The sequence below is a fragment of the Lacticigenium naphthae DSM 19658 genome, assembly GCF_000425865.1.
Lineage (GTDB): Bacteria > Bacillota > Bacilli > Lactobacillales > Carnobacteriaceae_A > Lacticigenium > Lacticigenium naphthae.
The window spans coordinates 1-49,812 of record NZ_AUEG01000014.1 but is presented as its reverse complement, the minus strand read 5'-3'; the positions used below and the strand labels follow the sequence as shown (position 1 = coordinate 49,812).

The following is a 49,812-nucleotide window of genomic DNA, read 5'->3' as shown; positions in this document are numbered from 1 at the left end:
AGAAAAATGTGCGGTGGCGATGGCGAAAAGGACACACCTGTTCCCATTCCGAACACAGCCGTTAAGCTTTTCAGCGCCGAGGATAGTGAGGGGTTTCCCCTTGTGAAAGCAGGACGTTGCCGTGCACTTTTTTTTTTATATGGAGGTTTAGCTCAGTTGGGAGAGCATCTGCCTTACAAGCAGAGGGTCAGCGGTTCGAGCCCGTTAACCTCCATCGTTCTTTGAGTCATTAGCTCAGTTGGTAGAGCATCTGACTTTTAATCAGAGGGTCGCAGGTTCGAATCCTGCATGACTCATTACAGTTCTTACTGTAATGAGCTTTTTTTTTGCTCTGATTAGTATCAAGGTAGTGAAAAGATGTTGCTTTGCTACAGAATAGATTGTATAATGAAGTTAACTTTTTGATAGTGTACTACTGTTTTGTTTTTTTTGCACCCTTAGCTCAATTGGATAGAGTACCTGACTACGAATCAGGCGGTTAGAGGTTCGACTCCCCTAGGGTGCATATGTTTTTTTAAAATAACTCAAAAAATCTATTTCTTTAAGAAAAAGGGAAATAGATTTTTTTGTTTTATTTTTATGTACAAACGGATGTCACTATGCTCCCTTTAGTATAAAATTGAAATGAGTATTATTTGAAAGGATTTCATATATTTGATATTATTGATTTCCTATTTAATAAGGACTAATAATCATTAAAAAAGAGCCTTCTTCCTTTTCAAATCACTTGATTTGCTATATAATTAGTAATAGTCAAACAAAGTCAAAGTCAAATGTTGATAGGAAATTTTCATGAAAATTGATGGGAGAAAAGGAGGAGAATCTAAAAAAAGAATTTCTTGAATCATTCTTTCTTTTAGGTTAAGAGTCTATGCAAAATCATAACATGTCAGATATTATCGAAGCATATTTAAAAAAAGTATTGAACAGACAAGAACAAATTGAAATTCGTAGAAATGAAATAGCTGCACTGTTTGATTGCGTACCTTCTCAAATAAATTATGTAATCAATACTCGTTTCACTATTCAACATGGTTATTTAGTTGAAAGCAAACGAGGTGGCGGCGGATATATACGCATTATAAAAGTCCAATTATTAGATGAATCTGAATTTTTAGATACAATGATTGAAATTATCGGTGAAAGTATTAGTCAAAAGGACTCACAATCAATTGTTACTAAACTATTTGAAGATCAGTTGATTACGAGACGGGAAGCTAAATTGATATTGATAGCCATAGATAAGAGCTATTACACAATGGATAATAAGGCAGAAAAAAACATGCGAGCACGATTGATGAAATCATTCCTTACAAACTTAAAATATGAGGATCCCAACGAATACGGAGGCGAATAAAATGAACGAACTATTTACAGAAAAAGCAAAGACAGTCTTATATTTAGCTCAAAAAGAAGCTAAATCCTTTCGCCATCGTTCAGTTGGCACAGAGCATTTGCTTCTTGGCTTAATACTTGAAACAGATGGTATAGCTGGAAAAACATTAAGAGATTTAACACTAACTGAGGAAGACATAAGAGAAGAAATAGAACATTTCACAGGGTATGGTCCGGCTGGATCTGTCGATCATAAAAAAGTCCTTCCATACTCCCCACGGACTAGACAAGTGATCACTTATGCAACTGATGAAGCCAGAAGAATGAAATCGTCTTTAGTGGGAACAGAACATATTCTGCTAGGGATTTTAAGAGATGATGAAATATTGGCTTCCAAAATATTAGTGAATTTGGATATTCATTTGGCTAAAGCTAGACAAATGGTTGTAAAAAAATTGGGAAATGGTGCAGTTACTTCAAAAAGCCAAAAATTCTCTAGAAGCACGAAGAATCAAACAACAGCTAGTGGGACGCCTACTTTAGATGGTCTAGCACGAGACTTAACGGAGCTAGCACGTGAAGGCAAATTGGATCCCACTGTTGGAAGAGCACTCGAAATTAGAAGAATGGTTCAAATTCTGAATCGAAGAACAAAAAATAATCCGGTATTGGTCGGTGAGCCTGGAGTGGGCAAAACAGCTATTGCAGAAGGCTTAGCACAGAAAATTGCTAGCGGAGAAATACCAGCTACATTGGCCAACAAGCGGTTGATGGCTTTAGATATGGGTTCGCTAGTCGCTGGAACAAAATACCGCGGCGAATTTGAAGAACGAATGAAAAAAATCATAAATGAAATCTATCAAGATGGAGAAGTCATCTTATTTATCGATGAGTTGCATACTTTAATCGGTGCAGGGGGAGCGGAAGGTGCCATTGATGCATCAAATATTTTAAAACCTGCACTAGCACGTGGAGAACTTCAAACGATTGGCGCTACGACTCGTGATGAGTATCAAAAACACATCGAAAAGGACGCTGCTTTGGAAAGAAGATTTGCTCCAGTTCATATCAATCAACCTAGTCCCGAGGAAACGGAAGAAATTCTATACGGGTTGCGGTCAAGATATGAAGAACATCACGGGTTATCTATTTCCGACGATGCTATTAAAGCTGCAGTCCAATTATCACACCGGTATATCACCTCTAGACAGTTGCCAGATAAAGCTATCGATCTAGTTGATGAAGCGGCTTCTAAAGTTCGTTTGGATTATACAGATAAACCATCTACTTTTACAATAGCTAATCAGAAGTTAGAAGAACTTACAAAAGAAAAAGAAGAGGCTATTCAAAATCAAGATTTTGAAAAAGCTGCGAAGATCCGTTCACGAGAAATGCGACAAAGAAAAAAAATAGAGAAAATTTTACAAACAGAAAAAAATGAAGAACCAGTTGACCTAGAAGTTTCAGAACGTGACGTAGCAGAAATTGTTTCTCAATGGACGGGTATTCCAGTTCAACAAATGGAACAAAAAGAAACTGAGAGGTTAATGAATCTGGAAGGTGTATTGCATGAACGGGTGATTGGACAAGAGGATGCGGTCAAAGCTGTATCTCAAGCCATCAGGCGTGCAAGAAGTGGTCTAAAAGATCCGAATCGACCAATTGGTTCATTTATGTTTTTAGGTCCGACTGGGGTAGGGAAAACTGAACTTGCAAAAGCCTTGGCTGAAGCAATGTTTGGTAGTGAAGAGTCTCTTATCCGGGTGGACATGTCTGAATTCATGGAAAAATATAGTACGAGTCGTCTAGTAGGATCGCCACCCGGATATGTTGGGTATGACGAAGGTGGACAATTAACTGAAAAAATAAGACAAAAACCTTACTCAGTGGTCCTATTGGATGAAGTTGAGAAAGCTCATCCAGATGTTTTTAATATTCTCTTGCAAGTGTTAGATGATGGAATATTAACAGATGGAAAAGGCAGAAAAGTCGATTTCAAGAATACAATTATCATTATGACTTCTAACTTAGGGGCCACGACATTACGGGATGAGAAATCAGTCGGATTTGGCGCTAAGGATAAGCGATTTGATTATAAATCTATGCAATCGAAAATAATGGAAGAGTTGAAGAAGACTTTTCGTCCAGAGTTCTTGAATCGGGTAGATGATACAATTGTTTTCCATTCATTAACCAAAGAAGAGCTCAAACAAATTGTGAAGTTACTGTTGAGTGCTGTAATTGTGCGGTTGAAGGATTTAGGAATTCAGTTAAAAATCACCAATGCTGCAGCTGAAGTCATTGCTAAAGAAGGCTATGATCCTGAATATGGTGCCAGACCATTAAAAAGAGCAATTCAGAAAAAAATTGAAGATCGCCTTAGTGAGGCCCTTTTATCTGGAAATGTAAAATCAGGTACGAGCATTACCGTAGGGGCTACAAAAGGTGAGATTACTATAAAACTGAAACAAGAGAAAGAAAATAAAAAAAATGAAGCAGTAACACACTCGTAAACCGAAGAGGCTGAGACGATTCAATTGTCTCAGCCTCTTTCCTACGTATAGTCAAGCACATTGTCCTACAAACTAAATGGGCTCTAAAATGAGACCGGAAGAGTTGCTTTTAAAAATGAATCTTCGAGAGAATCTGAAACCTTCGTTTACTTTGTTATCAGTAGTTCTGGTGGTTGTGTATCTTTGGCTCTTTTTATTATTTTCTGTTATGATTTGTACAAGAATAAAAAAAGGATGTGAACATTGATATGGAACAAAGAACAAAACGGATTCTAATTGGTGTCAGTGCGGCTGTTGCAATAGGTGCAACAATTTATTTTGTTTCATCCGAAAGTACACAAAAGAAAATTATTTCCCAAATTAAACGGCAAAAAGCAAGATGTTATGTCAAAGATAAATTAAGAGGAAATAAAAAAGCAGTAGCATTGGTAGATAAGCTATCTGATAATGAAGTGGATCATTTACTCAGTACTGTTCACCGTGTCTCAGATTTGGAAGGTAAGTTAGCAGAATATAGTAATCAAATCAAAACAGTTTCAACTGATTTAAAGGATAATCTAAAAGATCGTTCAAAAGAAATGAAAAAGAAAATTGCTTCATAATTAATTTGAAAAAACTTCTTGCTTTTTTTTATGCAAGAAGTTTTTTTGTTTTTACACTATTGAATAAACAAATAGCATAGGAATAGATCATTCATATTTTTTAAGGATAAATGGGTTTTTTCATTAAATTTGTCCAAGCGGTATTGTAAAGTATTGCGGTGCAAATATAATGCTTTAGCGGCTACGCTTATATTCCCTTGGCTATTCCATAAAGCTAAAATAATTTCTACCCATTCGTATTCTTCAGTGAGAACTTGGTTGATTTTTTGACCAACTGGGCTATCTTTTAATTTATCGTGTGTATAATAATACAATGCGATATCAGCTAAAGTTGTCACTCGGTTTGAGTGAGTAGCCGGACCTATTTGGGACATTTGGTATTCTTCTTCATACAGTTCTTTTAAATTGGTAGTCTTTTCCCAATACTGTCCGATGTGCATGCGAGTTTGGATTGAAAAGTCATCATCGAGTGTCTGTAAAAAGCCACTCATTTCAGTTTCTGAAATAAAATTTGAAGAGTAAGATTGAATTAATATATACTGATTTTGTTGAATGAAAAACCCTTCTATATTTGGAGTGAAAATTTCATGAATCGCTCTCAGCCATTCTTTCTTTTCAAAAGTACTGTCTTTTTTATCTAAAAAAAAGAAAAGGAAACGGAGCGCCCCTTTGGAACTAGTAGGGACCATTGTTGTCTCCCCTGCTAAATAAGAAAACCAGTCTGATTTGGTTTCTTTTTTTAAAGGGGCGTCTTGGTCTAAAAGTATTTCAATCAGGTCCCACTCTTTTTCATTTTTATCTTTTTTGAAAAAATTTATCCAACCTTCTTTATAGGGGTAACTTCGCACAAGGGGATCATGGATTTTTATTTTAGATAAGGAAGCGTCTGGGTAAATATTTAGTAATTTCGATAAAGTCATTGGATAAGACCCCTTTACAGTTAGTTTCTCTTATTATTTTAACATTTATCTGTAGTGAGAGTGAGAGTTTGATATAATAAATAAAAAAGAAAAGGATAAGCCAATGGAATATACCGAAGCAGAAAAGAAACAATTCATGCAAGAGGCATTAAAAGAAGCAAAAAAGGCACAAGTTAAGGATGAAGTTCCCATTGGAGCTGTTATTGTGCTAGACAGGTCAATTGTTGGCAGAGGACACAATTTAAGAGAGACTACTCAAAATGCAACAACGCATGCGGAAATGATCGCCATTCAAGATGCGAATAAACAGTTAGAAAATTGGCGATTAGAAGATTGTGATTTATTCGTAACTTTAGAGCCTTGTGCAATGTGCAGTGGGGCAATGATCCTATCTCGAATCAGAAAAGTATATTATGGTGCTCCAGATCCCAAAGGAGGAACAGTAGAATCAATTTTCAACTTATTAGATGAGGATAAATTTAATCACCGCGTAACATATGAAAGAGGAGTCCTGGAAGAAGAGTGTGGTGAAATTTTAACGGAATTTTTTAGAAACTTAAGAAAAAGAAACAAGCAAAAAAAGCAACTGCAAAATGATGAGAAAAATAGAATATGAAATGATTGTCGTTTTGATTCGTTATTTTGTCGGAATCCAACTAAAAATGGGTGTTGATTGATTCGTATACAAAACAGGTCAAGTACTTAAAAACACATAAAAAAACGTGGAATAGTCAGTGATCGTCCATACAACACGACAACAGTAATGATCAATGAAAGTGCTGATCTAAATAGGGAACAGATTTAATTCCTATATTAAATCTTATTTTTTTAAGGTTCTCTGAATGGAATATGTTTGGATATAGGAAAGCTACTGCTGTAAATCCAATTGAATCCTTGGCTCTAGGCACTTGGTAAAATATGTGCTCAAGCAATTTTGGGTTACGTGGATAGGATAATTTTAAAGGCATGAAAATATGCTAAGGGAGGCGATGGAATGAATAAATTATTGTGTCCATTAATGGGTATACTATACTATTTGATTTACTTTGCGATTACTTTTGTTGTGTTCACATTTTTATTCCCTGATACGGTACTGACTTCGATTGTAGCAGGACTATTTATTTTTCTTATCAACCCTGTCATGGCGTCTATTTCAAGTTCTAAGACAACGTGTCGAATTAGGTGATAAAGATGGATGAAATTGTATAATATATGTATATGTAGGTGTATAGTTATATATAGTATATACGTGTCACGAATTAAAAGGAGGAATGGTTATTGTGTTGGAAGTGAAGCAACTAAAGAAGTCATTTGGGGATTTGATTGCTGTTGATCAATTGGACTTCACCATTAAAAAAGGTGAAATAATGGGAATCATCGGTCAAAACGGTTCAGGAAAAACGACCACGTTTCGTTTAATACTAGATTTACTACAACCCGATACAGGAACTGTGCTTTGGAATGGCAAACCCTTTCGCAAAAAAGAATATGATAGCGTGGGTTATTTGCCTGAGGAGAGAGGACTTTATCCAAAAGTTTCTATCGAAGATCAAATCGTTTATTTTGCTCAATTAAGAGGCAAAAAAAAGAAAGAGATCATTCCTTTAATTGATGAATGGATGGAAAAGTTTCAAGTGAAAGGAAAGCGTACCGATAAAGTAAAGACATTATCAAAGGGAAATCAACAGAAAGTTCAGTTGATTTGTACGCTCATTCATGAACCCGAATTAATTATTTTAGATGAACCCTTTAGTGGATTGGATCCAGTAAATGCAGGACTGTTGGAATTAGGTATCAAAGAAGCGAAAGAAAAAGGGGCAAGCATCATTTTTTCTAGTCACAATATGAATAACGTTGAAGAAATTTGTGATAGTTTGATCATGCTGCGTGATGGAGAAATGATACTAAAGGGATCAGTTCAGTCTATCCGCGAGCAATTCGGACGCACAAAAATATTCCTAGAAACACCCATTACGGCAGAAGTGATCAAACAGATGCCAGGAATCCTATCGATTAGAAAAACGATAGATGGGTTGCTAGAGTTAACATTAGAAGATGAAAAATATGGGAAAGCTATCTTTGATTTGGTAACAAAAGATGGTTATATTCAAACTTTCAGTCAACAACCTCCGACACTAGAAGAAATTTTTAAACGGAAAGCGGGGGAAATTCATGCGTAAATTTTGGATAATTGCAAAAGAAGTATACAAGAAAAATGTAAAATCTCTCGGTTTCATTACAATGATTTTATCTCCAATTATACTCGTAGCAATCATTGGTGTGATCATTTATCTCATTAGCAATACGGATATCTTTAGTCAAGATGATACCATTGCTATTGTGTCAGGTGACGAGTCCGTTCGTTCAGCACTGGTCGAGACGGAATTCACTGCTGAAAAAGATTTATCTATCACTACAGAAGCAGAAGCCAGAGAAGCTCTAGCGGCTGAAGAAATCGTTGGTTATATAATGGCTAGCGAAGAAAACAACACCCTCACAGCGGAGTTCGTTCATACGAGTCGAAACAATTCCCAAGCGGTAGCCATTTTGTCCAGTCAACTAACTGCATATCAAAATGCCCTGCGCGGCGGTGCCTTAGGCCTATCAGCCGAAGAAGTGAATCAATTATTTGAACCGGCGCGTGTAAGTGAATCTGTGGTCCGCGTGGAAGATGGAGAAATAATCGACCAAGATATGACAGAATATGCCATTAAGTTAGGTAGCGCATACGCAGTCGGGATCGGGATATTTATTTTTATCATGACTTATGCTGGTATCATAGCTGAGGAAGTTGCTTCTGAAAAAGGCACACGCATCATGGAAGTCATTCTCTCCAGCGTTTCTTCCACCACCCATTTTTTTGGGAAATTGGTTGGAGTACTCTTTATTTGTTTTACTCAAATCGGCTTGTATATCATTTTGGGCATCATAGGCTATCAGGTTTTTAAAGATGCAGAGTTCGTCCAACAATATATTGGGGGGATAGATATCGGCGAGATTCTTCAATCCTTACTGGGCTTCACCCTTATATTCTTTATTATAGGAGTCTTTATGTATGTGGTACTAGCCGCGTTCTTTGGATCGCTGGTTACTAAAATCGAAGATGTTAATAAAGCAGTGACTCCCATTGTATTTATCGCCATGATTGGATTTTATGGAGGGTTATTTGCATTCGGAGCGCCGGACCAGCCTTTAGTTCTCATTCTCTCGTATATTCCTTTATTTACTCCATTTATCATGCCGTTTAGGATCGCTGCAGAAACGGTCACGCAATCAGGGGTATGGATTTCTATTCTAGCTTCAGGAGTCTTTGCGGTGTTACTGACTTTTGTTTTTATTGAGCAAGTAGTACTATTTAAACTTGCTGTTTGCGAGAGCTTCTGTAATAGCGGCGAAGATTCCAAACCCGACCCCTACCAGAGGAAAGACGATCCAGGCAGTTGCCCATTGTCCGTTTACAAATCCTTGAAAAAGATAGTAAAAAGTTGCCAATGGAAACACTACAGAAGCGACTCTATCTGTAACTTTACGTGAATGAAATTGTGCGGGAGAGTGTGTGCCTTTAGTCAATAATTTTTCATACGTATCTTTTTGAATTCCAAAAAACACGAACAAGAAAACACCGGTAGCAATAAAGCTAAGTAGGAAAGCAACGCCAATAAGGTTTTCGGGGGCAAGAAAAATAGATGTCAGTAATAACGCGACCACACCGCTTATACAGAGCACGACCCCTGCTGCGATTGCATAAGGAAACCGAATTGTGAATTGTTTATACTCGGTTTGAATAGAGAGATAGGATTGCTTGTCGATTTTTAATTGTTTATTTGCATATGGATAATGCGATTCTCTTATTCCAAAAATGATAAACAAACCGACTCCAGAAGCAATAGTAAGGAGAAAAAGACTGACGGCTAATAAAGATAAAGCCTCTTCATGTATAGCTGGAAAAATCCAAGATAATAGCGATCCTGTAATGAGTAATAAAGGGATGGATAGGATACAAAGAAATACTCCAAATGAAATACCAAAAGCAAACTGATTTCTATGAACAAGGTATTCTTCAGCTTTTGCCGCGTTGAGAAGAAGTGTATCTTTTGAAGAAGTCTGTTTCGTTTCGATGGGTATGTCATATTCATCGATAATGTCATCAATATTTCCAAATTCGGAAATAACAATTCCAATGGCTTCAGCTTCATCAACGCCGGACTCTCGTATATGCAAGTATTTTTCTTCCATATTTGAAAGGATTTCTTCTTTTAAGGCATCGAGTTGAGGAGTAGACGGAAGGTCTATAAAAACAGATTCTACATAATTCTCTAATGTTTTCACTTTTTCATTCTCCTTTCGGGTTTTCCAAAAATGTATTTATGATCAATTGTGTTTCTTGCCATTCTTTTTTCTTTGTATGGTAAATTTCTCTACCGAGAGAAGTCATACGATAATACGTTCGTGGTTTGCCAAATGTTTCATCCCTTTTGTATGACGCGATCCAATTTTTCTTTTCTAAACGATTAAATGCAGAATACAACGTTGTTTCTTTCATAACATAATTTCCTTTGGAAATCTTTTTGATCTGATTCGATAATTTATAACCGTAAGAATCCTCTGTGTCTAAAAGGGATAAGATGATTAAATCATTAAAACCTCTCATGCTATCACTTGAAACCATTCCCACACCTCTTTTACTGTATCTGTTGGAGTAATGGTAACATGATTACTGTATTAGGTAAAGTAAAAAAAGCTTAATAAAAGAGGCATCAAATCATTATTTTAAATAGAAGTAGAAGTTATAAGGGCAGGTATGATAGAATAAAAAACAAATTGAACTGTTTGTGGAGGCCGGAAAAAAATGCCTTATGATTTTTGGGTAACTGCTGAATTATTCTATGAAACAATTCTAACTGTTTTAGGAATAATGGGTGCATTGATCGTATTGATACTGACTTATGTCTTGTTTTATGCAAGAAAGAGAAAGAGAAAGAAAATTTTGGTGAGGATCGCTGTCATTACTTTGTTGACAATAGTCAGTATAAGCGTAGGTGGTCACTTGTATTACCAAGATTATTTAAACGAAATTCGACTTGTGAATCCTTTAGTGCGGGATCGTTATCGTACACTAACGGGTTATAACTATTACTCTCGTTCAGAGGTCGTGGTGTATACTAATCTAAACGATCTGGAATCTTTAAGAAAACTGTCGATATATTCTTCTGATTTAATAGAAGAACCGATAGATTATTTAGGAAAAGGACAACATTATTACTTTTTTAAAAATAATAATGGGAAAATATTTAAACAAATAAGCGGAGTAGAATTTAGTGATCAAGTCAGTGAAGCAACGTTGCAAGGAGAAAAATTTTTCCTGACCGATGAAAAATTCAAAGAAATTGGATTCATAAATCTGGATAAAATAATGTATGATAAAATTCTGATCCCAATAGAAATGGAAGGTAAAGAATTCAAAGTTGATTTTACGCCTGATATTCCTGCAACAGAAGAAGTCTTTTTGAAATGGAATGTTCAATAAACTCTTTTTGTGATCATAAAAGAAATAGCACTGGATTTTTTTGTGGATTTAAGTTACAATTAAAAGTGCCGAAAGGCCTTGTGACAATGGCGGACATATGAACCGTGTCAGGTCCGGAAGGAAGCAGCACTAAGTATCGTTCCGCCATGTGTCACATGTACATAATAGAAGAAAAAAGTTTTTGATCTTTTGATCAAGAACTTTTTTTCTATTTGTTCTAAAGAAATCTGTTTAGCACTTAAAGATCAATTTAACTGTTACCCCCCTGATTTCCAACTGCTTTTAGCAAAAAAGGAAAGAAGGGATTATTTTAGATGTTTCTATTCACTCTCCATTCTTTTATAATAATATAGAGAAGCAGGAATGAAGAAAGGAAGAGCAAGAATGAGCTATCAAGCGTTGTACCGCGTGTGGCGTCCACAACTTTTTTCAGATGTGGCAGGCCAGGAAGCTATTACACAAACTTTGAAGAACGCATTAATACAATCTAAAACAAGTCATGCTTATTTGTTTACCGGTCCTAGAGGAACAGGGAAAACAAGTGCAGCAAAAATCTTTTCCAAGGCTATCAATTGTCCCAATAGAGTTGATGGAGAACCTTGTAACGAGTGCGAAATATGTCAGTCTATCACGCAAGGGAAATTAAATGATGTAATTGAAATCGATGCCGCGAGTAATAATGGCGTAGAAGAAATTAGGGACATTCGTGAAAAAGCCAATTATGCTCCGACGAGTGCTGAATATAAGGTTTACATTATTGATGAGGTACACATGCTATCGACAGGAGCATTTAATGCTTTATTAAAAACATTAGAAGAACCGCCGGCAAATGTCATTTTCATTTTAGCTACAACAGAACCGCATAAAATACCCTTGACTATCATTTCAAGGACACAAAGATTCGATTTCAAAAGGATACCTATTCATTCTATAATTAAACGAATGGAATATATTTTGGGACAAGAAGAAATCCAATATGAAGAAGAATCCTTACCTGTTATAGCTCGGGCTGCTGAAGGTGGAATGCGTGACGCTTTGAGCATACTCGATCAGACGATCTCTTTCTCTCAAGAAAGAGTTTCTGTTGCAGATGCTATGCGTATTACCGGAAGCTTGACACAAGAATTGCTATTAGATTATTTTCAAGCAATGATCGATAATGATACTAAAGAAGGCCTGGCAATCCTGCAATCGCTGCTTGCTGAAGGTAAAGATCCTCTTCGCTTTGTAGAAGATGTGATCCTCTTTAGTAGAGATATTCTTATATACCAGCAAACTTCTGGAAAAGAAGAGTTGCTCAAACAAGCAAAAATCGATGAGAAATTTAAAAAAATTACAGAAAAGCTGACTTCAACTGTTGTATATGAAATAATTCATACGTTTAATCAAACCCAACAAGAATTGAAAGCTTCCAATCATGCAGAGATATATTTAGAAGTCGCTACCGTGCGGTTAACGGAACAAGTTGCTTCTGTAACCGAACAAAGGGTGATCAGTACAGATCCAGTTGCACAAACAGAAAACAATGATGAAATTTCTAATCTAAAAGTGCAATTAAACGAGATGCATCAACTCATTAAAAAATTGCAAACAGCTCATTCTGGACAAGCTGTTCCAGAGAAGAAGAAGAAAAGCAAAAAAATATCAGCGGGATCAATTTTCAAACCAAACAAGACCGCTATTTTCCAAGTTTTAGACCATGCGACAAAGAAAAATTTAGCAGAATTACGGGAAGTATGGCCGGATTTGATGAATATGCTCACCGTCACCCAGAGAGCTGTTTTAAAAGCTTCAACACCTGTTGCAGCAAGTCCCAAAGGGTTGGTTGTATCTTTTCAATACGATATACTCTGCCAGAAAGCTACAGAAGATACAGAGTTAAACAAAGATATTGCACTGCATTTACAAAAATTGGTAGGGTATGAAGCCCGCCTCAATAGTGTTACCGAAGAGCAATGGCCCGTAATTAGGAAAGAATACATTCGCCAACTAAAACAACATGATAGTGAAGATACTAATGAAAATGCTGAGAAGAGTGAACAGTCTCCACAAGAAAAAGAAAAAGATGCTGGAGACGAACTGGTTACCGAAGCAATTCAATTATTTGGTCAAGAAATTGTAAAAGTGAAAGAGAGTTCGGTATAATAGTCAAAGAGACTAATAATTAGAAACAGAGAGGATGATCCGTAATGCGCGGAGGAATGGGAAATATGCAAGGTATGATGAAAAAAATGCAAAAGATGCAAAAAGAGATGGCAGAGGAACAAGAACAATTAAATCAAAAAGAATTTAATGGCGTAGCTAATAACGACTTAGTATCGGTTACAATGACTGGTGATAAAAAAGTGAAAAAAGTATCTATTAAAGAAGATATAGTGGATCCGGAAGATATAGAAATCATGGAAGATCTCGTCTTGATCGCTGTAAACGATGCATTGAGTAAAGTTGATAAAGAAACAGAAAAAGTAATGGGGAAATACGCTAAAGGTATGCCAGGTATGTAATAAGAGTACTTTCTTGAAGAAATGAGGAAAGAGTATGCATTATCCAGAACCAATTTCTCAATTGATGGATAGCTTTATGAAGCTACCTGGAATTGGTGAAAAAACCGCGTCTCGCTTAGCTTTTTATACAATTAATATGAGGGAAGAAGATGTGACCTCTTTCGCTAAAGCGTTAATTAGTGTGAAAAGAGATTTGCAATACTGTTCGATTTGCGGAAATATTACTGAAAATGATCCATGTGATATCTGTGAAGACAAGAGAAGAGATCGAAGTACCATCATAGTAGTGGAGCATCCAAAAGAAGTTATCTCTTTAGAAAAAATGAATGATTTTAAGGGACTTTACCATGTCTTGCATGGTGTCCTTTCTCCAATAGAAGGTACTGGTCCAGAAGATATCAATATACCTACCTTAATCAAGAGATTACAAGATGAAGAAGTAAAGGAAGTTATTCTCGCTACTAATGCTACCGCTGAAGGCGAAGCAACGGCAATGTATTTATCACGGCTGATTAAGCCGGCAGGTATAAAAGTAACGCGTTTAGCTCATGGATTATCGGTGGGCAGTGATATAGAATATGCTGACGAAATGACATTGTTAAAAGCGGTGGAAGGGCGTCGAGAGATCTAATGGGGATTCGAAACTTATTCCGGAAAAAACAAACACTTCAAGAAATTTATGATGAGAAACTATTGTCATTGATTCGAAAAAAGAATAAGGAATGGCAAAGAGTAAGCCATTTGCATGATATGTCTGGCTCAGAACATGACTGGCAAGATGTAGAGCTGAAATTAGCCAAGGCCACTTATTTTTATTTGTATAAAGAAGCAAGACAAAGAGGGATCAAAGACTACTTTTAAAAAGAGGGATTAGGATACGGTCAACTATCCTAGCCCTTTTTTAATAAAAAATGAAAAGGAGTTTAGTAGTCCGATCGAGCACTTTTCATGTATACTATACATAAGAAAAATAGAATTGAGGCAGAGAATGTGAAGGGAATATTTATAACTTTTGAAGGTCCCGACGGTTCGGGTAAGACAAGTGTTATCAGAGAAATAGTGAGACGACTTGAGGAACAACAAGACAGTGTTATTTCTACACGAGAGCCGGGAGGAAACCGTATAGCGGAAATGATTCGAGAACTGATATTAGATCCGCAAAATACGGATATGGATGAACGGACGGAAGCATTGCTGTATGCAGCTAGTAGAAGACAACATTTGAAAGAGACCATTCTTCCTGCGCTAACGAGAGGCAACATTGTCATATGTGATCGCTTTGTCGATAGTTCTGTGGTTTATCAAGGCTATGCCAGAGGAATTGGAATGGAAGAAGTCGCCCAAATGAATCAGTTTGCAACAGAAAGTCTGTCTCCTGATTTAACACTTTATCTTGATGTAGAAGCAGAAATTGGATTGCAGCGCATTAATCAAGGAAAAGAAAAACGACAATATGATCGGTTAGATCGAGAAGCACTTTCTTTTCATCAGTTAGTCAGAAGCGGTTATTTAAAGGTTGTTGCAAAAAACACAGATCGAATCGTTACAGTTGATGCGAGTGCTGAATTGGAAAAGGTAGTAGAAAGTAGTTGGCAAATCATTCAAAAATTCATTCAAAGACGCACTAACTAATGGAGGGGTATAATATGAAAATGATAGTAGCGATCGTTCAAGATCAAGATAGTCGGAGATTATCCGATGATTTTGTAGAGCATGGAATGCGCGCGACAAAATTATCCTCTACAGGAGGATTTTTAAGAGCGGGGAATACTACTTTTATAATAGGTATAGAAAACCGAAGAGTAGAAGAAGTTTTAGCGGTAATAAAAGGAAATTGCTCTACACGGAATCAAACCGTGATGAATCCTCCAACCTATGACTTATCAATGGAAACAGATTTGACCTATCCCATTGATGTAGAAGTAGGGGGAGCAACTATCTTTGTACTCCCCATTGACCAATTTAAACAATTTTAGTTAAAGTAGGTGCGTACTATTATTGAAACAAGCGATAGTAAACAAGTAGCTCTTGTTCAACATTTTCAACACTTGAATAGGATCAATCAATTAGGTCATGCATATTTGCTAGAGGGATCGAAAGGAACAGGGAAAAAACAAACGGCTTTACGCGTAGCTGAAGCGATTCATTGTATACACCCTAAACCAGATGGAGAATCATGTGGAAAATGTGTGAATTGTTCTCGCATACTCACAAACCAACATCCGGATGTGATCGAAGTAGAACCGGATGGGCTTTCTATAAAGGTTGACCAAATACGTTCTTTGAAATCAGAGTTATCCAAAAGTGGTATGGAAGGGAATAAAAAGATTGTTATCATCAACCAAGTTGACACGATGACAGTCGGAGCTGCGAATAGTCTTTTGAAGTTCATTGAAGAACCAGAAGGAGATATGTTGTTTTTTCTTCTAACTCTTTCTAAACAAAGAGTACTGCCTACGATCCAATCAAGATGTCAAATCTTTCATTTACAACCGCTCCCGATTCAATTAAAAATCAGGCAATTAGAAGCAAGAGGATTGAGTACTAGCCAAGCCCATTTATTTGCTAACCTCACCAACGATGATGATGAAGCCTTACAATGGGATGCTGATGAAGAAATGACTCAATTGGTTCAATCAGTTTGGAGATGGTATGTCTTTTTAGAAAAAAAGGATATGCTGGCATTCGTGCATGTGCAGACAGAACTGATGAGCATTTCAAAAGATAGAGAAAAACACCGGTTGATTTTAGAGATTTTATTATTTCTGTACCGTGATAGTTTGCGGTTGTTTTATGATGAAAAAACGACCATTTTAGCATTTATTGATAAGCAAGCAGAAATCAAAAAGTTCACTAACAATAGAACAGCACTTAAACTCATCCAGTGTATCGAAACTATTTTGCAAGCACGAAAAAAATTGGAGAGTAACGTTCCTGCTCAAGGTGTGTACGAGCAGTTAACTTTGAAGATTACTCAGGGTTAAACTCTGAAGAGATCACTCTAGTAAAGATTGCGTTTAACCTGTTTTAAATGGTATGATAGCTCTAGGAATATTAGAGGAGAGGAAGCAAAGAGTTGGTGAGACTATGAATAAAAAAGAAGTTTATGATACATTTGCACAATTAGAAAAAGATGCAACGGCCACTCTTGAGCAACTCCAAAAAATGAAACACGAAGTCGAATTGCTCATGGAGTCAAATACAGCATTGTCGATTGAAAATCAACATTTACGCGATCGATTAGCTGAATTAGAAAAACAAGAACAACTGAATAAGGAAATGAGCACACCCGAAATGAGTCAGTCTCGATTGAATTTAGAGAAAATTTATGAAGAGGGATTTCATGTGTGCAATGTTTTTTATGGCTCTCGTAGAGTAGAAGATGAGCCTTGCGCATTTTGTATAGATGTTATCTATGGTGAACGCAAATAAAACAAATAGCCATATGTATCATTTTGAAGAATGAGTTAAATGAAAAATCCAATAGTTTGACCAAGAAGTTTAGGAATCTAACCTAGACTTCTTTTTTATTTTATTAGAAGAACGGGTAAAAAAAGAGAACTAGAATAAAGGGTTTCTGTAAAATAGAATTATGCTATACTGAAAGAATAATGAAGAAAAAGGAATGAGAAATATGGTTTATCTAAGAGAAGATGAAAGAATTGATCGCTTGATGAGTGTGAACTTAGACATTATTCAAAGCCATACTGTTTTTTCTTTTTCGATTGATGCAATTTTATTGGCAAATTTTGCTCAGATCCCTTCACATGATCGAGCTTCCATTGTTGATTTATGTTCGGGTAATGGAGCGGTAGCCTTGATGCTGAGCGGTAAAACAAAAAGTTCAATCAAAGGGATAGAAATTCAAGAGCGGTTAGCGGATATGGCCACCCGTAGTATCCAACTGAACAATTTAGCCGATCAAATTGATATGATAGAGGCGGATATTGCTGAAACTACTCAATGGATCAAAAAGGATTCCGTGGACATTTTGACATGTAATCCACCTTATTTTCCGATTCATTCCTTAAGCAAAAAAAATCCGAATCCATATTTGGCTATTGCTCGTCATGAAATCCATGCAGATCTTGATTTGGTAATGAAAGTGTCTAGTGATCTGCTGAAAACAAATGGGAAAGCATATATTGTTCATCGTCCCGATAGAATGTTGGAAATATTAGATACGATGAAAAAATATCGGCTGATACCTAAAAAGATTCAATTCGTTTATCCCAAAAAAGGGAAAGAAGCTAATATTTTATTGATAGAAGCGATAAAAGATGGAAGTATGGCAGGATTTAAATCACTGCCACCCATCATTATTTACGACGAAAATGATGAATATGTTCCAGAAGTGAGAAAGATGATCTATGGTTGACCTGGACAAGAAAAGTTATTTTTATGTTGCTTATTGCCGAGACCAAACTTTCTATGGAGGCTACACAACAGACTTAGAAAGGCGATTAGAACAACACAATACCGGTAAGGGCGCAAAGTATACACGAGCACAGTTTAGACGTCCCGTACAAATGATCTATGCAGAATCCTATACATCAAAAAGCGAAGCGATGAAAGCAGAATATGCTTTCAAAAAATTGTCTCGCAACAAAAAAGAACAGTTTTTAAAAGGAAAAGGAATTGTAACTCCTTTTGGACAATATACGTATTGTACGGTCTATCCAGGAGTTCATCCGGAAAAAAGTTGAGAAAAGGAGCATTCCTTATGCTTAGTCAAAAAAGTTTTGAAGCGAATCAATCAAACGGAAGTTTGTATTTAGTTCCTACCCCCATAGGAAATTTGGAGGACATGACATTTCGTGCTGTTCGGATATTAAAGGAAGTCGATTTAATAGCCTCAGAAGATACTCGACAAACCCAAAAATTACTCAATCATTTTTCTATTACTACAAAACAAATCAGTTTTCATGAACACAATACACAAGAGCGAATCGGGCAATTAATAAGGCAATTAGAAGAAGGACGATCGATTGCACAAGTAAGTGACGCGGGCATGCCTTCTATTAGTGACCCTGGTTTCGAATTGACCAAAGCGGCAATAGAAAAAGGAATCGCTGTTGTACCTTTACCAGGGGCGAGTGCAGGAGTTACCGCCTTAGTAGCATCTGGATTAGAGCCCCAACCCTTTTATTTTCACGGGTTTTTACCACGCAAGAAAAAAGAATTAAAAAGCGAATTGGAAAAACTGGATAAAAGACAGGAAACAATTATTTTATATGAAGCTCCTCATCGTCTGAAAGCAGTCATGCAGGCAATTGAAAATGTAATGGGGACAGAAAGAAAAATAGTATTAGCAAGAGAGCTTACAAAGCGCTACGAAGAGTTTCTTAGAGGGAATGCGGAAGAAATCAATGAGTGGATCAACTCTAACCAGCCAAGAGGGGAATTTTGTATACTCATCGAAGGGTCCAAAGAGGCACCCAAAACAGAAACACCAGACTGGACGGACTGGACACTGGAAGAACATGTGAAACTGTTGATGCAACAGGATTCATTAACGAGTAAAGAAGCAATCAAGAAGGTAGCCCAGTTAAGAGATATACAAAAAAGAGAAGTTTATGCAGCTTATCACGGATTACTAGACTAACCAATGAAAAGGAGAACAAGTAAATGAAAATAATAGCGAAATGGATCTCACTTTCTGCAACAAGTGTTTTTCTACTGACAGGTTGTGCGACAGAAGATGCTCCCCAAGAGGATACAAGTGCAGTTTCGGAAAATAGTGTCACCTCTGGAGAAGATGTCTATACGAATATGATCGATACTGCAAAAGAGCAGTATGAAGCAAACAAGTATGATGCAGCAGCTGGAACATTATCAGTTTTGCTCCAAAACGATTTAAGTGATTTTGAAGCTATTCAAGTAGAAGCACAAGGGTTATTGAGTGAAATCAATCAAATACAAGCGGATGAAGTAAAAAAAGAGTTAGAACAAACGGAAACAAATTATCAAACAGAAAGAAGTTCTGAGATAGCTAATCAAGAGTTTGAAAAAGATACAGAACAACCAATTAAAGAAGCGACTGATGAAGAAATAGAAGCATGGTTAGCCAAAAATGAATCTGCAAAAAGCGTAAAAGCAGAAGAAATTGATCAAGAAGCGAAGGATACAAGTGAAAGCACGAGTGAAAATATGAGTGAAGAATTAAACCAAGAGGTAATGGCTACTGAAAAGGAAACAGAAGTTTTAAACAAGGTAATGGAAAAACTAGAAATCGATCCAAGGGGATATGAATTTTTCTTAGTGGAAGCTGAAGGGATTTATCAAGTTGAAGTAAGAGAACCCTTAGAAATTGATGAGGTAGAAATTTCTCATTTGATTGCAATTGTGGAATACAATACTGAGGAAGATACATATAAAAAACTGGATCCTGTTACAGGAGAATATGGCCCCTTCTAAATCTATTACACAAGAAAGAACCTGCAACTCTTTTAAAAGAGTTGCAGGTTCTTTCTATATTGACTTTTTCAGGGTGAAAATGTTGATTGATAGATAAGAACGGGCGAAAGGGTGCTAGTACTAAATGCCCTATTTAATCGCCGTTAAGGGCCAAACGAATCATCTAGACAATTATAACCGATACACTTTTAAGAGGCTTAGATTGAATAAAAAGACTGAACAATCCATGGAAATAGGAACACATAGGTAAAAAATCTACTATCCCTTTTTCTTTTCTACCTAAAATTGGAGAGGATGAGACCCACATTTAAACAGACCCTCTATTGCGGAGAATAAGAAACTATTCATTCTTCCTTTTTACATAGTTCTCAATGGGATAATCTTCCAAAGGCAATAAACTTTCTTTGCCTGTAACCAATTGAGCTAAAATAAATCCCACAAGGGGACCCGCGGTCAGTCCAGTCGAGCCCATCCCACTTGCGGCAAATAAGTTTGGTGCAAGTGGGATTTCACCAAAGAAAGGTGAGAAATCTGAAGTATAGGCGCGTGTCCCCACTTTATGCTGAATCACCTGATCCTCATCCAGCTGTGATGAAAATTCTTCTTGTGACTCACGAATCATGGACTTCAACTTGGTAGAGTCGATAAGCAAATCAAATCCTTGTTCATTTTCATGTGTGGCTCCAATATAAAGCATTCCCTCTTCAAAGGGGATGATATCTTTTTCGCCCTCGGGAATAATGACCGGCCATTCTGCTGTCTGGAGAAATGGAATTTGCAATTGAGCCAGTTGTCCTTTTTGAGGACGGATATCGGTAGAATATCCTAGAGGATCTAGAGTCTGTCCCAACCAGGCCCCCGTGGCCAACACGATTACATCAAAAGTTTCTTGCGAACTAGTAGCGGTGACAATATACTTGTCTTTTTCTGCTCTTTGAATAAAGGCTTTTTTAGGAACAAACTGAGCGCCATTTTTCTGTGCGATCTTTATCAGTTTTTGGACTAAAGCTTTTCCGTCAACGCGAGCTGCACCACTTACATATAAGGCCGGTTGACTTTTATCATAGATAGGAATCATTTCCTTAATTGCTTCTGCTTGCAATATACGTAGTTCACCGATTTCTGGTGCTTGTTTTCTTCTTTTTTCACCAATTTCTTTTAATTCACTCAGAGCTTTCTCTTTTTTCTTAAATAGAAGAGCTCCGGTTTTTTTATAAAAGGAAGAAGTCTCCCCTAATTCAGTCATCAGCGTGGGGTAAAAAGCCGCACCTTCACGAACTAGACTATACCACTTTTTGTTTCTCCGTTTAGATAACCACGGATTAATTATCCCGGCTGCAGCTGATGTGGCCTGGCCGATCCCCTCATCATAAATAATTAATTCTATATTTTTTTCTTTACTCAAATAATAAGCTGTGGTCGCTCCAATGATTCCTGAACCAATCACAGCCACACGTTTTTTATCGGGCACGGCTAAACTCCTCTCTGTTTTTTTTATTTTAACATAGAAAAAGCCACCCAATAAACTGGATGGCTAAAAGGAGTGGTCTCAACACTTGGAGGAGTGTAGAGATAAATAAATTGGTTATTGTGGGTATAAAATTACTATACTAGCAAATTGTGAAGAAAGTATGATTATACTATGTAAAATATATAAAAAAAACTGCCATATATATATATGACAGCTTAGGGGATATACTCTTTTCATAGGGGGAGAAAAGAGATGATTTATAGTTTGTTTTTAGCACTAAATACAGTTTAGCAAAAGAAAAAGAAAATTTGTTGAGAAAATACTAAACTTTTGATTTGAATTGATGAAAAAAATCTTATTTTAGTAACTGTGCACTTCTTGATTAAACAGTCTTTTGCGATGTGTAAAAGCAATATCTAAACTATTGTTAAAAAAAACTTCCCAACGTTAGAGTGGAGAATCTAACTTTGGGAAGTAATGGGGTGAAACTGTTTTTTATTTGAGCGCGTCAATGATCGCCTCGTTAAAGACAGGTAAATCGGTTGGTGTGCGACTTGAAATCAGTCCACTCTTATCTTTAACAAGTGCTTCATCTCTAAAGTGAGCCCCAGCATTCTTCAAATCGATTGCGACTTGCTTAACGGAAGTGACTTCTTTTCCTTTTACAACTTCGGCGCTGATCAATAACTGAGGTGCATGGCAGATAGAGAAAATCGGCTTGTTATTTTTAGAAAAATCGCGAACGAAGTCCAAAAACCGCTCATCTTTACGGAGTTTGTCTGGAGAATAGCCTCCAGGAATAAGCAGGGCATCAAAATCTGACGGGTCAACGTCTCCGATACTTTTATCAATAGTAACTTGAGTTTTTTCTTTTTTCCCTTCAACTATTTCACCCGCTTCAAAACCGATCGTTACAACTTCATGACCGGCTTTCTCTAATGTTTCCTTTGGAGAAGTGAATTCAACATCTTCAAATAAATTTGTCAGAACTGTAGCTACTTTCTTACCCATTTCTTTTAGCCTCCTTTATGATTTTGACCAATTTTAGTTTAACGAAGAAGGAAGAATGAATGCAATTATATTGCTTGTGAATGGCGTTGTTTATGAAAAATAGAGTGCAAGTATGCTACTATGGAAATAAAGAAGGCGAAGGAGGAAGCAGTATGCATATTGCGTTAATTGCCCACGATAAAAAGAAAGATGACATGGTCAGATTTGTAACAGCATACAAAGACTTACTTGGAAAGCACCATTTGTATGCTACAGGAACTACGGGGAAGCGACTAATTGAAGAAACTCAACTTCCCATCCATCGATTTAAATCAGGTCCTTTAGGTGGCGACCAGCAAATAGGGGCATACGTCTCTGAAAATAAATTAGATATAGTAATCTTTTTGAGAGACCCCTTAACTTCTCAACCGCATGAACCGGACATCTCAGCCCTTATGCGATTATCAGATGTTTACAACATCCCCTTAGCAACCAACTTGGGTACGGCTGAAATGATTTTACAAGGAGTAGAAGCTGGACATTTAGAATGGAGAGATATTCAACGGGAAAAAGGGATTTTGAATAAGGACTACAGAAAATACGATGTTTAACAGGAATGAAGTTGAAAAAGTCTACAAAGAAGGTTTTAGATTGTGTAATAGCTCATCAAAAAAGCAAGCTAACAGATTTTTTCTGCTGGCTTGCTTTTTTGATGAGTTATATTTTTATTAGAAGCGATCGCGTCGACGAGAACGATAGCCCTTGGGTGTATAAGTAAAGTATTTGATACAGTATAATGCTGCAATACCTACAAGGACATAAACGATCTTAGCAACCAAAGTATCTGAACCTCCAGCAACTGTTGCAACAAGATCGAGTTCGAGTAAGCCCACTGATAACCAGTTCAGTCCACCAATGATCAATATTACTAAAGCTGTTCTATCTAATAATTTCATGAAACATTCCTCCCAAACTTAAATTCTTGCTATATTTATAATAGCGAAAAGTCTAATCAATGTCGATAGGTTTGATTGTTTACTTTGTATAAAAAACCAACTCAGGATCAAATGAGTCTCACTTGATCCTGAGTTGGTTTTTAGCTAATTCAATCCATTTATCTTAAAGTCCACAACGCAATTGTGCATTACAATTTGTACAAGTATTACAGCCACCGATATCTTCAACGATTCCTTTACGGCATATAGGACAGGTGTCGCCAACATCTGAACCATAAACGGTATCATCAGTATGACCATGCATACGAATATGATCACTTTCAGCCTGAGCAACTAATTCTTGTAATTCATCTTTGTTTTCAACTATGCGTGTTTCCTCAATGGGGAATAGTGTCGTTTCTTCAACTTCATTTTCTTCAGCTTTTAAAGTTAGCACTTGTGTATCTCTAGAACCGTCTACATAGACTGTTCCGCCTTTTGCGCCGCCTTTGTATAGACGTTCATAAATGCCTTCTACTTGGCTGGCTTGATAGCCTTTTGGCGCATTGACTGTTTTAGAAATCGAACTATCTACCCAACGTTGAATCGTTGTTTGAACATCCACATGTTCTTCAGGTGCTAAATCCATTGCAGCTACAAAATAATCAGGTAGATGATCGGGATCAGCCTCGGGGTGTTGTTCTAAATAATCCTGAACAATTTGAGAATTAACTTCAATAAATTTGCCCAATCGTCCACTTCTAAAGTATTTGAAGGCAAAGTACGGCTCCAGACCGGTTGCTACACCAACCATTGTTCCAGTGCTTCCTGTAGGCGCAACGGTGAGGAGATGAGAATTACGGATCCCATGATCTAATACTCCTTGACGAACGTGCTCAGGCATACCCTTCATATAACCCGTTTCAATGAAACGGTGGCGCAGATTCATTGTTTCTTCTTCAGTTTCACCTATCAAGAAAGGGAAACTGCCTTTTTCTTTTGCTAATTCAATCGATTCTTCATAAGCAGAAACAGCAATCGTTTCAAAAACTTTGTCTACTAATATATTTCCTTCAATAGATCCATAACGATTTTTCGTATAAATCAGTAAGTCAGCTAACCCCATTACTCCAAGCCCGATTCTCCGTTCACCTAGAGCTTGTTTTTCGTTTTCTGGTAAGAAGTAAGGAGTAGCATCAATAACGTTGTCTTGCATACGTACACCAGTTTTAACAGTGTGGACAAGTTTATCATAATCCACGGTTCCTTCTTCTCTATTAGCCATGTTCGCTAAATTAACGGCAGCTAAATTACAAACAGAATAGGGAGCGAGGGGTTGTTCTCCACATGGATTGGTTGCAACTACTTTTTGTCCATAAGCTTTTGCATTGGTTTGTTTGTTGGCATTGTCGATAAAGAATACTCCAGGCTCAGCAGAATAGGTCGCACAAATATTAATCAATTTCCACAATTCTTGAGCTTGAATTGTACGGTATGTTTTCACACCAAAACCTTCCATCTGCCATTCGCGTACATCCCCAACTTCGGACCAATGTGCATTGTATTCTTTCATTTCATCAGCAGAATAATTTTCTACGTCAGGGAAACGAAGTGGCCAAGGAGCATCGTTCTCAACAGCTTGCATGAAATCATCTGTTAAAGTAACGGTAATATTCGCCCCAGTTAAAAATTCCGGATCGTGGACAGTATAGACACCGCCATCACGTAATTTAGCTTCAGCATCATGGATTACTTCGATTGGGAATCCGCCATAACCAGGAAAGTTTTTATAATTGACAATACCCTGATACATCGACAATTCCCGGTCAGTATAAGGTTTGAATTTTAATTTTTCTTGGGCCATTTGTTTAATTTGCTCATCTTTTGTATTTTCGATGAGGTAACGCAATACGCGAGAGTTTTGCATTTTAGAGATAATAAATTCAATGATATCTGGATGCCAGTCAGCCAACATGATCATCTGTGCACCGCGGCGACTACCACCTTGTTCAACTAAATGAGTCAATTTTGCGATATCGTCTAACCAAGAGACCGAACCAGAAGATTTTCCGTTTACTCCACGAGCTAACGTATTCCGTGGGCGTAATGTGGAACCATTTGTTCCCACGCCACCTCCACGACTCATGATTTCCATAACTTGTTTACGATGATCAGAAATACCTTCACGTGAATCAGGTACAAATGGCATGACGTAACAGTTGAAGTAAGTCACATCGGTTTGTGAACCGGCACCATAAAGTACGCGACCTGCAGGAATAAAGTTTAATTCGCTCAACTGTTTATAGAAATCTTGATAAGACTCGTTTCGTTTCTCTTCAGTCGTTTCTGTTTGTGAAAGGCCAGTCGCGTTTCTTTTTGCGATTTGTTCATAAAAAATCTCGAGAGGTTTTTCAATAAGATCAAGACTTACAGTTACCAAACCAGATTGTTGAGAATCTGGATCTTCAATGTTGTGACGATATTCGTCTTCAATTAAAACAGTTGCTTCGTTTTTTGAATGATGGAGTTCCTGAATATATCCAACGCCTCGAGCAGGATATTTTGGATCAGGCTTAACTGTTAATACAACTAAATCCCCTTCAGACAAAGTGATTTTGGACGTATCTTTAAAAGAATAGCGATCAAGCATGACCATCCTTGATACTCCTTTATGAGTAATAGACATTTCTTCCGTTACAGGATGAATTTGTGGGAACAAAGCGATTGCTTCATTCAATTTTTCGATATCAACGCGCGCAGTTGCAGGCGAATTTATTGCCATTTTTTCCTCACTCCTTATCAACATATAGTTATGTTCGCATCGCATAGACACAATATGTTGTGCTTTCTATTCGAGTATACTAAAAACAAAAGAGAATTACCAACAATTGATATGTACTCAAAACACACGATATTGTGCCTGACCTTTTTAATTTTACACGATATAGTATCTAATTCAATATTGAATATTTTTGTAGAATGTGCTTAGTTTATTTTTTGGAAATAAACAATTTAAAAAACCTATTTTACTCGCAAAAAATTGAAATAATACATTTTTGTAACAAAATGATGAGAAAATAAATTCTTTCTCAGGGAGGAACAGAAACTGTCAAGATAAAAGAGGGGCTATGTTATAATGAAACCGCATTAAAAAATCAGTAGATAAGGAGTTTTTGCATGAAACAATACTCAGATATCTCAATCGCTCAAGCAGCAAATCTTCATCCTATCGCAAAGATAGCAGAAAAATTAGCTATTGATAATGAACTAGTAGAATATTATGGTAAATACAAAGCGAAAATAGATTACGAAAAAATAGCAATGAAAGAAGAAGCGGGAAGAGGAAAACTAATATTAGTAACGGCTATCAATCCTACTCCTGCCGGGGAAGGTAAAACAACAACGTCAGTTGGGTTAGGAGATGCATTACAACAAATCGGTAAGAAAGCAATGATTGCATTGCGCGAACCTTCTTTAGGACCAGTCTTTGGAATGAAAGGCGGGGCTGCTGGTGGAGGATATGCGCAAGTAGTTCCAATGGAAGACATTAATTTACACTTCACAGGAGATATACATGCAATCGGATCCGCAAACAATTTGTTGGCAGCACTGATTGACAATCATATTTTTTATGGAAATGTCCTCGGACTGGATCCCCGCAGAGTTGTTTGGAGACGCGTAATGGATATGAATGACCGTCAACTCCGAAATATAATTAGCGGATTAGGCGGCAAAACAAACGGAATGCCGAGAGAAGATGGCTTTGACATCACAGTCGCTTCTGAAATTATGGCCATCCTTTGTCTAGCGGAATCGATGGAAGAATTAAAAGCAAGAATCAGAAAAATCGTAGTTGGGTATACTTTTGCAAATGAACCCGTTACGGCAGGCGAATTGAATGCAGAGGGAGCATTGACGGCTCTTTTAAAAGATGCATTTAAGCCGAATTTAGTTCAAACTCTAGAGCATACACCAGCATTTATTCATGGAGGCCCTTTTGCAAATATTGCACACGGATGCAATAGCGTCGTCGCCACAAAAGCAGCGTTGAATCTTGCTGACTATGTAGTAACAGAAGCTGGTTTTGGAGCGGACTTGGGAGCAGAAAAATTTTTAGATATTAAATGTCGTTCTGCAAACATCGAACCAGATGCTGTGGTCGTAGTCGCAACTATTCGTGCACTGAAGATGCACGGAGGTGTGAAGAAAGCGGAGCTGAATAATGAGAATGCAGATGCTTTGCTAAAGGGGATGCCTAATTTATTTAAGCACGTGGAAAATATGCAAGATGTATATGGGATCAATACAATTGTAGCGATCAATCAATTCCCTACAGACACAGTTGAAGAAATACATGCATTGAAACAAGCTTGTCAAGAAAAAGGGATCAATGTTGTTTTATCAAATGTCTGGGCGCAAGGTGGTCAAGGCGGTATAGAATTAGCCGAAGCTGTTGTAGAAATGTGTGAACAACCGTCTCATTTTGAATTTGCTTATGAACTGAGTGATTCTTTATTGGAAAAAGTAGAGAAAGTTGTTCAGCGTATCTACGGCGGATCCCAGACAGAGTGGTCAGTCAGTGCAAAAAGAACGATGAAGAAATTAGAAAGAGACGGATACGGGAGCATGCCTATCTGCATGGCCAAGACACAGTATTCTTTATCGGATGATAAAGTAAAAAGAGGTAGACCGGAGAACTTTACAGTGAATATTCGGGATCTATCTGTCTCTGCCGGAGCCGGATTTATTGTTGTGTTTACCGGAGATATTTTAAGAATGCCGGGACTTCCGAAAATACCTGCTGCTGAGGTAGTTGATGTGGATGGAAATGGGAAAATCAGTGGATTATTCTAAAAATGGGGAATGAATGTGGAAAACTGGACAATTCAAGAATATATGAATCAATTAGAAGCTAGAGATGGAAAACCAGGAGGGGGGAGTGCAGCGGCTTTGATCGGCGGATTGTCTGCCTCTCTTGCATATATGGTTGCAGACATAGAAAGCACAAAGCAAACAGGTGAAATAGATGTGCTTGAATTCGAAAAAATAAAGCAACAAGCACATGAAAATCGCCATGTAATGGAAAAGTTGATCAAACAAGATGCACTTGCTTTTGAGCCTGTAATGAAAGCCTATCGCATGCCAAAAACAACTCCCGTACAGAAACAGCAACGCAAGCAAGCTATTCAAGCTGGATTAATTCAAGCTGCTCAACCACCTATCAAATTAATGCGGGAGATCATCCAATTAAACCAACTTTATACCCGGTTGCTGAATTACAAAATCAAAGGTTCGATCGTAAATGATTTGGCGGTTGGATCCTTGTTCTCTCAAACAGTTCTAGAAACAGCCTATCTGAATGTCCTAGTGAACGCTAAAGGAATCAAAAATGAAACGGAAAGACAAACTCTACTAGATCAGGGAAACAGTCTTCGTGAAAAAGGGATGCTTGAAGCGAAAAACAATTACAATCAGGCTAAGCGGTACTTGGAGACAGGGGAATGGACAATTTAAAGCATTAAGAAAGGGGGGATTGAGATGGCTACTGTTTTAAAGGGAAAACCAGTTGCAAATGGAATAGAAAGTGATGTAAAAAAAGAAGTACAGGAATTGCTGGGTAGAAATATTGAACCGATGATAGCTATCGTGCGAGTAGGAGAAGAGATTGCTTCTGTTTCTTATGAGAAAGCTGCTAAAATAAAAATGAAAAAACTTGGGATCCGGGTCAAATTATTTAGTTATCCAGAAACCATTTCGGAAAAAGACTTTGTGAAAGAATTCATAAAGATCGATCAGGATGAAGCAATACATGGGATCTTAGTGATGCAGCCTTTACCCCAAAGTATCTCACGAGAAACAATTGCCGAAATCATCACACCCGAAAAAGATATAGATGGACTATCGTCGACCAATTTGGGCCATCTAGTGCAACAAACAAGCCAAGCCAATGTTCCCAGTACCCCTGCAGCGGTGCTAGCTCTGTTAGAATTTTATGAAATAGATATAAAAGGAAAAGATATTTGTGTGATAGGCAGTAGTCCAGTAGTCGGAAAACCACTGGCTTTAATGCTTATAAATAGAGGAGCTACAGTCAGTGTGTGCCATATTTTTACAAAAGATACTAAAAAATATACACAAGGAGCGGATATTGTGATTTCGGCCACAGGTGTGCTAGGTTTAGTTACAGAACACCATGTCAAAGAAGGTGCCGTGGTTGTCGATGTAGGTTTTGGATACGATACTGAAGGGAATCCCTGTGGAGACGTTCGTTATAATGAGGTAATAAAAAAGGTTGAGGCAATCACACCCGTTCCTGGAGGAGTGGGGGCTATTACAACAGCTATTTTAGCTAAACAAGTTGTCCAATCTGCACGCTGCTTCCTAAAGAAGTTGGCTAGTGAATGAAAAAAAACGAATGCCGCAAGCAGATGATGAAAAGGTTAACCAGTATGACGAGAGAAGAAAGAGAAGAAATCGAAACAAGTATACATAGAAATTTGTTTTCTTCTTCTTTGTGGAAAAACGCAAAAGTGATCGGGGTGACCATTTCAAATAACGGGGAGTGGGATACGCACAGGATAATCCGGCAAGGATGGATAGAAGGAAAGAAAGTGGCTGTCCCCAAAACAGTACCACAATCGAAAAAGTTAGAGTTTTACTTGATTGAAGACTTTTCTCAAACGGAGAAAGGTTTTTATCAGCTAATTGAACCTTTACCAGAAAAAACGGAAAAAATTTCCAAACAGAACATCGATTTGTTAATCGTTCCTGGAGTAATCTACAATTCTTCAGGGTATAGAATTGGATTTGGAGGAGGCTATTATGATCGCTTTTTAATGGATTTCCCCCAGACTACAGTATCTTTACTTTCTGTGCATCAACTGAATGAAAAAATACCAATAGAAGCGCATGATATACCAGTAGACTATTTGATTTTAGAAGAGAGGATCCTGTCTGTACATGAGTGTGACTAAGATGGTATCGAATAGTTGTATAGACCGTTGATTTGGCTGCTATTATTGATTTCAAAAGATGTAGCGTATGTACGTGCAATAGCTTTTTATCAAATCCTTAGGATGAATTGAGTCAGCTAAGGACTTGATGTATAATAAAGCGAAGCAAAAAGAGTAGGGATAAAGCGTAAAGTGCTAAAGGATGGGATGTAGCCTTTAGACGAAGAAGCTCGAATCGAGCTTTGCGATTTTTTCCCGCATCCGCTTTTCTTGAACTTATAAGATGAGCGAGGACTCTTTACTATTAAGGAGGCCTTCAAAATGTTAAAAAACAAACGTGTGTACACTACCCAGGCAATTGCGGTCATCGGCTTATTGATGGGGATGGATATTATCCTAACTCGTTTCCTAGCCATACAAACTCCCTTTACTCGAATAGCTTTCGGGTTTCTTCCTTCCGCTTTGATCGGCATGCTATACGGACCATGGACTGCAGGGATCGCCGCGGCCTTAACCGATTTATTAGGCGTAGTATTATTTAATCGCGGAGGGATCTTTTTTATTGGGTTTACACTTTCTGCATTCTTAGGTGGTTGGTCCTATGGTTTTTTCTTACATCGGAAAAAAGTGACTTTGATCCGGATCATTGCAGCAGTGTTATTCAATACGATCGTGGTCAATTTAACGCTGAACACTTTTTGGTTAGTGTTAATGTATGAAGAAGCATGGATGGCGATTTTTCCAGCGCGGGTCCTGCAAAATATGATCATTGCACCGGTGAGGGTAGTGTTGATTTATATTGTTACAAAGAACACGACCTTGCAACGGATTTATCACAAACATTCTACAGCAAAAAAATAAAAAATCCGGAGAAAAGTCTCCGGATTTTTTTATTTTGATTTATTTACCTTCTTCATATTCTATTGCACGGATTACATAATCTACATTACCCTTTGTAGCTTTAGAGTAAGGGCAGTAAGCATGCGCTTTTTCAGCTAGTACTTGTACTTTTTCTAAATCCATATCTTTAATTGCGACTTCGATCGTGCTCGCAAGTTTGAATCCGCCATCACTAGGGTCATTGAGTAAACGTACTGTTTGTATAATTTGTGAAGGATTGGTTATTTTCTCTTGGGCTTTGTAATGTTCTAAAGCCGAATGATAACAGGCACTATGTCCCATTGCATATAATTGTTCTGGGTTGGTTCCTTGTCCAGGTCCCCCCATATCTTTAGGAGTAGAAACGCGAACTTCAAACGTACGATCAAGCAAGTGACTTTCACCATCGCGGCCACCGGTATTGACAGCAACTGCTTCATAAACTTGTTCTTTTTCTGTTGTCATGAATCATTCCCCTTTCTATTAAAAAGTATACCAAGAAAAAAAAAGAACACCAACCAAAGGGATTGATGTTCGGATACCACTACTTACTTAATTGCGAACTTGTTCGTTTTCCAGTGCGTAACGATAGATGGCTTGAGCTACACCGTCTTCGTCATTTGAGACTGTGATCACATTACTTGCTTCTTTGATGGAGTCAACAGCATTTCCCATAGCAACACCAATGCCAGCGTATTCGATCATATCTAAATCATTTCCCTGATCTCCAATAGCCATCACTTCTTCTCTTGGCACGTTTAAGAAGTTAGCCAAGTCTCTTAGTGCTTGACCTTTGCTTGCTTCTTTATTTAAAATCTCTAAATAAAAGGGAGCACTTCTGAGGACAGTATATCTTTCGTAAAAGGATTCCGGTAATATCGCAATTGCTTTTTCTAGCTGTTCCGGAGGATCGATCATCATCATTTTACTATATGACATGGAAGTATCCAACTCATCGTTTGTGCGATAAAACAAAGGAATATCATTTAAAAAACACTCGCGGACGGAGTAAGGACTGATATCTTTATTTGAAGTGAAGAGACCCAACTCATTAATACCATGGAAGTGAACACCTGCTTTTTTAGCAGTCCGTTCAACTTCAAGAAAATTATCATAGGCCAATGTGTGATGAGAGATTATTTTACCATCATGAGAAGTTTGCACCAACGCGCCATTGTAAGTGATGGCATAGTCCCCTTCATCGGTTAAATTCAATTCTTTTAAATAAGGTTTTACACCTGGAAGTGGGCGGCCACTACACAGGACGATTTTGATTCCTGAAGCTTTTGCTTTTTGTATAGCTTCTTTTACAGGTTCTTGTAATTTGAGCTCACTATTTAGAAGAGTCCCGTCTATATCGATAGCAATGATTTTTATGGATGACATATTTTTACTAGCTCCTTTTAATCTTTTTTTCTACAACAAGTATTGTACCATTTTTTATATAATTTCTGAACTCCTTAACGAGCGGGTCGAACAAAGTAAGTTCTGCATCCTCAGAAAATTCCAAAAATTCTTTCGGGACATAAAACCGCTCATCCCCACTAAATTTACCAGCTAAAGATTTCACTACTTCACTAATTTCACTTAATTCAACGATTTCTCCTTCAGGATACATCAATTCAATTTGAGTTTTATGTGGTCCCTGTTTATTTGGTCGATAAAAATCATAGGGTAAATCATAGCTATTGTTAAAAGCTGTGTAGTAATCAATATTATAGCCAGCACTCGAAATGAGTTGTTGGAGTTTTTTGATTGCAGCTTGGTCCGTCTCGCTATTAAACATGATCGACTTTAACGGTCTCCGATTTAAAAACCGCTTCGCTAAGTCACTTAAAATAGGATCGGGATGTGACTGCCAATGGATAAACTGGGTAGTCAAGACACCATCATCTAAGTTCAAGTAATCATTTAACGTAAAGGTTTCTGTGAAAAAAGGTTCCAATAAGCCGACAGCAAGAGGAGGGTTTGCTTCATGGTAAAGCTCTTTTGCACGCTTGAGCAGGCGTTCTAAAGTGACCTCCATTCCCCTAGACACACGATGGAAATAAACTTGCATATACATCTGATAGCGACTAACAATATAATCCTCCACAGCATGCATCCCTTGGATTTGGAAAGCAATGCCATTTTTTGAAGGGCGAATGACACGCAAAATTCGAGTTAAATCAAAATTCCCATAATTGACACCTGTAAAATAAGCATCCCTTTGCAAATAATCCATCCGATCCGCATCGATTTGGCTAGAAATCAATTGAACAACTTGTGGATTCGGATAAGTTTGTTGAATAACACTGGCTACTTTTTCTGGAAAATCGGATGAGACTTTTACGAGTACTTGGTGAACTTCTGTTTCAGGAGATAGAATGATGGAAACCGTTAGAGCTTCATGGTTGGTTTCAAAAATCTCTTCAAAAGTATGTGAGTATGGCCCATGCCCAATATCATGTAATAATGCTGCACTCAAAGCGACAAAACGTTCAGAATCATCCCAGCCAGATTCACCATGTTCAGAAGCAGGAAAATTCCGGACAAATTTATCACAGATCCGTCGTGTGATTTCATATACGCCGAGTGAATGGGAGAAGCGAGAATGCTCAGCACCATGAAAGGTAAACTGAGATGTGCCTAATTGCTTAATGCGACGCAACCGTTGAAATTCTTTTGTGTCAATTAAATCTAGGAAGAGTTTATGTTGAATATGAATATAATCATGAACAGGATCGCGAAAAACTTTTTCAATTGGAAGTGGCATTGTTAAAGAATTTTTTATACTCATAAAGAGGCCTCTTTCTTGATCGTTTTATCAAACAGTTGTTCATTGCGTTTTATCATTTTCGTTAAATTCTTTTGATAAATTTTTGTGTTTTCTTGAGTGTACTTAGCTGGATGTAAGGATATCCCGTTAAGTTGAAACACACGTGAGATTTTTTCTTTCGCTTGTTCTACAGTGAACTCTGTGTGTAAGGCTTCTGAAAGTGTAGTCATCACGTTGGGATCTACATCTGGAAAGTCCCACTTAACCTGTTTGTTTTGAAGTCCTTCTTTATAAAAAGAACGAATGAGTTGACCCCGTTCATCCTGGTTCCCGGAAATGCTAATATATATCATAATGGCCACTCCACCCCTGATGCGTCTTTGTGCTATTCCAGCTATCTTTTTACCGTTGATACTGAGATCATAATCTCCGGGACAATAGGACTGGGGGATTTCAATGGCTGTGATGTTCTGTCCATATTCTTCAAATGCTTTTTGGATAATTCCATGCATGAGTTGATAGCCTTCATTAATAGTAAATGTTCGAGTAGAAGGAGTGGGAAGAATAATTGAAAAGTTTAAAATCCCTTCATTGCTAACCACAGCTAGACCACCTGAATTTCGAACCATGTAAGAGTAGCGGTTCTCCTTAAAAAAATCCAAACCTTTCTTCAAGAAAGGTAATTTAGAATCCATCATTCCGAGAACAATCAGATCTTTTTCAGTCCAAAAGTGAAGGGAGCTTTGATGTTGACTGTCTGCAAGTTCAATCAGGGTATCGGTTAAGGCAAAATGAGAAAGATAAGGGTCCTGATAGGGCATGGTCAAGGCATCATAAACTACAGAGCTATTATATGGGAAGAACATATCTAAATCTTCGATTTTCATTTAATCATTTCCTTTTATCTCTAGTTATTTCTTATTTAGTATAGCAGATTCTGTTTAAACAGTGCTTAATTTAAGGAAAGTTTCTCGCTAAACTTTTTTTGAGAAGGATTTTGTTTAGTTATTTTAGAGGAGATTTGTGATAAAATAGAAAAGAAGTTCAATAATATTGAGCGGATGATAGAAAGGGGAAGTGAAATGATTTCTTCCAACTTGAAAAATGGCTTACCTGCTGAAATCCACATGGAGACAACATTGTTCCAAAACGACGAACAGCAGCATCATCAGTTTAGTGAACCAGGTAGAGTAGTAGAAATGAATGGGAGCTACTATATACGCTATGAGGAAAAACATGAAGAACAATCCATACCAGTTACTATAAAAGTAGAAGCGGATGGGATAGTGAGCTTGATTCGCAGGGGTGAAATGACTACACGATTGAGATTTGATAGAGATAAAGTTACACAAACGCAATATAAAACGCCAGTTGGCATCTTACCAGTAGATATTCAAACGACAAATGTGAAAATTAGTTATTATGACCGTCCTTTTTCTGGTAGAGTCTATGTAGATTATTCTTTGCATATGAGCGAACAAAAATTAGGGGATTATCATTTGCGATTGCGTTTTACTACGTGAATCGGTTAAGATGAAGAGTAAACTTTTTAGAAGGGATGTGTACCTTGTGGAATTAATGAAATTCAAAGGGCAAAATAAAAATGAATTAGCAATGATAGATGTCGCGCTGGCAATTTTAGAAGAACAAGGAAAAGTAATTGACTTTAATGATATCTCAAAATTAGTGGCTAGTTATTTAGAACTAAGTGATAAAGAAGTCAAAGCAGGTAAAGGACAATTTTATACAGATTTGAATATTGATGGACGGTTTATTTCGTTAGGGGAAAACCGTTGGGGACTCCGCGAATGGTATCCGCTGAATTCTATCGATGAAGAGATCACACACGATAATGATGAAGAAGATGAACGTCCTCGTCGCAAAAAACGCAAGAAAAAATATGGCGATTTTGATGGATACGATGAAGATATAGAAGATGATGATATAGAAGACGATGACGACGAAATTGAATATGGTGATCGCGTTGAAGTAGATGAACATGGTGTCATGGTTGATGATGATGATGATGAAGATTTAGGTGAGTATAAAAAAGATCTTTCTGAAATTGACGATGATGACGAAGACGACGAAGAATTAAAAGGCCTTACTATTATTGATGAAGACGATGAAGAAGAAGAGGCATAAGCGTTTGTTTAAAGTCGATTAAAGCAATTTATCAAATTTATTTGATAAATTGCTTTTCTTTTAGTGGTAATTCTCCATATTTTTGCTATAATGAAAGTGTCGTGAAAAGCTTAGAATATGAGGCTTTTCTGAAAAGAGATCCAAAATTTAAAGGAGGAAAACAAATGACTAAATTAGTCAGTATGACAGACATGCTTAATAAAGCATTAGAAAACAAATACGCTGTTGGTCAATTCAACATTAACAACCTTGAATGGACTCAAGCTGTTTTAACTGCAGCAGAGGAAGAAAAATCACCAGTGATTTTAGGAGTTTCCGAAGGCGCAGCAAAATACATGGGTGGGTTTGAAGTTGTTTCCGCTATGGTCAACGCTTTGATGAATACAATGAACATTACCGTTCCTGTAGCACTACATTTAGACCATGGTTCATCTTTTGAAAAATGTAAAGAAGCTATCGAAGCTGGTTTTTCATCAGTTATGATCGATAACTCAAAATATCCAATTGATAAAAACATTGAAGCAACTAAATCAGTTGTGGAATATGCTCATTCAAAAGGTGCTTCAGTAGAAGCCGAAGTGGGTACCGTTGGTGGTACTGAAGATGGCGTTACTGGTGGAGTTATGTATGCAAACCCTGACGACTGTAAACGTATGGTTGTGGAAGCTAAAATTGATGCATTAGCAGCAGCTTTAGGATCTGTCCATGGTGACTACGTTGGAGAACCTGTATTGGGCTTTGACGAAATGAAAGAAATTTCTGACTTAACAGGAGCTCCACTTGTATTACACGGTGGTTCAGGAATTCCTACTCATCAAATCAAAAAAGCAATTGAATTTGGACACTCAAAAATTAATGTAAATACTGAATTACAACAAGTATGGACAAAACGTGTTCGTGAAGTTATTGCGAATGATGCTAAAGTTTATGATCCAAGAAAAATTATTGGACCAGGAAAACAAAACATCACTGACTCTGTTAAAGAAAAAATGAAAGAATTTGGTTCATCTAACCAAGCTTAATAGAGAAAAAAGAAAAAAGGGGAAGAGACGATTACCCGTCTCTTCCCCTTTTTTCGCGTTTTTGATAGATAATGGAGTTTGTGTTGCTGTTTTTTTATGCACAAGTGAATAAATCACGTGTTTCGATTTGAGGAGTATTGAACCTTCTAACTGTTGCATGTAAACTAACTAAGAAATCCGATTATTTATTTCGTGGAAAGTTGGTAAAAAAATGAAACTAAACCATTCGAAGTCTATCGTTTTAAGTGCATTGATGGTGGCTTTGCTCGGAATCTTTTCGGTGGTTATTTTTCCGATTGGACCGGTACCGATTACCCTACAAACTTTTTTCTTTATTTTTATCCCTCTTTTATTGGGCTGGAAGAAAGGAGTAATGACGATAGCCGCTTATGTTTTTTTAGGGTTGTTGGGATTTCCAGTTTTCGCCGGCGGAATCGGAGGGTTGCATTCGATTTTTCGACCATCATTTGGCTACTTGTTGGGAGCACTTTTAGCAGCGCCTCTAATTGGTAGCCAAGCAAATAAAGAAGATTCGTTTATTAAGATAATTGTGGTTGCATTAATAGGGTTAGGGATCATCTATTTTTCAGGAATAAATTATACGTATTGGATACTCAATCTAGTTCAAGGAAATCCAATTAGTTGGAAAGTAGTTGCTTCAGGAAGTATTCTTTCCTTTCTTCCTTTAGATAGTCTCAAGGTAGTGGGAGCAGTGCTAGTGTATAAACGATTGCCAAGAAAGTTTCGACAGCTGAAATAGAAAAATGAAATAAATTTAGAAGCCCCCCTTACTATTTTGTGAGCTCACAAAATAGTAAGGGGGGCTTCTTTAATTATTGTATCTAATTATAAGATACTGTACAATGTAAATAGATTCGCTTTCACTCTAGTTGAAGGGAATCTACATACAATGTTAAAAAAATAAATTTAAAATTAAAAAACTACACGACTATCATCAGATGGGCTATTACATCTCTTCTTCTCTGTTTTCCTTCCTTTTAAACAAAACCATAAACCTTTTTTAAGCTAAGCAATTTTTGGAGATGCAAGACAAGAAGAGTATAGGAATAGTCAATTATTTTACAGAAAAAAGCGAGGGTAATTCATGACTGCAGATAAAATAGTAATACACGGAGGCAAAAAGCTTTCGGGAGAAGTAACAATTAGTGGAGCGAAAAATAGCACGGTCGCATTGATCCCAGCTTCAATATTAGCTGATTCGCCGGTAACGTTAGAGGGAGTTCCCAATATACAGGATGTCCATTCTTTGATTGAAATTTTAAACGATATGAATGTGCACACTGATTTTGACGGATCCACATTAGTGATCGACCCAACTGATATGGTTTCAGTGCCGATGCCGAGTGGAAAAATCAAAAGCTTACGTGCTTCATATTATTTCATGGGAGCCTTACTTACAAAGTTTGGGCAAGGAGTTGTTGGTTTGCCTGGAGGATGTTTTCTTGGTCCACGTCCGATCGATCAACATCTAAAAGGCTTTCGTGCGCTAGGAGCTACAGTAGAAAATGAGATGGGCGCAATGTACTTAACCACAGATGAGCAAGGGCTAGTTGGTACGCGAGTTTATTTTGATGTAGTATCCATTGGAGCGACAATAAATGTGATGCTAGCAGCGGTCAAAGCAAAAGGGAAAACAATAATTGAAAATGCTGCACGTGAACCAGAGATTATTGATGTAGCAACTTTGCTAAATAATATGGGAGCTAAAATCCGTGGTGCTGGGACGGATACGATTCGAGTAGAAGGAGTGGAATCTTTAAACGGCTGTCGGCACACAATCATTCCTGATCGAATTGAAGCGGGAACTTATCTCATAATTGCAGCTGCAATGGGAAAAAAAGTTACTGTAAGAAATGTGATAGTAGAACATATTGAAGGTTTGCTAGCGAAAATGGAAGAGATGGGCGTTCCTTTAGAAATTGGAGAAGATTATATTGTTGTCCATGAGCCGGAATCTCTAAAAGGAATCCACATAAAAACTTTGCCGTATCCAGGTTTTGCTACTGACTTACAACAACCACTAACACCTCTGTTAATGAAAGCAGAAGGACAATCATTAATTGAAGATACGATTTATCCTAAACGTGTCAAACACATACCTGAGTTAAATCGGATGAGTGGTGATGCACGAGTAGAAAGTGATTTGATTTTAATAAACGGAGGCGCTAGCTTAACCGGTGCCGAAGTAGCTGCTAGTGATTTAAGAGCGGGTGCAGCATTGGTCGTAGCTGGATTAATGGCTGAAGGAAAAACAGAAATAACCGAAATCGACAATATCTTACGCGGGTATGATCACATTATTGAAAAATTATCTGATTTAGGCGCTGACATTGCAATGGAAATGTCAAAAGAATAGGAGAGTACGAATGGGAGAGATTTTAACGCTAAGTGAACTAGAAGAGAAAACACTTAAAGAGATTTATCAACATGCTAAAGATTTAAAAATACCATACTATAGTCAAATGAATAAAAAAGAACTTTCTTTAGCTGTAATCCGTGCTCAAGAAGAAAAACAAGGATACTTCCAAGTGGAAGGTGTATTAGATATTATGAATCAGCAAGATTTTGGATTCTTGCGTCCGATCAATTATACGCCGAGCAAGGAAGATATCTATATATCGGCTTCTCAAATCAAACGTTTTTCCTTGCGCAATGGGGATAAAGTCTCTGGGACGGCACGACCACCAAAATCTTCCGAGCGTTATTATGGACTAATGCAAGTTAATAAAGTGAATGATTCAGATCCAGAAACTTCAAAGGAGAGGTCTCATTTCCCAGCATTAACACCATTGTATCCGAATCGTAAAATTCAGTTGGAAACAAGTTCCTCTAAACTGTCCACGCGGATCATTGATATGATCTCACCTATTGGATTTGGACAAAGAGGATTACTGGTTGCCCCCCCTAAAGCAGGGAAAACAACTTTGTTAAAAGAAGTTGCAAATGGAATCATGCAGAACCATCCAGATGTAGAATTAATTATGTTGTTGATCGATGAGCGTCCAGAAGAAGTAACGGATATCGAAAGAAGTGTCAAAGGTGAGGTGGTCTCATCCACTTTTGATCAACAACCGCAAAACCATGTGCGTGTGAGCGAACTCGTACTCGAAAGAGCCATGCGGTTAGTAGAAGATAAACGAGATGTGGTCATTTTAATGGATAGTATTACGCGGCTTGCGCGCGCATACAACCTTGTGGAGTCTCCAAGTGGCCGGACATTGAGTGGCGGGATCGATCCAGCTGCACTATATCGACCTAAACGCTTTTTTGGAGCTGCGCGTAACATAGAAGAGGGCGGAAGTTTGACGATCATTGCTACCGCCTTGGTAGATACAGGAAGCCGGATGGACGATGTGATTTATGAAGAGTTCAAAGGTACAGGGAATATGGAGCTTCATCTTTCAAGAGAGCTGGCTGAAAGACGGATTTATCCGGCTATAGATATTCAGCGATCAGGCACTCGTAAGGAAGAACTTCTCTTATCCGAAAAAGATTTGGATAGTTTATTTACTTTCAGAAGAGCGATGCGAGGAGATTCTCTCGACTATACAGACCAATTCATAAAAAAATTAAAAAAATATGAAACGAACAAAGATTTTTTAGATGCTATTCGTACAAATAAAAAATAAAATTCGATTTACAGAGTTGCAAAAAAATGTGTAGCATGATATTATTTAAGATGTTGTCTAACGACAAAATAACTCTGGTACAGCAAATGGATCAGGGCACAAGGAGTGAAAAAATATGAAACCATCAATTCATCCAGAATACAGACAAGTTGTCTTTATGGATACATCTACAGGAACAAAATTCTTAATCGGTTCTACTCAAACATCAAAAGAAACCGTTGAGTGGGAAGATGGAAATGAATACCCATTATTACGTGTTGAAATTTCTTCTGATTCTCATCCTTTCTATACTGGACGCCAAAAGTTCACTCAAGCAGACGGACGTGTGGATCGGTTCAACAAAAAATACGGTTATACAGACAAAAACAAAGACTAATTCAAAAAAAGGTTGGGATTCTTCCCAACCTTTTTTTATTTGTCCTGCCCGAATGACTCAATGAAAAGTAAGGTCTTTACTGAGCTTGTCCCTTTCGTTTTCTGGATAATATTTAATCTTATCTCGTTGTGTAGAAGTAGAATTGTGATAAAATAAGAGAAACTGAAATGAAAAAGAAAACCTTTGGAGGAATTCATGATGAATATTTTTCTTATATATGGAGGAAAAAGTGCAGAGCACGATGTTTCTATCCTGTCGGCTCACTCAATTTTAAAAGAAATCTATTATGATTATTACACAGTCCAGCCCGTCTATATAACGCGCGAGGGCGATTGGATAGCAGGGGAAATGATTCATTCTGCGGAGAATCTACTTACAAAAGAAGAAATGGTGTTGGAGCTAGGAACAGAAGCAAAAGCATTCGACTTAATGCAATTAAAAGCACCAGATTCAATAGCTTTTCCAGTTTTACATGGGCCCAACGGTGAAGACGGAACGATTCAAGGGATGCTAGAAATGATGTCTGTTCCTTATGTTGGAGCGGGTGTGTTAACGAGCGCATGCGGCATGGATAAAGCAGTCAGTAAAAAACTGTTTAATGCAGCAGGTATACCTCAAGTCCCCTATATATCTATCCGGAAAGCAGATTGGCGTGTAAATAAAGAAGAAAGTATGGGAGCTTGCGAAGATGCTTTAGTCTATCCGATGTTTGTAAAACCAGCAAACCTTGGATCGAGTATCGGAATATCTAAAGCAACAACTCCCAGTGAATTAGAAAAAGCTATTCAATTCGCTTTCGAGTACGATCGCCATATTGTCGTTGAACAAGGAATCGATGCTCGGGAATTAGAAGTCGCAGTCCTCGGAAATGAAGATATCAACACTTCGGTTCCAGGCGAACTTGTCAAAGAACAATCCTTTTACGATTACAAGGCGAAGTACCTAAACAACGAGGTAACTTTGGAAATTCCAGCAAATGTAACTCCTGAAGTGAAGAAACAGTTGCGCAAATACGCAGCAGATGCTTTTCTGGCCATTGAAGGAAATGGATTGAGCCGAGTTGATTTCTTCTTGACCAAAGATGGGAAAATCTACATTAATGAAATCAATACTTTCCCCGGATTTACCCAATTTAGCATGTATCCTCGCTTATGGGAGAAAACAGGATTAGCCTATGGTGATTTAATTGAAGAACTCATCCAGCTAGGGTTGCAACGGCACGAAGAAAAAAACTCCTATGCTGCTAGAGAACGCGAATAATGGGAAAAGGATCGTGGATCAGATGTCTAGACTTACAATAAAAGAAATAGCGGATGCAGTCAGCGCGTTAGATCATAACAATGAATGGAATAGTATTCGAATAAATCAGGTAGCGTTTGATACACGGAAAATTGGAACAGACGCGCTTTTTGTACCTTTAAAAGGGAACCGAGACGGACATGAATTTATTCAGGAAGCCATTTCAGCTGGAGCTACTGCGACATTGTGGAGCTTACCGAAAGAAGAAGCTCCTAAAGATTTTCCTGTGATATTTGTGGAAGATACGCTTCAAGCTCTTCAACAACTAGCAAAATATTTCCTCGAAAAAATCAATCCCAGAGTAGTTGGGATAACAGGAAGCAATGGGAAAACGACTACAAAAGATATGACATACAGTGTGTTACAGCAAAAATATCGAACGTACAAAACACAAGGAAATTACAATAATGAGATTGGAATGCCGATTACGATCCTGGATATGCCAATAGATACAGAAGCATTAGTGTTGGAGATGGGGATGAGCGAAAAAGGGGAAATTTCTTTTCTTTCGCATTTAGCAGAGCCGGAGGTCGTTGTAATCACAATGATCGGAGAATCTCATATTCAAAATTTAGGTTCAAGAAAAGGTATTGCTTTAGCAAAACTGGAAATTGTGGAAGGATTAAAAGAAAAGGGAACGGTGATCATTCCGGGGAACGAACCCTTACTAACTGAAAACATTCAGGTCCTTCCTACACAATTTGTTAAGACCTTTGGAGAATCAGAGGACTTCACGTTAGCGAGCCTAGATGTTGAAGCTAAATTGAAGGAAACTTATTTCAAAACAACAAAAGATGTAAACAAACAGATAAAGTTACCTATTATTGGAAAATATAATGTGAATAATGCTCTAGCTGCTCTATTGGTAGGAGAAACACTGGATATTTCTTACGAAGAGTGCGCAAAAGGTCTCGAACACTTCCAGTTGACGAAGAATAGAGTGGAATGGATCGATGGAGTGAATGGGATACAGTTGCTGAATGATGCATATAATGCTAGCCCAACTTCTATGAAAGCTGTTTTGCGTTATTTCGGGGATATGACTGTTCCAGGAAATAAGATTGCAATATTAGGTGATGTCTTGGAGCTAGGTGATTTTTCTAAAAATTTACATGAGAGTATCGGAGAAGCAATCGATTCCCAGCATATAGATACTATTTTTCTATATGGGAAAGAGATGCACTACTTATATGAACAATTGCAACATGCTTTTCCTGAAGAAAGATTGTTTTATGAAAAAGAAAATAAAGATCACCTGGTTGATTTGGTTAAAAAAGTTGCTCAGCCAGGTGACTGCGTTCTCGTGAAATCTAGCTTTGGAACAAATCTATTACAGGTGGTAGAAAAATTAAAGGCAAAGATGTGACAGCCGAAAAAGACTAAAAACGTATTCATTTCATCTTTAGTGAATAATGTTTGAAAACAGTTGTGTGGCATGATAAGATGTTTAAAGAATACTGGTTCGCCAGTCATTAGACCGTTCGAAAAAAAAAGATAACTACTAGATCAATCGTTATGAAAAGAAACGAACTACTTTTCCTAGTGTGCTGATTCATATAATGGAGATGTGTACTAGGTTTTTTTCTATGGACGGCGGACTATAAATCTGCCTGGAAATGAGACTACGAAACGTATAATTTAAAAGAATTAAAAAGATTTACTTATGCGATGAAATGACTGTCCTTGTTTCCTAACAGATAATTTAAGAAACAACAGGAGGAAACCGAGTGAAATTTAATGAACTCAATTTATCAACAGAATTACTGAAGTCTATCGAAAGAGTAGGCTTTGAAGAAATGACCCCTATTCAGGAACAAACAATTCCGATGGCCTTAGAAAATAAGGACATTATTGGTCAAGCACAAACAGGAACTGGTAAGACAGCTGCTTTTGGGTTGCCAATGTTACAAAAAATCGATTTAAGCAATCGATCAGTACAAGGATTGGTAATTGCACCTACACGTGAATTAGCTATCCAAACTCAAGAAGAATTATTCCGCTTGGGTAAAGATAAAAAAGTTAAAGTACAAGTTGTATATGGTGGAGCAGATATCCGTCGTCAAATTAAAGGATTGAAAGATTCTCCGCATATCGTGGTGGGAACACCTGGGCGTTTATTAGACCATATTCGTCGGAAAACATTGAAACTTGACTCAGTTGAAACACTTGTCTTAGACGAATCTGATGAAATGCTTAATATGGGATTCATTGAAGACATAGAATCGATTATTAAAGAAACTCCTACAGAACGTCAAACTTTGTTGTTTTCTGCTACAATGCCGGATGCAATCAAACGTATCGGTGTTCGTTTCATGAAACAACCTGCAACAGTACGCATCAAAGGTAAAACATTAGCTGCTACAAATATTAAACAATATTTTACAAAAGCACGCGATAATGAAAAATTTGATGTCATGACTCGCTTAATGGATGTTGACAATCCTGGTGCTGCTATTGTTTTTGCGCGTACTAAAAGACGTGTAGATGAATTAGCTAAAGGATTAGAGATGCGTGGATTTAGCGCTGAAGGAATTCATGGAGACTTATCTCAAAGTAAACGTATGAGTGTATTAAAAACCTTTAAAAGTGGAAAAGTTGATATCTTAGTTGCTACCGATGTAGCTGCACGTGGATTAGACGTTACAGGCGTGACACATGTTTATAACTATGATATACCTCAAGATCCTGAAAGTTATGTTCATAGAATTGGCCGTACAGGCCGTGCAGGTGCAGACGGAATATCCATCACGTTGGTAACTCCGAATGAAATGGGTTATTTGCGCACGATCGAAGGGTTAACAAAACAAACAATGACTCCTCTTCGTCCGCCAACTGATGATGAAGCACTTGAAAGTCAATTGGTAACAGCTATGGCTGATATCAATACTATGATTGAAAAAAATGGTTTGGACAGCTATAAATTAGCAGCGGACCGTTTGCTTAATTCTTATTCTGCTGAAGATTTAGCAGCAGCTTTAGTGAAACAAATGGTTAAAGATCCAAGTGATGTTCCTGTTAAGATCACACCAGAAAGACCTCTACCAAACAAACAAGGAAGAAGCCGTGGAGGAAAAGGTGGATACAAAGGGAATAGCCGTCGTAAAAATGATCGTGGAGGCCGTGACCGTGACCGCAAAAATAGTCAGGGAGGCCACAAAGGTAGCCACCGCAGCAAACCGAATCCAAAGAAAAGCAACTAAAAATAACTAAAGTGTAAAAAGATTGAGGCTTCGGCTTCAATCTTTTTCATTTTTTAATTAAATGAATTGGGGTGTATTGCTTGCTTTTACAAGGACCCATCGAAGTTATGATGAAAGCTTTTTCTATAATCAGGGAATTATATATGACTTTTGTATAAATGTTTGATAACATAGTGTTGGTTAACTATTACCAAGGAAGCAAATAAAAAGATATACATATAAAGAGGAGTCCAAAATGATTATTGGAATCGGCTTAGATCTTATCGAAATAAGTAGAATCAAGGAGGCTTACGAAAACAAGAAATCGTTTTCAGAGCGAGTGCTTACAGCAGCTGAGCATGCACTTTTTTCTCGCTATCCCGAAAAACGAAAAATGGAATTTTTAGCAGGAAGATTCGCTGCTAAAGAAGCCTATAGTAAAGCAATGGGTACAGGAATAGGGAAAGTTGGATTTCAAGATATCGAAATTTTACCAGATAAAGATAACAAGCCGACTGTTACACGGAGTCCATTTGAAGGGAACAGTTTTGTGTCCATCACTCATACGGATAGCGTCGCAGCTGCGCAAGTAATATTAGAAAAAAATCACTAAGAGTTTCTTTATTTTTTAATAAACGACTTGTTCAAAATAAATTTTCTTCATGGTACACTAGTTAATAAACAGACACTTTTTTTAACCAGATGTACCCTTAGGGAGGTAATCTATATGATGGAGAGCAATGAAAGCAAAAAGCTGACGATTGAAGTTGAAAAAAAGATTTATAAAGATTTTCAGCAATACTGTGAGTCTACGGATATTGATGAAGAGGAATTAGTAGGAAGCTTAGTGCAATGTTTCTTAAAAGATAGCATAAAAACAATGGACACCATGCGGAAGGGATACACAGAAATGGCTCAAATCAATCTCGATATTTGCTTAGAATATGGCGATTGTGAAACGGGAGCCAGTTCTCACATCTAACTACAAGGAGCCTTTGGGGAGGATTTACCTATGGTAAAAAGGGGAGATATATACTACGCAGATCTATCACCAGTTGTGGGATCGGAACAGGGAGGTATGCGACCTGTTCTAATTATCCAAAACAATGTTGGAAATCGCTATAGCCCGACAGTTATTGTCGCGGCCATCACGACGAAAATCCAAAAAGGAAAAATGCCAACACATGTAGAGATTTCTGCTGAAGAAACGGGCTTAGATAAGGATTCAGTGGTATTATTAGAACAAGTCAGAACGATTGACAAACAGAGACTAAAAGATAAAGTGACCCATTTAGATTATCGATTGATGTTTGACGTCGATGATGCATTAGCTATCAGTGTTGGGTTAAAAAATCAGTTTAAAGACTAAACTGGGAAAAGTGAGCAGATATTATTTAACTCTTTACTTGTAAAAAAGCAAATCATACTGTGGTAATAAAAAAAGTTTGACGTGGTTCGTAACCATCCCACGGAAAAAAACTAGGAGGAACATGAATGAAAACAAAACAGTGGGTTTATAATGCCCTAGTAGCCGCGTTATATGTTACTGTAACGGGTGTGTTAACGCCCATATCTTTTGGTGTAATTCAATTCAGAGTAGCAGAAATTTTTAATCACTTAGCTGTCTTTAATAAGAAATATATAGTAGGAGTCGTATTAGGCGTTTTTATATCGAATTTATTTTTTTCGCAAATCGTTCTTTTTGATTTGGTTTTTGGGGTAGGACATACGCTCTTTTCGTTTGGCTTATTAGCTATTTTTTCTTCGAAACAAATGTCTCTCAAGCTTCGAATGACAATCAATACTCTCTCTTTCGCAATAGGTTCATTCTTAATTGCGTGGGAACTATACTTAGCATTAGAATTTCCGTTTTGGCTGAGTTACTTATCAGTAGCAATCGGAGAACTTGTAGTTATGGGACTTGGTGTTCCTCTCATGCTTTACATAAACAGCAAACTACACTTTTCAAAAATAATGGAAAAATAAAAAAACTTTCGTACATTTTTTGTACGAAAGTTTTTTTGTTGATACAATAGAGGTAACCGTTAAAGATGACACCTTTTGGAAAAGTATGATGCGGATGATCTTATTTCATACGGTAAAAGTAACTTTTAATCTTCTGCATTGTGTAAATCTTCTATTTCAACAATTTGGAATCCTTTTTTATCTAATTGATTTGAGATCAAATCAACAGTTTCTTTTTCCACGCCAGGTTCCAGAGTCATGATTGTTCTACGCAACATATTCTCGCGTTTGTTGTCCAATGTAATTACACTGATTATCGAACAATGGCGATTAATGATTTTAGAAATATTTGTTAAATCACCTTTTGTACCTTTTGATGCAATAGTTAAAACATAACTTCCAGAATCGATACTCCAAGATTGTTGGAGCATATCCAAAAGAGAACTATGAGTAAGAATCCCATAAAAATGGTTGTTTTTATCAAGAACAGAAATATAAGGAAGGTCTTTGATCATAAAGAATACTTTGAAAAAAGAAGAATCAATGTGAATATATTTAGTAGCGTTTTTAAGTAAATGTGTAACGGGTAAAGTCATATCTCCGCCATTCGCTTTATGACGATAGATATGCATCTTATAAATATTCCCTCTGAAAATCTTTCCTGAATCATCTAGAACAGGGACACAACGGTAGCCTACGTCTTCTAGTATCCCAATGGCTTCTTCCAAAGTAGCTTTTTCATTAACGGTAACGACATTTTTCTTAGGAATAGCAAGTGATTTTATTAACATTATAATTTTCTCCTTTTTTTTTAACTATAATTTCATATTTTAATATGATAATAACACAATAACTGTCTCTTTTACATAATAAAATTTTTAAAATGACAATTAGAAATAAGGTTTGACAATTCAAAAACTCAGAAAGAGTGTGGGAAATGAGAAAATTGAATGAAATGATGGATAGGCCAGTCATAGATAAAGCTGTTAGGGATTATTTACGAACAAAGCAAAGACAGTTGACCGGTCCACTAGGTGCTATAGAAAATGAAGCAAACAAAAAACGTGTTCCCGTGATACCTCATGAAACTGTCCGTTTTTTAGAATGGTTTTTGCCTCTTTATAAACCGGTAAATATTTTGGAAATTGGAACAGCTATAGGATTTTCTGCAGGATTGATGGCACAATTTTTACCTGACGAGGGTCAAATAACAACCATTGAAAGAAATCCGACAATGATTGAAAAAGCAGAAAAGAATTTCAAGAAAATGAAAAATAGTAACAAAATCAGTTTAATTAAGGGACAAGCAGAAGAAGTGCTACAAGAATTGGATGAATCATATGACTTCATTTTTATGGATAGTGCAAAAGCAAAATATTATGATTTCTTCCCACATTGCATGAGAGTGTTAAAAGTCGGCGGAGTAATAGCCATTGACGATGTATTACAGGGAGGAACCATCTTACAAGAGACTGAAAATATTCCTCGAAGCAGAAAAAAGATTCACAAGAAACTCAATCAGTTTTTAGAAGTAGTCCTAAATCACCCAGCCTTGAACGCGACTATACTACCCTTAGGTGATGGTCTACTAATGATTACAAAGGAAGAAGATGCAGATTTTTCTTTCATGTTAAAAAAAAGGACGGACCAGCATGATGATCCAAAGGCATAACTGAAAAATCAAGGAATAAAAAACTGGAAAAATGGAAGGTCTATTTTATTAGGGTAAGATAGTATAGACGTCATTTTTTTTAGCAACTTTCAAAAAAGATATTGACCCAGGTGAAAAAAGGTGGTAAAGTAATCCTTGTCGTCGCAAAACGACTGAATGATAAATAAGTCACTTGAAAACAACAAAATTTCCCTTGACTTTTGGAATGAGACAGTGCTATACTATTAGAAGTCAGCAAGGAAGAGAGCGCTCACAATGAGTGGTCATACCTTTGAAGAAATTCAAAAAAACTCTTGACACTGACGCACAATAAATAGTATGATATAAAAGTTGCTGATAACGGCGACGATGAATTGACCTTTGAAAACTGAACAAAGCAAACACAATCAAATGTGCAGGTGTCTTGATTTTTAATTAAGACAACACAGGCAAAGTAAAATTTGCAAAAGAAATAACGTAACATTCAAATTGAGTCACAAACACTTTAACGAGAGTTTGATCCTGGCTCAGGACGAACGCTGGCGGCATGCCTAATACATGCAAGTCGAACGCTGAAGCTCTCTGCTTGCAGAGAGTGGAAGAGTGGCGAACGGGTGAGTAACACGTGGGGAACCTGCCCATGAGAGGGGGATAACATCCGGAAACGGATGCTAATACCGCATAACTAAAGAAACCGCATGGTTTTTTTATAAAAGATGGC

General features: G+C 37.3%; 51 protein-coding genes, 3 tRNA genes, 2 rRNA genes, 1 other RNA gene, 1 pseudogene and 2 riboswitches. Of the genes and pseudogenes, 46 read left to right on the top strand and 12 right to left on the bottom strand.

The features are described 5' to 3' along the window. Positions 1–9: 9 nt before the first annotated feature. The 7 genes from rrf (at position 10) to H626_RS0108395 (ending at position 4,450) form a co-directional block, all read left to right on the top strand. Positions 10–125, top strand: a 5S ribosomal RNA gene (gene rrf / locus H626_RS0108425). Between the two features lie 16 nt (positions 126–141). Further along, a tRNA-Val gene (locus H626_RS0108420) sits at positions 142–214 on the top strand. A 9-nt stretch (positions 215–223) separates the two neighbouring features. Next, positions 224–296 (top strand) — tRNA-Lys (locus tag H626_RS0108415). A gap of 135 nt (positions 297–431) precedes the next feature. Beyond that, positions 432–505, top strand: a tRNA-Arg gene (locus tag H626_RS0108410). A 366-nt stretch (positions 506–871) separates the two neighbouring features. Beyond that, on the top strand, positions 872–1,357 hold the full coding sequence (locus H626_RS0108405; protein WP_027108974.1) for a CtsR family transcriptional regulator: 486 nt from the start codon (positions 872–874) through the stop codon (positions 1,355–1,357). Between the two features lies 1 nt (position 1,358). Continuing rightward, positions 1,359–3,848, top strand: coding sequence for an ATP-dependent Clp protease ATP-binding subunit (locus tag H626_RS0108400; RefSeq protein ID WP_027108973.1), 2,490 nt, complete (start codon positions 1,359–1,361; stop codon positions 3,846–3,848). 248 nt (positions 3,849–4,096) lie between these two features. After that, on the top strand, positions 4,097–4,450 hold the full coding sequence (locus H626_RS0108395) for a hypothetical protein (RefSeq protein ID WP_027108972.1): 354 nt from the start codon (positions 4,097–4,099) through the stop codon (positions 4,448–4,450). A gap of 56 nt (positions 4,451–4,506) precedes the next feature. On the opposite strand, the gene H626_RS0108390 is transcribed toward H626_RS0108395, so the two are convergent. Next, the gene (locus H626_RS0108390) at positions 4,507–5,370 is read right to left on the bottom strand and encodes a PucR family transcriptional regulator (RefSeq protein ID WP_027108971.1); all 864 of its coding nucleotides are present in this window, start codon (positions 5,368–5,370) and stop codon (positions 4,507–4,509) included. A 103-nt stretch (positions 5,371–5,473) separates the two neighbouring features. Here H626_RS0108390 and tadA point away from each other — a divergent pair, with 103 nt between their 5' ends. The 3 genes from tadA (at position 5,474) to H626_RS10985 (ending at position 8,904) form a co-directional block, all read left to right on the top strand. After that, a complete protein-coding gene (tadA, locus tag H626_RS0108385; protein ID WP_027108970.1) occupies positions 5,474–5,986 on the top strand; it encodes a tRNA adenosine(34) deaminase TadA in 513 nt (170 codons plus the stop codon). Between the two features lie 664 nt (positions 5,987–6,650). Then, positions 6,651–7,550: an ABC transporter ATP-binding protein gene (locus tag H626_RS0108380; protein ID WP_027108969.1), complete on the top strand. Its 900-nt coding sequence runs from the start codon at positions 6,651–6,653 to the stop codon at positions 7,548–7,550. Beyond that, complete coding sequence (locus H626_RS10985) at positions 7,543–8,904, top strand: ABC transporter permease (RefSeq protein WP_051237921.1); 1,362 nt, start codon at positions 7,543–7,545, stop codon at positions 8,902–8,904. Before H626_RS0108380 ends, H626_RS10985 begins: the two co-directional genes overlap by 8 nt. A gap of 606 nt (positions 8,905–9,510) precedes the next feature. Here H626_RS10985 and H626_RS11820 read toward each other — a convergent pair. Both H626_RS11820 and H626_RS0108365 read right to left on the bottom strand, forming a co-directional pair. Beyond that, positions 9,511–9,699: pseudogene (locus tag H626_RS11820) on the bottom strand (permease prefix domain 1-containing protein); the annotation flags it as partial. A 4-nt stretch (positions 9,700–9,703) separates the two neighbouring features. Then, positions 9,704–10,039: a PadR family transcriptional regulator gene (locus tag H626_RS0108365; RefSeq protein ID WP_027108967.1), complete on the bottom strand. Its 336-nt coding sequence runs from the start codon at positions 10,037–10,039 to the stop codon at positions 9,704–9,706. A gap of 180 nt (positions 10,040–10,219) precedes the next feature. On the opposite strand from H626_RS0108365, the gene H626_RS0108360 reads away from it, so the two are divergent. The 14 genes from H626_RS0108360 to H626_RS0108300 all read left to right on the top strand — a co-directional run bounded on the left by H626_RS0108360 (position 10,220) and on the right by H626_RS0108300 (position 19,818). Then, on the top strand, positions 10,220–10,897 hold the full coding sequence (locus H626_RS0108360; RefSeq protein WP_027108966.1) for a hypothetical protein: 678 nt from the start codon (positions 10,220–10,222) through the stop codon (positions 10,895–10,897). Positions 10,898–10,972: 75 nt separating this feature from the next. Next, positions 10,973–11,060: signal recognition particle sRNA small type (ffs, locus tag H626_RS11355), an RNA gene on the top strand. A 221-nt stretch (positions 11,061–11,281) separates the two neighbouring features. After that, positions 11,282–13,042, top strand: coding sequence for a DNA polymerase III subunit gamma/tau (gene dnaX / locus H626_RS0108355; RefSeq protein ID WP_027108965.1), 1,761 nt, complete (start codon positions 11,282–11,284; stop codon positions 13,040–13,042). Between the two features lie 44 nt (positions 13,043–13,086). Next, a complete protein-coding gene (locus H626_RS0108350; RefSeq protein ID WP_027108964.1) occupies positions 13,087–13,401 on the top strand; it encodes a YbaB/EbfC family nucleoid-associated protein in 315 nt (104 codons plus the stop codon). Between the two features lie 34 nt (positions 13,402–13,435). Beyond that, positions 13,436–14,032, top strand: a complete 597-nt coding sequence (gene recR, locus H626_RS0108345) for a recombination mediator RecR (protein WP_027108963.1) — start codon at positions 13,436–13,438, stop codon at positions 14,030–14,032. Further along, complete coding sequence (locus tag H626_RS0108340; RefSeq protein ID WP_027108962.1) at positions 14,032–14,262, top strand: YaaL family protein; 231 nt, start codon at positions 14,032–14,034, stop codon at positions 14,260–14,262. The genes recR and H626_RS0108340 overlap by 1 nt, the downstream gene beginning before the upstream one ends. Positions 14,263–14,391: 129 nt before the next feature. Next, positions 14,392–15,033 carry a dTMP kinase gene (gene tmk, locus H626_RS0108335; protein WP_027108961.1) on the top strand — a complete coding sequence of 214 codons (642 nt, stop codon included), beginning with the start codon at positions 14,392–14,394 and terminating at the stop codon, positions 15,031–15,033. Positions 15,034–15,047: 14 nt separating this feature from the next. Next, a complete protein-coding gene (locus tag H626_RS0108330; RefSeq protein ID WP_027108960.1) occupies positions 15,048–15,377 on the top strand; it encodes a cyclic-di-AMP receptor in 330 nt (109 codons plus the stop codon). A 9-nt stretch (positions 15,378–15,386) separates the two neighbouring features. Further along, the gene (holB, locus tag H626_RS0108325; RefSeq protein ID WP_051237919.1) at positions 15,387–16,385 is read left to right on the top strand and encodes a DNA polymerase III subunit delta'; all 999 of its coding nucleotides are present in this window, start codon (positions 15,387–15,389) and stop codon (positions 16,383–16,385) included. A 103-nt stretch (positions 16,386–16,488) separates the two neighbouring features. Beyond that, on the top strand, positions 16,489–16,833 hold the full coding sequence (locus H626_RS0108320) for an initiation-control protein YabA (protein WP_027108958.1): 345 nt from the start codon (positions 16,489–16,491) through the stop codon (positions 16,831–16,833). Positions 16,834–17,035: 202 nt separating this feature from the next. Next, positions 17,036–17,779, top strand: coding sequence for a tRNA1(Val) (adenine(37)-N6)-methyltransferase (locus H626_RS0108315; protein WP_035619061.1), 744 nt, complete (start codon positions 17,036–17,038; stop codon positions 17,777–17,779). After that, positions 17,772–18,107: a GIY-YIG nuclease family protein gene (locus H626_RS10980; protein WP_051237918.1), complete on the top strand. Its 336-nt coding sequence runs from the start codon at positions 17,772–17,774 to the stop codon at positions 18,105–18,107. Before H626_RS0108315 ends, H626_RS10980 begins: the two co-directional genes overlap by 8 nt. 17 nt (positions 18,108–18,124) lie before the next feature. Continuing rightward, positions 18,125–19,006 carry a 16S rRNA (cytidine(1402)-2'-O)-methyltransferase gene (gene rsmI / locus H626_RS0108305; RefSeq protein ID WP_027108956.1) on the top strand — a complete coding sequence of 294 codons (882 nt, stop codon included), beginning with the start codon at positions 18,125–18,127 and terminating at the stop codon, positions 19,004–19,006. Positions 19,007–19,029: 23 nt separating this feature from the next. Beyond that, positions 19,030–19,818 carry a hypothetical protein gene (locus tag H626_RS0108300; RefSeq protein WP_027108955.1) on the top strand — a complete coding sequence of 263 codons (789 nt, stop codon included), beginning with the start codon at positions 19,030–19,032 and terminating at the stop codon, positions 19,816–19,818. A gap of 340 nt (positions 19,819–20,158) precedes the next feature. On the opposite strand, the gene H626_RS0108295 is transcribed toward H626_RS0108300, so the two are convergent. Beyond that, positions 20,159–21,289, bottom strand: a complete 1,131-nt coding sequence (locus H626_RS0108295; protein WP_027108954.1) for an NAD(P)/FAD-dependent oxidoreductase — start codon at positions 21,287–21,289, stop codon at positions 20,159–20,161. A 495-nt stretch (positions 21,290–21,784) separates the two neighbouring features. Beyond that, a complete protein-coding gene (locus H626_RS0108290; RefSeq protein WP_027108953.1) occupies positions 21,785–22,300 on the bottom strand; it encodes a type 1 glutamine amidotransferase domain-containing protein in 516 nt (171 codons plus the stop codon). Positions 22,301–22,452: 152 nt separating this feature from the next. Here H626_RS0108290 and mgsA point away from each other — a divergent pair, with 152 nt between their 5' ends. Continuing rightward, positions 22,453–22,890, top strand: coding sequence for a methylglyoxal synthase (mgsA, locus tag H626_RS0108285; protein WP_027108952.1), 438 nt, complete (start codon positions 22,453–22,455; stop codon positions 22,888–22,890). 117 nt (positions 22,891–23,007) lie between these two features. Here mgsA and H626_RS0108280 read toward each other — a convergent pair whose 3' ends face one another. Together H626_RS0108280 and H626_RS0108275 are read right to left on the bottom strand one after the other, a co-directional pair. Next, a complete protein-coding gene (locus H626_RS0108280) occupies positions 23,008–23,235 on the bottom strand; it encodes a DUF378 domain-containing protein (RefSeq protein ID WP_027108951.1) in 228 nt (75 codons plus the stop codon). A 163-nt stretch (positions 23,236–23,398) separates the two neighbouring features. Beyond that, positions 23,399–25,996, bottom strand: a complete 2,598-nt coding sequence (locus H626_RS0108275; protein WP_027108950.1) for a vitamin B12-dependent ribonucleotide reductase — start codon at positions 25,994–25,996, stop codon at positions 23,399–23,401. A 395-nt stretch (positions 25,997–26,391) separates the two neighbouring features. On the opposite strand from H626_RS0108275, the gene H626_RS0108270 reads away from it, so the two are divergent. From H626_RS0108270 to H626_RS0108250, 5 genes are all read left to right on the top strand, one after another. Beyond that, entirely contained in the window at positions 26,392–28,068 is a 1,677-nt protein-coding gene (locus H626_RS0108270) for a formate--tetrahydrofolate ligase (RefSeq protein ID WP_027108949.1), read from the top strand. 15 nt (positions 28,069–28,083) lie between these two features. Next, complete coding sequence (locus tag H626_RS0108265; protein ID WP_027108948.1) at positions 28,084–28,728, top strand: cyclodeaminase/cyclohydrolase family protein; 645 nt, start codon at positions 28,084–28,086, stop codon at positions 28,726–28,728. 24 nt (positions 28,729–28,752) lie between these two features. Continuing rightward, complete coding sequence (locus H626_RS0108260) at positions 28,753–29,619, top strand: bifunctional 5,10-methylenetetrahydrofolate dehydrogenase/5,10-methenyltetrahydrofolate cyclohydrolase (RefSeq protein WP_027108947.1); 867 nt, start codon at positions 28,753–28,755, stop codon at positions 29,617–29,619. After that, positions 29,616–30,188, top strand: a complete 573-nt coding sequence (locus tag H626_RS0108255) for a 5-formyltetrahydrofolate cyclo-ligase (RefSeq protein ID WP_027108946.1) — start codon at positions 29,616–29,618, stop codon at positions 30,186–30,188. The genes H626_RS0108260 and H626_RS0108255 overlap by 4 nt, the downstream gene beginning before the upstream one ends. A gap of 147 nt (positions 30,189–30,335) precedes the next feature. Further along, positions 30,336–30,436: riboswitch (THF riboswitch) on the top strand. A 52-nt stretch (positions 30,437–30,488) separates the two neighbouring features. Then, entirely contained in the window at positions 30,489–31,028 is a 540-nt protein-coding gene (locus tag H626_RS0108250; RefSeq protein ID WP_027108945.1) for a folate family ECF transporter S component, read from the top strand. Positions 31,029–31,067: 39 nt separating this feature from the next. Here the strand turns inward: H626_RS0108250 and H626_RS0108245 are convergent, their stop codons facing one another. The 4 genes from H626_RS0108245 to H626_RS0108230 form a co-directional block, all read right to left on the bottom strand. After that, entirely contained in the window at positions 31,068–31,511 is a 444-nt protein-coding gene (locus H626_RS0108245; protein WP_027108944.1) for an organic hydroperoxide resistance protein, read from the bottom strand. 87 nt (positions 31,512–31,598) lie between these two features. Beyond that, a complete protein-coding gene (gene yidA / locus H626_RS0108240) occupies positions 31,599–32,432 on the bottom strand; it encodes a sugar-phosphatase (RefSeq protein WP_027108943.1) in 834 nt (277 codons plus the stop codon). Between the two features lie 7 nt (positions 32,433–32,439). Next, positions 32,440–33,825 carry an HD domain-containing protein gene (locus tag H626_RS0108235; RefSeq protein WP_035619059.1) on the bottom strand — a complete coding sequence of 462 codons (1,386 nt, stop codon included), beginning with the start codon at positions 33,823–33,825 and terminating at the stop codon, positions 32,440–32,442. Next, positions 33,822–34,691 carry a lipoate--protein ligase family protein gene (locus tag H626_RS0108230; RefSeq protein WP_035619058.1) on the bottom strand — a complete coding sequence of 290 codons (870 nt, stop codon included), beginning with the start codon at positions 34,689–34,691 and terminating at the stop codon, positions 33,822–33,824. The genes H626_RS0108235 and H626_RS0108230 overlap by 4 nt, the downstream gene beginning before the upstream one ends. A gap of 195 nt (positions 34,692–34,886) precedes the next feature. On the opposite strand from H626_RS0108230, the gene H626_RS0108225 reads away from it, so the two are divergent. The 14 genes from H626_RS0108225 (at position 34,887) to H626_RS0108160 (ending at position 47,461) form a co-directional block, all read left to right on the top strand. Beyond that, entirely contained in the window at positions 34,887–35,327 is a 441-nt protein-coding gene (locus H626_RS0108225) for a YwiB family protein (protein ID WP_027108940.1), read from the top strand. 46 nt (positions 35,328–35,373) lie between these two features. Continuing rightward, positions 35,374–35,949, top strand: a complete 576-nt coding sequence (gene rpoE, locus H626_RS0108220) for a DNA-directed RNA polymerase subunit delta (protein ID WP_027108939.1) — start codon at positions 35,374–35,376, stop codon at positions 35,947–35,949. A 164-nt stretch (positions 35,950–36,113) separates the two neighbouring features. Further along, entirely contained in the window at positions 36,114–36,971 is an 858-nt protein-coding gene (gene fba, locus H626_RS0108215; RefSeq protein WP_027108938.1) for a class II fructose-1,6-bisphosphate aldolase, read from the top strand. A gap of 211 nt (positions 36,972–37,182) precedes the next feature. Further along, positions 37,183–37,731 carry a biotin transporter BioY gene (locus H626_RS0108210; RefSeq protein WP_027108937.1) on the top strand — a complete coding sequence of 183 codons (549 nt, stop codon included), beginning with the start codon at positions 37,183–37,185 and terminating at the stop codon, positions 37,729–37,731. A 345-nt stretch (positions 37,732–38,076) separates the two neighbouring features. Next, the gene (locus H626_RS0108205; RefSeq protein ID WP_027108936.1) at positions 38,077–39,348 is read left to right on the top strand and encodes a UDP-N-acetylglucosamine 1-carboxyvinyltransferase; all 1,272 of its coding nucleotides are present in this window, start codon (positions 38,077–38,079) and stop codon (positions 39,346–39,348) included. Between the two features lie 10 nt (positions 39,349–39,358). Continuing rightward, on the top strand, positions 39,359–40,621 hold the full coding sequence (rho, locus tag H626_RS0108200) for a transcription termination factor Rho (RefSeq protein ID WP_027108935.1): 1,263 nt from the start codon (positions 39,359–39,361) through the stop codon (positions 40,619–40,621). Positions 40,622–40,736: 115 nt separating this feature from the next. Continuing rightward, positions 40,737–40,997: a type B 50S ribosomal protein L31 gene (locus H626_RS0108195; protein ID WP_027108934.1), complete on the top strand. Its 261-nt coding sequence runs from the start codon at positions 40,737–40,739 to the stop codon at positions 40,995–40,997. A gap of 198 nt (positions 40,998–41,195) precedes the next feature. Further along, positions 41,196–42,257, top strand: coding sequence for a D-alanine--D-alanine ligase (locus tag H626_RS0108190; protein ID WP_027108933.1), 1,062 nt, complete (start codon positions 41,196–41,198; stop codon positions 42,255–42,257). A gap of 22 nt (positions 42,258–42,279) precedes the next feature. Next, entirely contained in the window at positions 42,280–43,662 is a 1,383-nt protein-coding gene (locus tag H626_RS0108185) for a UDP-N-acetylmuramoyl-tripeptide--D-alanyl-D-alanine ligase (protein WP_027108932.1), read from the top strand. Positions 43,663–44,023: 361 nt separating this feature from the next. Then, the gene (cshA, locus tag H626_RS10975; RefSeq protein ID WP_035619056.1) at positions 44,024–45,496 is read left to right on the top strand and encodes a degradosome RNA helicase CshA; all 1,473 of its coding nucleotides are present in this window, start codon (positions 44,024–44,026) and stop codon (positions 45,494–45,496) included. Between the two features lie 235 nt (positions 45,497–45,731). Continuing rightward, entirely contained in the window at positions 45,732–46,088 is a 357-nt protein-coding gene (gene acpS, locus H626_RS0108175) for a holo-ACP synthase (protein ID WP_027108931.1), read from the top strand. A 114-nt stretch (positions 46,089–46,202) separates the two neighbouring features. Further along, positions 46,203–46,457, top strand: coding sequence for a hypothetical protein (locus H626_RS0108170; RefSeq protein ID WP_051237917.1), 255 nt, complete (start codon positions 46,203–46,205; stop codon positions 46,455–46,457). 30 nt (positions 46,458–46,487) lie between these two features. Next, positions 46,488–46,844: a type II toxin-antitoxin system PemK/MazF family toxin gene (locus H626_RS0108165; RefSeq protein ID WP_027108929.1), complete on the top strand. Its 357-nt coding sequence runs from the start codon at positions 46,488–46,490 to the stop codon at positions 46,842–46,844. Between the two features lie 75 nt (positions 46,845–46,919). After that, positions 46,920–46,964, top strand: a riboswitch (PreQ1 riboswitch). A gap of 5 nt (positions 46,965–46,969) precedes the next feature. Further along, complete coding sequence (locus H626_RS0108160) at positions 46,970–47,461, top strand: QueT transporter family protein (RefSeq protein ID WP_027108928.1); 492 nt, start codon at positions 46,970–46,972, stop codon at positions 47,459–47,461. Positions 47,462–47,586: 125 nt separating this feature from the next. On the opposite strand, the gene cbpA is transcribed toward H626_RS0108160, so the two are convergent. Then, the gene (cbpA, locus tag H626_RS0108155) at positions 47,587–48,231 is read right to left on the bottom strand and encodes a cyclic di-AMP binding protein CbpA (protein WP_027108927.1); all 645 of its coding nucleotides are present in this window, start codon (positions 48,229–48,231) and stop codon (positions 47,587–47,589) included. A 146-nt stretch (positions 48,232–48,377) separates the two neighbouring features. Here cbpA and H626_RS0108150 point away from each other — a divergent pair, with 146 nt between their 5' ends. Next, on the top strand, positions 48,378–49,112 hold the full coding sequence (locus H626_RS0108150; protein ID WP_027108926.1) for an O-methyltransferase: 735 nt from the start codon (positions 48,378–48,380) through the stop codon (positions 49,110–49,112). 483 nt (positions 49,113–49,595) lie between these two features. After that, a 16S ribosomal RNA gene (locus tag H626_RS0108145) occupies positions 49,596–49,812 on the top strand; the annotation flags it as partial.

What these genes read in the sequence shown, in the direction of transcription:
- H626_RS0108235 (WP_035619059.1), bottom strand. Translation starts at nt 33,825, where the DNA reads ATGAGTATAAAAAATTCTTTAACAATGCCACTTCCAATTGAAAAAGTT.
- H626_RS0108400 (WP_027108973.1), top strand. Translation starts at nt 1,359, where the DNA reads ATGAACGAACTATTTACAGAAAAAGCAAAGACAGTCTTATATTTAGCT.
- H626_RS0108170 (WP_051237917.1), top strand. Translation starts at nt 46,203, where the DNA reads ATGATGGAGAGCAATGAAAGCAAAAAGCTGACGATTGAAGTTGAAAAA.
- H626_RS0108365 (WP_027108967.1), bottom strand. Translation starts at nt 10,039, where the DNA reads ATGGTTTCAAGTGATAGCATGAGAGGTTTTAATGATTTAATCATCTTA.
- H626_RS0108190 (WP_027108933.1), top strand. Translation starts at nt 41,196, where the DNA reads ATGAATATTTTTCTTATATATGGAGGAAAAAGTGCAGAGCACGATGTT.
- H626_RS0108290 (WP_027108953.1), bottom strand. Translation starts at nt 22,300, where the DNA reads ATGGGTAAGAAAGTAGCTACAGTTCTGACAAATTTATTTGAAGATGTT.
- H626_RS0108160 (WP_027108928.1), top strand. Translation starts at nt 46,970, where the DNA reads ATGAAAACAAAACAGTGGGTTTATAATGCCCTAGTAGCCGCGTTATAT.
- fba (WP_027108938.1), top strand. Translation starts at nt 36,114, where the DNA reads ATGACTAAATTAGTCAGTATGACAGACATGCTTAATAAAGCATTAGAA.
- acpS (WP_027108931.1), top strand. Translation starts at nt 45,732, where the DNA reads ATGATTATTGGAATCGGCTTAGATCTTATCGAAATAAGTAGAATCAAG.
- H626_RS10985 (WP_051237921.1), top strand. Translation starts at nt 7,543, where the DNA reads ATGCGTAAATTTTGGATAATTGCAAAAGAAGTATACAAGAAAAATGTA.
- H626_RS0108280 (WP_027108951.1), bottom strand. Translation starts at nt 23,235, where the DNA reads ATGAAATTATTAGATAGAACAGCTTTAGTAATATTGATCATTGGTGGA.
- H626_RS0108315 (WP_035619061.1), top strand. Translation starts at nt 17,036, where the DNA reads ATGGTTTATCTAAGAGAAGATGAAAGAATTGATCGCTTGATGAGTGTG.
- H626_RS0108210 (WP_027108937.1), top strand. Translation starts at nt 37,183, where the DNA reads ATGAAACTAAACCATTCGAAGTCTATCGTTTTAAGTGCATTGATGGTG.
- H626_RS0108230 (WP_035619058.1), bottom strand. Translation starts at nt 34,691, where the DNA reads ATGAAAATCGAAGATTTAGATATGTTCTTCCCATATAATAGCTCTGTA.
- cbpA (WP_027108927.1), bottom strand. Translation starts at nt 48,231, where the DNA reads ATGTTAATAAAATCACTTGCTATTCCTAAGAAAAATGTCGTTACCGTT.
- dnaX (WP_027108965.1), top strand. Translation starts at nt 11,282, where the DNA reads ATGAGCTATCAAGCGTTGTACCGCGTGTGGCGTCCACAACTTTTTTCA.
- H626_RS0108270 (WP_027108949.1), top strand. Translation starts at nt 26,392, where the DNA reads ATGAAACAATACTCAGATATCTCAATCGCTCAAGCAGCAAATCTTCAT.
- H626_RS0108340 (WP_027108962.1), top strand. Translation starts at nt 14,032, where the DNA reads ATGGGGATTCGAAACTTATTCCGGAAAAAACAAACACTTCAAGAAATT.
- rsmI (WP_027108956.1), top strand. Translation starts at nt 18,125, where the DNA reads ATGCTTAGTCAAAAAAGTTTTGAAGCGAATCAATCAAACGGAAGTTTG.
- H626_RS0108245 (WP_027108944.1), bottom strand. Translation starts at nt 31,511, where the DNA reads ATGACAACAGAAAAAGAACAAGTTTATGAAGCAGTTGCTGTCAATACC.
- H626_RS0108195 (WP_027108934.1), top strand. Translation starts at nt 40,737, where the DNA reads ATGAAACCATCAATTCATCCAGAATACAGACAAGTTGTCTTTATGGAT.
- H626_RS0108320 (WP_027108958.1), top strand. Translation starts at nt 16,489, where the DNA reads ATGAATAAAAAAGAAGTTTATGATACATTTGCACAATTAGAAAAAGAT.
- H626_RS10980 (WP_051237918.1), top strand. Translation starts at nt 17,772, where the DNA reads ATGGTTGACCTGGACAAGAAAAGTTATTTTTATGTTGCTTATTGCCGA.
- tadA (WP_027108970.1), top strand. Translation starts at nt 5,474, where the DNA reads ATGGAATATACCGAAGCAGAAAAGAAACAATTCATGCAAGAGGCATTA.
- H626_RS0108395 (WP_027108972.1), top strand. Translation starts at nt 4,097, where the DNA reads ATGGAACAAAGAACAAAACGGATTCTAATTGGTGTCAGTGCGGCTGTT.
- H626_RS0108165 (WP_027108929.1), top strand. Translation starts at nt 46,488, where the DNA reads ATGGTAAAAAGGGGAGATATATACTACGCAGATCTATCACCAGTTGTG.
- H626_RS0108390 (WP_027108971.1), bottom strand. Translation starts at nt 5,370, where the DNA reads ATGACTTTATCGAAATTACTAAATATTTACCCAGACGCTTCCTTATCT.
- H626_RS0108300 (WP_027108955.1), top strand. Translation starts at nt 19,030, where the DNA reads ATGAAAATAATAGCGAAATGGATCTCACTTTCTGCAACAAGTGTTTTT.
- H626_RS0108255 (WP_027108946.1), top strand. Translation starts at nt 29,616, where the DNA reads ATGAAAAAAAACGAATGCCGCAAGCAGATGATGAAAAGGTTAACCAGT.
- H626_RS0108225 (WP_027108940.1), top strand. Translation starts at nt 34,887, where the DNA reads ATGATTTCTTCCAACTTGAAAAATGGCTTACCTGCTGAAATCCACATG.
- H626_RS0108260 (WP_027108947.1), top strand. Translation starts at nt 28,753, where the DNA reads ATGGCTACTGTTTTAAAGGGAAAACCAGTTGCAAATGGAATAGAAAGT.
- H626_RS0108185 (WP_027108932.1), top strand. Translation starts at nt 42,280, where the DNA reads ATGTCTAGACTTACAATAAAAGAAATAGCGGATGCAGTCAGCGCGTTA.
- H626_RS0108250 (WP_027108945.1), top strand. Translation starts at nt 30,489, where the DNA reads ATGTTAAAAAACAAACGTGTGTACACTACCCAGGCAATTGCGGTCATC.
- H626_RS0108205 (WP_027108936.1), top strand. Translation starts at nt 38,077, where the DNA reads ATGACTGCAGATAAAATAGTAATACACGGAGGCAAAAAGCTTTCGGGA.
- H626_RS0108405 (WP_027108974.1), top strand. Translation starts at nt 872, where the DNA reads ATGCAAAATCATAACATGTCAGATATTATCGAAGCATATTTAAAAAAA.
- recR (WP_027108963.1), top strand. Translation starts at nt 13,436, where the DNA reads ATGCATTATCCAGAACCAATTTCTCAATTGATGGATAGCTTTATGAAG.
- H626_RS0108330 (WP_027108960.1), top strand. Translation starts at nt 15,048, where the DNA reads ATGAAAATGATAGTAGCGATCGTTCAAGATCAAGATAGTCGGAGATTA.
- yidA (WP_027108943.1), bottom strand. Translation starts at nt 32,432, where the DNA reads ATGTCATCCATAAAAATCATTGCTATCGATATAGACGGGACTCTTCTA.
- H626_RS0108360 (WP_027108966.1), top strand. Translation starts at nt 10,220, where the DNA reads ATGCCTTATGATTTTTGGGTAACTGCTGAATTATTCTATGAAACAATT.
- rho (WP_027108935.1), top strand. Translation starts at nt 39,359, where the DNA reads ATGGGAGAGATTTTAACGCTAAGTGAACTAGAAGAGAAAACACTTAAA.
- mgsA (WP_027108952.1), top strand. Translation starts at nt 22,453, where the DNA reads ATGCATATTGCGTTAATTGCCCACGATAAAAAGAAAGATGACATGGTC.
- H626_RS0108275 (WP_027108950.1), bottom strand. Translation starts at nt 25,996, where the DNA reads ATGGCAATAAATTCGCCTGCAACTGCGCGCGTTGATATCGAAAAATTG.
- H626_RS0108150 (WP_027108926.1), top strand. Translation starts at nt 48,378, where the DNA reads ATGAGAAAATTGAATGAAATGATGGATAGGCCAGTCATAGATAAAGCT.
- H626_RS0108350 (WP_027108964.1), top strand. Translation starts at nt 13,087, where the DNA reads ATGCGCGGAGGAATGGGAAATATGCAAGGTATGATGAAAAAAATGCAA.